General features: G+C 39.5%; 45 protein-coding genes (1 of these 45 only partly in view). 33 read left to right on the top strand and 12 right to left on the bottom strand.

Going from position 1 to position 57671, the window contains the following annotated elements; all coding sequences use genetic code 11:
- Positions 1-2: 2 nt before the first annotated feature.
- Genes IGJ99_RS13990 through IGJ99_RS13965 form a run of 6 tightly spaced genes read left to right on the top strand, consistent with a single transcriptional unit; the run spans position 3 to position 8244 of the window.
- Positions 3-827, top strand: a complete 825-nt coding sequence (locus IGJ99_RS13990) for a hypothetical protein (protein ID WP_023520575.1) — start codon at positions 3-5, stop codon at positions 825-827.
- Between the two features lie 9 nt (positions 828-836).
- Entirely contained in the window at positions 837-1187 is a 351-nt protein-coding gene (locus IGJ99_RS13985; RefSeq protein ID WP_096081861.1) for a PrgI family protein, read from the top strand.
- Positions 1184-3526 (top strand): VirB4-like conjugal transfer ATPase, CD1110 family, encoded by a 2343-nt coding sequence (locus IGJ99_RS13980; protein WP_438748903.1) that lies wholly within the window; start codon positions 1184-1186, stop codon positions 3524-3526. The genes IGJ99_RS13985 and IGJ99_RS13980 overlap by 4 nt, the downstream gene beginning before the upstream one ends.
- A 27-nt stretch (positions 3527-3553) precedes the next feature.
- Complete coding sequence (locus IGJ99_RS13975; RefSeq protein ID WP_438770905.1) at positions 3554-6643, top strand: lysozyme family protein; 3090 nt, start codon at positions 3554-3556, stop codon at positions 6641-6643.
- Between the two features lie 59 nt (positions 6644-6702).
- Positions 6703-7638, top strand: coding sequence for a hypothetical protein (locus IGJ99_RS13970; protein WP_010733911.1), 936 nt, complete (start codon positions 6703-6705; stop codon positions 7636-7638).
- On the top strand, positions 7639-8244 hold the full coding sequence (locus tag IGJ99_RS13965) for a hypothetical protein (protein ID WP_023520571.1): 606 nt from the start codon (positions 7639-7641) through the stop codon (positions 8242-8244). It abuts the gene before it with no gap.
- Between the two features lie 186 nt (positions 8245-8430).
- On the opposite strand, the gene menA is transcribed toward IGJ99_RS13965, so the two are convergent.
- From menA to pplA, 3 genes are all read right to left on the bottom strand, one after another.
- Complete coding sequence (gene menA, locus IGJ99_RS13960) at positions 8431-9384, bottom strand: 1,4-dihydroxy-2-naphthoate polyprenyltransferase (protein ID WP_010733913.1); 954 nt, start codon at positions 9382-9384, stop codon at positions 8431-8433.
- Between the two features lie 12 nt (positions 9385-9396).
- Positions 9397-10494 (bottom strand): FAD:protein FMN transferase, encoded by a 1098-nt coding sequence (locus tag IGJ99_RS13955; RefSeq protein WP_010733914.1) that lies wholly within the window; start codon positions 10492-10494, stop codon positions 9397-9399.
- A gap of 229 nt (positions 10495-10723) precedes the next feature.
- The gene (pplA, locus tag IGJ99_RS13950; protein WP_224434376.1) at positions 10724-11662 is read right to left on the bottom strand and encodes an extracellular electron transfer flavoprotein PplA; all 939 of its coding nucleotides are present in this window, start codon (positions 11660-11662) and stop codon (positions 10724-10726) included.
- A gap of 305 nt (positions 11663-11967) precedes the next feature.
- Between pplA and IGJ99_RS13945 the strand changes: the two genes are divergently transcribed.
- From IGJ99_RS13945 to IGJ99_RS13930, 4 genes are all read left to right on the top strand, one after another.
- Positions 11968-13899, top strand: coding sequence for an NAD(P)/FAD-dependent oxidoreductase (locus IGJ99_RS13945; RefSeq protein WP_409173671.1), 1932 nt, complete (start codon positions 11968-11970; stop codon positions 13897-13899).
- A gap of 242 nt (positions 13900-14141) precedes the next feature.
- Positions 14142-14552, top strand: coding sequence for a NusG domain II-containing protein (locus tag IGJ99_RS13940; RefSeq protein ID WP_409173670.1), 411 nt, complete (start codon positions 14142-14144; stop codon positions 14550-14552).
- 12 nt (positions 14553-14564) lie between these two features.
- Positions 14565-15131, top strand: a complete 567-nt coding sequence (locus IGJ99_RS13935; RefSeq protein ID WP_438748900.1) for a Gx transporter family protein — start codon at positions 14565-14567, stop codon at positions 15129-15131.
- Between the two features lie 22 nt (positions 15132-15153).
- A complete protein-coding gene (locus IGJ99_RS13930; RefSeq protein WP_438770904.1) occupies positions 15154-16143 on the top strand; it encodes a polyprenyl synthetase family protein in 990 nt (329 codons plus the stop codon).
- 627 nt (positions 16144-16770) lie between these two features.
- Here the strand turns inward: IGJ99_RS13930 and IGJ99_RS13925 are convergent.
- The 3 genes from IGJ99_RS13925 to IGJ99_RS13915 all read right to left on the bottom strand — a co-directional run bounded on the left by IGJ99_RS13925 (position 16771) and on the right by IGJ99_RS13915 (position 20285).
- A complete protein-coding gene (locus IGJ99_RS13925) occupies positions 16771-17538 on the bottom strand; it encodes a hypothetical protein (protein ID WP_438748898.1) in 768 nt (255 codons plus the stop codon).
- A gap of 226 nt (positions 17539-17764) precedes the next feature.
- Complete coding sequence (locus IGJ99_RS13920) at positions 17765-18637, bottom strand: hypothetical protein (RefSeq protein ID WP_349521382.1); 873 nt, start codon at positions 18635-18637, stop codon at positions 17765-17767.
- A gap of 964 nt (positions 18638-19601) precedes the next feature.
- Complete coding sequence (locus IGJ99_RS13915) at positions 19602-20285, bottom strand: hypothetical protein (RefSeq protein WP_409173668.1); 684 nt, start codon at positions 20283-20285, stop codon at positions 19602-19604.
- A 303-nt stretch (positions 20286-20588) separates the two neighbouring features.
- On the opposite strand from IGJ99_RS13915, the gene IGJ99_RS13910 reads away from it, so the two are divergent.
- Positions 20589-20822 carry a hypothetical protein gene (locus tag IGJ99_RS13910; protein WP_019722524.1) on the top strand — a complete coding sequence of 78 codons (234 nt, stop codon included), beginning with the start codon at positions 20589-20591 and terminating at the stop codon, positions 20820-20822.
- Between the two features lie 695 nt (positions 20823-21517).
- Here the strand turns inward: IGJ99_RS13910 and IGJ99_RS13905 are convergent.
- Positions 21518-22501 carry a biotin--[acetyl-CoA-carboxylase] ligase gene (locus IGJ99_RS13905; protein WP_062805956.1) on the bottom strand — a complete coding sequence of 328 codons (984 nt, stop codon included), beginning with the start codon at positions 22499-22501 and terminating at the stop codon, positions 21518-21520.
- Positions 22502-22979: 478 nt separating this feature from the next.
- On the opposite strand from IGJ99_RS13905, the gene rpoB reads away from it, so the two are divergent.
- The 3 genes from rpoB (at position 22980) to msrA (ending at position 31143) form a co-directional block, all read left to right on the top strand.
- Positions 22980-26597: a DNA-directed RNA polymerase subunit beta gene (rpoB, locus tag IGJ99_RS13900; RefSeq protein ID WP_438770903.1), complete on the top strand. Its 3618-nt coding sequence runs from the start codon at positions 22980-22982 to the stop codon at positions 26595-26597.
- Positions 26598-26677: 80 nt separating this feature from the next.
- Positions 26678-30331, top strand: coding sequence for a DNA-directed RNA polymerase subunit beta' (gene rpoC, locus IGJ99_RS13895; protein ID WP_023520562.1), 3654 nt, complete (start codon positions 26678-26680; stop codon positions 30329-30331).
- Between the two features lie 287 nt (positions 30332-30618).
- A complete protein-coding gene (gene msrA, locus IGJ99_RS13890) occupies positions 30619-31143 on the top strand; it encodes a peptide-methionine (S)-S-oxide reductase MsrA (protein WP_010733927.1) in 525 nt (174 codons plus the stop codon).
- 89 nt (positions 31144-31232) lie between these two features.
- Here msrA and IGJ99_RS13885 read toward each other — a convergent pair whose 3' ends face one another.
- Entirely contained in the window at positions 31233-31907 is a 675-nt protein-coding gene (locus IGJ99_RS13885; RefSeq protein WP_010733928.1) for a prepilin peptidase, read from the bottom strand.
- 56 nt (positions 31908-31963) lie between these two features.
- Here IGJ99_RS13885 and IGJ99_RS13880 point away from each other — a divergent pair, with 56 nt between their 5' ends.
- From IGJ99_RS13880 to IGJ99_RS13870, 3 genes are all read left to right on the top strand, one after another.
- Positions 31964-33517: a gluconokinase gene (locus IGJ99_RS13880; protein WP_375152694.1), complete on the top strand. Its 1554-nt coding sequence runs from the start codon at positions 31964-31966 to the stop codon at positions 33515-33517.
- A gap of 166 nt (positions 33518-33683) precedes the next feature.
- Complete coding sequence (locus tag IGJ99_RS13875; protein ID WP_034689491.1) at positions 33684-34151, top strand: Dps family protein; 468 nt, start codon at positions 33684-33686, stop codon at positions 34149-34151.
- A 203-nt stretch (positions 34152-34354) separates the two neighbouring features.
- Positions 34355-36391, top strand: a complete 2037-nt coding sequence (locus IGJ99_RS13870) for an EndoU domain-containing protein (protein ID WP_438770902.1) — start codon at positions 34355-34357, stop codon at positions 36389-36391.
- A gap of 19 nt (positions 36392-36410) precedes the next feature.
- On the opposite strand, the gene IGJ99_RS13865 is transcribed toward IGJ99_RS13870, so the two are convergent.
- From IGJ99_RS13865 to IGJ99_RS13855, 3 genes are all read right to left on the bottom strand, one after another.
- Positions 36411-37394: a hypothetical protein gene (locus IGJ99_RS13865; protein WP_438770901.1), complete on the bottom strand. Its 984-nt coding sequence runs from the start codon at positions 37392-37394 to the stop codon at positions 36411-36413.
- 159 nt (positions 37395-37553) lie between these two features.
- Complete coding sequence (gene argH, locus IGJ99_RS13860) at positions 37554-38939, bottom strand: argininosuccinate lyase (protein ID WP_438770900.1); 1386 nt, start codon at positions 38937-38939, stop codon at positions 37554-37556.
- Positions 38940-39040: 101 nt separating this feature from the next.
- The gene (locus IGJ99_RS13855) at positions 39041-40252 is read right to left on the bottom strand and encodes an argininosuccinate synthase (RefSeq protein ID WP_023520555.1); all 1212 of its coding nucleotides are present in this window, start codon (positions 40250-40252) and stop codon (positions 39041-39043) included.
- Between the two features lie 377 nt (positions 40253-40629).
- Here IGJ99_RS13855 and rplM point away from each other — a divergent pair, with 377 nt between their 5' ends.
- The 11 genes from rplM to tkt all read left to right on the top strand — a co-directional run bounded on the left by rplM (position 40630) and on the right by tkt (position 50035).
- Positions 40630-41058, top strand: coding sequence for a 50S ribosomal protein L13 (rplM, locus tag IGJ99_RS13850; protein WP_153830627.1), 429 nt, complete (start codon positions 40630-40632; stop codon positions 41056-41058).
- 15 nt (positions 41059-41073) lie between these two features.
- The gene (gene rpsI / locus IGJ99_RS13845) at positions 41074-41466 is read left to right on the top strand and encodes a 30S ribosomal protein S9 (RefSeq protein ID WP_010733940.1); all 393 of its coding nucleotides are present in this window, start codon (positions 41074-41076) and stop codon (positions 41464-41466) included.
- 830 nt (positions 41467-42296) lie between these two features.
- On the top strand, positions 42297-43781 hold the full coding sequence (locus IGJ99_RS13840; RefSeq protein WP_023520554.1) for a BglG family transcription antiterminator: 1485 nt from the start codon (positions 42297-42299) through the stop codon (positions 43779-43781).
- Positions 43771-44181 carry a PTS sugar transporter subunit IIA gene (locus IGJ99_RS13835; protein ID WP_010734011.1) on the top strand — a complete coding sequence of 137 codons (411 nt, stop codon included), beginning with the start codon at positions 43771-43773 and terminating at the stop codon, positions 44179-44181. Before IGJ99_RS13840 ends, IGJ99_RS13835 begins: the two co-directional genes overlap by 11 nt.
- A 30-nt stretch (positions 44182-44211) precedes the next feature.
- Positions 44212-44523 carry a PTS fructose transporter subunit IIB gene (locus IGJ99_RS13830; RefSeq protein ID WP_010734012.1) on the top strand — a complete coding sequence of 104 codons (312 nt, stop codon included), beginning with the start codon at positions 44212-44214 and terminating at the stop codon, positions 44521-44523.
- 15 nt (positions 44524-44538) lie between these two features.
- On the top strand, positions 44539-44988 hold the full coding sequence (locus IGJ99_RS13825; RefSeq protein WP_010734013.1) for a fructose PTS transporter subunit IIA: 450 nt from the start codon (positions 44539-44541) through the stop codon (positions 44986-44988).
- Between the two features lie 20 nt (positions 44989-45008).
- Positions 45009-45323 (top strand): PTS fructose transporter subunit IIB, encoded by a 315-nt coding sequence (locus IGJ99_RS13820; protein WP_010734014.1) that lies wholly within the window; start codon positions 45009-45011, stop codon positions 45321-45323.
- 24 nt (positions 45324-45347) lie between these two features.
- Positions 45348-46448, top strand: a complete 1101-nt coding sequence (locus IGJ99_RS13815; protein ID WP_010734015.1) for a PTS fructose transporter subunit IIC — start codon at positions 45348-45350, stop codon at positions 46446-46448.
- 31 nt (positions 46449-46479) lie between these two features.
- Complete coding sequence (fsa, locus tag IGJ99_RS13810) at positions 46480-47133, top strand: fructose-6-phosphate aldolase (protein WP_023520553.1); 654 nt, start codon at positions 46480-46482, stop codon at positions 47131-47133.
- Entirely contained in the window at positions 47134-47823 is a 690-nt protein-coding gene (gene alsE / locus IGJ99_RS13805) for a D-allulose 6-phosphate 3-epimerase (protein WP_010734017.1), read from the top strand. It abuts the gene before it with no gap.
- Between the two features lie 217 nt (positions 47824-48040).
- Positions 48041-50035: a transketolase gene (gene tkt, locus IGJ99_RS13800; protein WP_023520552.1), complete on the top strand. Its 1995-nt coding sequence runs from the start codon at positions 48041-48043 to the stop codon at positions 50033-50035.
- A gap of 126 nt (positions 50036-50161) precedes the next feature.
- On the opposite strand, the gene IGJ99_RS13795 is transcribed toward tkt, so the two are convergent.
- Positions 50162-51313 carry an ROK family transcriptional regulator gene (locus IGJ99_RS13795; RefSeq protein WP_062806002.1) on the bottom strand — a complete coding sequence of 384 codons (1152 nt, stop codon included), beginning with the start codon at positions 51311-51313 and terminating at the stop codon, positions 50162-50164.
- Between the two features lie 258 nt (positions 51314-51571).
- On the opposite strand from IGJ99_RS13795, the gene xylA reads away from it, so the two are divergent.
- The 5 genes from xylA to IGJ99_RS13770 all read left to right on the top strand — a co-directional run.
- Positions 51572-52879, top strand: a complete 1308-nt coding sequence (xylA, locus tag IGJ99_RS13790; protein ID WP_409173665.1) for a xylose isomerase — start codon at positions 51572-51574, stop codon at positions 52877-52879.
- A gap of 103 nt (positions 52880-52982) precedes the next feature.
- Positions 52983-54599 carry a glycoside hydrolase family 43 protein gene (locus IGJ99_RS13785; RefSeq protein ID WP_409173664.1) on the top strand — a complete coding sequence of 539 codons (1617 nt, stop codon included), beginning with the start codon at positions 52983-52985 and terminating at the stop codon, positions 54597-54599.
- 40 nt (positions 54600-54639) lie between these two features.
- Entirely contained in the window at positions 54640-56151 is a 1512-nt protein-coding gene (locus IGJ99_RS13780) for a sugar ABC transporter ATP-binding protein (RefSeq protein ID WP_023520549.1), read from the top strand.
- 41 nt (positions 56152-56192) lie between these two features.
- The gene (locus IGJ99_RS13775) at positions 56193-57158 is read left to right on the top strand and encodes an ABC transporter permease (RefSeq protein WP_023520548.1); all 966 of its coding nucleotides are present in this window, start codon (positions 56193-56195) and stop codon (positions 57156-57158) included.
- A gap of 25 nt (positions 57159-57183) precedes the next feature.
- On the top strand, positions 57184-57671 hold the start of the coding sequence (locus tag IGJ99_RS13770; RefSeq protein WP_010734026.1) for a sugar ABC transporter substrate-binding protein. It continues 562 nt past the right edge of the window; 488 of the gene's 1050 nt are visible here — the first part of the coding sequence; its start codon is at positions 57184-57186; its stop codon lies off the right edge, out of view.

Below are 57671 nucleotides of genomic sequence, written 5' to 3'. Positions count from 1 at the left end.
ATATGGAATCTGCAATTATGACCATCTTTGATCAAATCATGACATTTCTTAATGGGGACGATCTAAAAAATATTTTAGGAATGGATTTACGAAGTTACATATATGATGCCTACAGTTTAGTGGAACGACTACAGCAACACGTAGTTGGGCCACTTGCTTTATCCATTCTAGCAATTTTTATTCTATTAGAGTTTCAAAAAATCTCAACGAAAGTTGAAGGTGCAGGTGGAGCTCCCATGTTAGGATTTGAGATGATTATCAAAGCATTGATCAAATTCGTCATTTGTTACATAGTTATTTTAAGAATTCAAGACATTTTAGATGGTATGGTTATCATTGCTGGCAATTTAACCACTAGGATTTTAACGGTTGGAAATGCATCAGCTGTAAGAGATACAGCTGATGCAGTGAGACAGGCGGTCTCTCAACTAAGTTGGTGGTCACAATTAGTTGTACTACTCGTGATGTGTATCCTGTTTTTAGCATCCCTTGTTGTTCGCGTATTGGTTCAAGTAACTATTTATCTTCGTTTTTTGGAGATGTATATATTTTGTGCAATGGCACCAATTCCGATGAGTGCCTTACCAAGCCAAGAGTTTTCAGTGATGAGCAAGGGGTTCTTCAAGAATTTCGCTGCCCTCGGTCTGCAGGGCACATTCATCGCGTTAGTACTGGTGATTTATCCGACGATCTTCCATCGTATTATGGAAGAAGTTGGTTCAGGTATTTTTGGAATTATTTTAGGTTTGACAGTTTACATGATTGCTTTATTACTTTCTGTAAATAAAACTAAAGGATGGGCAAAAACATTGATGTCAGCATCGTAAGGAGGAACTATGGCAGTTGAGGTAAAGATACCAAAGGATATTAAAGAATATAAAGAAAAGGTAATTGCGGGAATGAATTTAAAGCAGCTGCTTTGTTTAGCTATTGCAGCTGGAGTAAATGTCTTGATCAGTTTGATTTTCATTGCAGGATTAAATATTCCTATGGAAATCACAAGTTGGTTGATGATTCTTTCATCCATTCCAATCGTTTCATTTGGCTGGTTTAAAAGAAATGGCTTGACATTTGATATCTATCTTAAACAATTTTTCAAATACCACGTGGCACCAGGGACACGAAAAAAGAAGCCTAAGGAAGAAATGAATAAAGAAATTGAAGATGTAGGCGGGCAAGAAACATGATGAAGTTAAAAGCGCTCAAAGCGTTAAAACCAACTAAAAAACCAAAAGATGAGGAAAAAGAATTTATTAGCAAACCTAAATCGAAGAAGAAAGAGGAGATTGATCCTTTCAGAGATACGTTTAGATTTGAAGAGATTTATGAAAGTGGTATTTGTAAAATCGATGAATTTACCTATTCATTGACGCTTGAGTTACAAGATATCAATTATCAATTATCTTCTGACGATCATCAAATTGAAATTTTCTCTCAATACTGCGACTTTTTAAATTCATTGAGTAGTAAAACAAAGTTGCAATTAACTGTCTATAAAAAGAAACGACCGCTTGCTGATTTGCAATCGGTTCTTTATTACAAGGCAAAAAATGATTTCCTCGATTTATATCGTGAGGAAATGAATCAAGTCATTTCAAGGAAATTAGATGAAGAAAAAAATGGTTTCAAAAAAACGATCTTATTTACTTTTGTACAGAAACATCCTACGTTAGAGATCGCGCAAAAAGAATTAGAGATGGTAGCAGATCGTTTTGAAATGTTTGCTAGTCGCTTAGGCAGTCAAGCAAAAAAGGTAGAAAAAATAAAATTATTACATATGATTTCCGAAATCTTATTAACGAATGACAAGACGGTTAAAACAGAAGTCGATGAGGTACTACCTGAAGTCATGGAATTTAAAGAAAACAAAAACTACGTAAAAATCGATGATCACTATGCAAAAACATTATATTTACAAGAATACCCTTCTGAATTATCAGATACGTTTCTTTTTGAAATGTTAGAAATCCCTCGTGAAATTGTTGTATCTTTACATATTGAACCAATGGATCAAGATGAAGCCTTTGATTTAGTGAAGACAAAATTGGCTTTTATGGAACAACAAAAAGTGGATGAGCAGAAGAAGGCGTTACAAAGTGGGTATGACTTTGAGATGCTCTCTTATGAACTCTCTTACTCACTAACAGAGGCTAAAGGTTTGGTGGATGATCTCCAAAATAGGGGACAAAAATTATATGCGATAACAGGATCTGTCTATTTCCATTCACCAACGAAAGAAAAATTGGCTGAAGTCCATGATGAAATAAACTCAGTGTCTCGTCGCTTTGGATTTAAACTTATTGAATTGGAATTCATGCAAGAAAATGGCTTGAATGCGACATTACCGTTGGGAAACAATGCGATTCCATTAGATCGAACACTTTCAACAGCCAGTACCGCCATTTTTATCCCATTCACGATTTCGGACTTGATTCAAGAAAATGGGAAGTATTATGGTGTCAATGCGATCTCAAAAAATATTCTTTCACTCGATCGAAAATTATTAAAAGCACCAAATGGATTTGTTCTAGGAACACCAGGTTCTGGTAAAAGTTTCTCAGTCAAGCGTGAAATCGTCAATGTACTACTACGCGATGCAGATGATGAAGTCATCATTATTGATCCTGAGCGAGAATATTCTGTCATTGGTCAAAATTTCAACGGTGAGATCATCAAAATCTCTAGTGATTCACCGACAACGATCAATCCAATGGATATCAATGAGAACTATGGAGATGATACTGATCCAGTCGTGCTAAAATCAGAGTTTTTGATTTCGTTATTTGACCTGATTATTGGTGGGGCATTGGGGCTAAGTTCGGCACAAAAAACGTTGATTGACCGTGTTTGTCGTCGAACGTATGAAGTGTTGAATGATCGTACACCAACATTCATTGACTTTTATAATATTTTAAAAGAACAAGAAGAAGAAGAAGCCAAGCAATTAGTCATGGATCTAGAAATCTATATTGAAGGAAGTTTGTCAGTCTTTTCTGCAGAGACAAATGTCGACATTACCAAGCGTTTAGTGATTTATGATATCAAGGATCTAGGAAAACAATTGAAAACGATGGGGATGCTGATTGTATTAGACCAAGTATGGAATCGAATCACGACCAACCGTGAACGTGGTGTTCGTACGTGGTTATATATTGATGAAATGCAGCTTTTGTTTACGAATGAATATTCTGAGAACTACTTCTTTGAGCTGTGGAGTCGTGCACGAAAATGGGGAGCGATCCCGACTGGCATTACCCAGAACGTCGAAACTTTACTATTGTCCGATTTAGCTCGACGGATGTTGTCAAATAGCGATTTTATCATGATGTTGAATCAAGCAAAATCAGACCGCACACAGCTAGTTAGACTGTTTGATATTTCAGAAGAACAAGAAAAATACGTAGTGAACTCTCCAGAAGGGTATGGTCTTATGGTGTTTGGGGATACAACGTTACCCTTTTATGATCATTTCCCTAAAGATACACAGCTCTATAAGATGATGTCAACGAAACCTGGAGAAACTTGATAGGCATACGGGAAAGGAAACAGGAAAGTGGCTGATTCAAAAATTTTAGACAAGAACAGGGCAGGTAAGAATGCTACAACTACTAGTACAAATAATAAAAAAATGGTAGTAAGAAGTAGCAAACTATCTTTAAAAAAAGATAATTCTATCAGTACTTCTCGAAGAAAAAAACTGTTGAAGTTATTGAAGGGGAACAATCCTCGTATCAAAAGAAAATCCCAGCAAATAATTTTTCAGAGAAAACAAAGCAAAAACGATAAAAATAATGTGAATCAGGAACCTTTAGATAGCACGAATAAAAGCCAACCGGTCAACACTCAGAGCATTAGTCGACGACAAAGAATTCGAGAAAGTCGAAGAGATGAACTAAAGCAACAGCAACATGATTTAATGATGCGCCCTAATAAAGTCGATACAACCATCGCTTCTGCTCCTGTGACTAATAACGACACAGAACAAAAAAACGAAAAAACGAATACTCAAGTATTTTTGAATAGAAAAAACCGTCAGGAAAAAATTCGTAACCAACGAAAAAAAAGTAACACTTACAAAGGATATATCAGTAAAGTAAAACTAGAAAAGCAACAAGGACAACAAGAAAAAATTAGCACTAACACAACAAATTTACGTCATAAAAATCAAAAAAGAGCTTTGCATCTTTCTAAAAATGAACAGCTTGAAAAAAAGAAAAGAAACAATAAGCGAAAAGAAGGAAAAAAGAAGGTTGCAGCTAAAAGGAATATGCGGGCCAAATTAGATAATATGTTGAAAGATCAAATTTCGCCTAAAAATCCTTTTAAAAATAAAATCAAAGACTTAATTATCGATAAGGTTGGGCGAGATGAAGAGGGTAATTTGAATTTAGTTGGTATGCTTATCACCATGCTTATTATTCTAAAGTTACCTATCTTATTGAAATTGATCGTAATCATCTTGATTGTTGCAGTGGTCATTGCGATCATTTCGATCTTCGTTTCTTTTTGGACAACGATTTTAAGTTTATTTGTCGTAAAAACAGAGTCGATGATGATTACCGAAGCATACAACTATGTCACGTGGTTAGATACTTATAAAAACAAAGAGGTATATGATACGTACAATCGACTAGTTGATGATCCGGAGCATGATGAGGTCTATTTTGAAGTAAACGGGATAGAATCTGATCCAGAGCAATTTATGTATGTATCCAATGGAGATAACTATATCTACTACTTAAATGCAAAGTTTGAAGATTATGATATCGATAATACTGCCATTGTTACCTATCGAAAAAGAGTGGCTGAAAAAACAGGTGTCTGGATTCCATGGTCATCGAGGGATAACACATATGCTGTTTTTCATGACGCACCACACCCATTATCACCTGAACCTATCAAAGTATTCACTGTAAAAGATGAAATCCATGCATTACATGACATGGTCTACAACTACACGACCGTCATTGAAAAAGACAAAGAAGTTGAAACTGTTGTGATAACGGTGGATAAAGAAACAGGTGAAGAGCATACAGAAGTAAAACGTGAGAAAAAAAATGTTGCTACCGTCAAAATCAATGTCCAAACAATTGGTGAAATGTTTGACTCGGATCCTGAAGTAGGAGTCTATGTGGCTAGGCGTTATTCAAGGGAGGATGATTACTATGGACGAGTCATTGCTTTTGATGAAGATGAAGTAGATAAATATTACCCAATCATGGAGAAAGATCGCTTTGAAGATAAAATTTTCATGGCTAATCCATTTGGTAAGATGAACTACGCAAACGTGGTGGATAATTTTGGCTATCGTCGACGTAATCCCAATACCCAACATTACGAAATCGCTTTGGAAGCAGAACCTGGAACACCTGTTTATGCCACCACCTTTGAAACAGTGGAAAGTATCAACTATAGTTATCAGGCTGGTCATACAGATGGTTCAGCGCCTGTAACGACAGCAATAGAAACGGATACAGGTCTATATTATGCGTATTATGTCAATATTGATCCAGTAGTGAGGCCAGGCAGAACCTTAGAAGCAGGTGATTTGATTGGCTATACAAGAAATCAGTTTGATGGGAATTTATTAGTTGCAATGAAAGAATATCGCTTCTGGCATAAAGATCCTGATGTTTATCCAGCGATCTACATCAATAATTTAGTCTTTAGTACGGATACCAACTTAGCCTATATGCGTAATGGTGGCGGGTTACATGGGAATCTGATCAATCCCCCATTAGCAGTTACTAAATGGCAAAACAGAGTTGCGGAACAAACGAGCAAACATGGCATTGAAGCATTTACTAATGCCATTTTATCCATGATATGGGTAGAATCTGGTGGAAATGAAGCCATTCAGCCAGATATCATGAATGCGCAACTGGCACTATCATCTCCAGACCGAATCACTACGCCAGAGGAATCGATTGAAAAAGGCGTCGAATATTTTGCTTATCTGCTCAAAAAAGCACAAAGCAATAATCTGAATGGTCTGGCAGCGGTTCAAGCCTATAATTATGGCGAAGCGTATCTTGATGATCTGATCAAACGAAATGCGCCTTATTCCTTTGAAGATGCGCGCTTGTATGCGCAAATGAAAAGTAATAATCAAACCATTCCGTTCAATCATATCGTCGCGCAAGGATTGGGCTATAACTGGCGATACATCTTTGGCAATATGTTTTATACCGCCATGGTCACAAGAAATATCATGGCAGATACAGGCAGATTAGCTGAGCTTGCTAGAAGAGAACTTGGTAACCCGAATGGTGAGAAGTATTGGCGATGGGCTGGATTCAACAATCGAATGGAGTGGTCAGCTGTATTTGTTTCGTGGATAGCGAATGAAGCGGGATACTTGGAACAAGGACGAGTATTGAATACAGCCAATGTTCTTGATATGAAAGAATGGTTTGAGGCGAATGATAAGTTCAAAACATATGATGAAAATTATGTTCCTCAATCTGGTGATCTTGTATTTTTTGACTGGACTGGTGGAAGAACAGGAAAAGATCATGTAGGAATCGTTGAATATTCTGGCGGAAATATTATTCAGGTCATCGAAGGGAACTCTGACAATCTAGTAAGAAGAAGAACTTACGCCATTGGAAGTAATGTTATTTCAGGATATGGCCTGCCATAAGAAGATAACACTGAAAATAATTGACAGATGGTTTAGAGGATATCTTGAAAGGAGGAAGTATGTTAAAAAATTTTTTAGAAACAGAGTCAGGTAAAAAAATAATTATCGGACTTGGATTGTTTGTTGCTGTGGTTGCTGGACTCGTAGGGTATTCATTAATGAATACTGCACAAGAAAATACAGGTAAATCAACAGACTCAACGACAGAAGAACAAGCAACAACAGAGTCAAGAGATCGTTTTAACGCAACGATCTACAGTGGCACCTGGTATTCTAATCTACCAGATGATACAGAAATCGTATTAGCAACTGATGGAACCTATAAAGTCTCCAGTGATTGGTTTGAGTCAGGGACCTATTATTTAAATACAAGTGGTCAGGTAGTTTTAGAAAACGATAAGAAGCAAACCAAAGAATTTGCCTTACAAACTAAGATGGGAAACACGATCTTATATCGAGAAGATGATGGGGAAGATGTGTATCTTTATCCTACAGAAGAAGTAAAAGCCCAGTTAGAAGCAGAAATTTCTGAGCAGGTTGAAGCCGCACAACGAGCGGTTTCACAAATGTGGATGGATATCTTGATGCAAGGAACATGGGAAAATACGAACAATAGTCGTTCCTTTACATTAGAGTTTGGAGAAGACAAATTTACTCAGAAAAAAATTGAAGAAGGAAGATCAGATGAAGAAGTAACATTTGAGTATCGAATTGTTTCATTTGATACCGATCATGAAGGTGCCAACTTTGTCGTCAATCGAACAGACAGTGGGAATCTACAAAAAACAATCACTTTTAGAATCACTGAAGAAGCGAATCAATACAGGCTGCTTGGAAATGAAGGAAGCTTCCAATGGAACACTCTATTTGAAAAGCCGTATGAATCTGTACAAATGACACAAGATGGGACGAGTCGTTCAGACACCTCAAGAACACAAGAAACCACAGATGAAGAGGGCAATACAGTTATTATAACAGAAAGAGATGTGACCTAAATGAATAACGTAGATAAAGATCCAGAAATCGATAAGCTCGAAAATATTTTTAAAAGAATCTTTCAAAGAGGACCAATTTGGCTCTATAGATTCATAAAAAAAGTTGTTCAATTAGGAATGAAAGTATATCGAAAAGTTCAGGTATTTCGACAAAAACGTAAAGAAGCACGAGAAAATCCAAAAAGTAAAGATCTAAAAGAAAAAGGGATTCTAGCCAGAGCTTGGCATTTCTTGAGACAAAAATACAGAACGTATCAGCAAAATCGTGCAGATAGAAGAGAAAAGTTAATAGATAAAGAGTCAAAAGATATGGGAACTTTATCTAAAGCCTGGAACTCTATTAAGCGGAAACTTGTTATCAGTAGAGACCATCTGACCAGAGAACAGGGGACTGCCTCAATGTCCCATGGACGAAGTTCAGCTGAAAAGCCCTTACTATCTAGAAGTAATTCAGCTGAAAAAGGCGGCACTCCAGATGGAAAGCCAAGACTATCCGCAATGACGAATAGAGCGAATAGACAAGCAAAACTACACAATGATGCATTAAGAACTCAGGGATTGACAAGAAATCCACTAGCAAAAGGTACACCATTACCAACGAGATAGTCTGTAGATCTAGAGAAAGAGGTCGGGAAAGAAGTGTTCAGTCTCGAGAAATAAGGCGCCATCCACGAAAATTGTTTTTCAAATTTTTGTGGATGGCGCCTTATTTCCGATGAGGTTACTTCTGTTCTCGCCGTTTATTCGGTTTTAGGTGGTACAAGAGGACTAATGTCCCAGACACTTTTATGTCTATAGTTGATTGAGAAGAATCGTTGCGAATAAACCAAGTGCATAACTACTGTTGAACAAAATCATATTTTTGATTGAATAGCTAAAACTGATAGGCTGCGGCAGACTCTCTTTGAATAGCTGAAGATTAAGATATATTTTTGGTAAAGTCAAGAAAGCCAGAAGGATCGGCCATTGAAAAATACCACTGATCAGACCTATTAAAAGAATCAGATAGCACGCATACATCAAAAGTTGAAAAAGCATGATACCGATGGGACGACCAATGTAGAAAACTAACGTGTACCGATGATTTTCAATATCTCGCTCCAAATCGCGTAAATTATTCGCTAACATAATATTGGCTATCGTAAAAACAAGTGGGAGTGCTGCCAGAAAGATGGCGGCTACAGCCCAGATATTGCCAGATAAATTGAAGGTGCCAGTTGCTAAAGACAGGGTTAAATCAAATAGATCGCTGCGATGAGTGTTGATATAGATGACCATCGTAAAGATCCCTAAACCCATGGTAAAACCGCTGAAAATCTCTCCTAATGGCATACGTGATAAAGGGATAGGACCAAAAGTATAAAAAATCCCAATAAAACAACAAATCATCCCCATCAGCAACAATAACCAACCAGTCCGCAATGTCAGTAATATACCGATGACTAAGACAAAAGCAATCATCCCTAAAATCATGTTTCGTACGAGTTTTGGTGAAATACCAGTCCGTCCAATGACGTTCTCTTCGTATTTATAAATTTCCGAATGTGCTTTTTCATAATCCATATAGTTATTGATTGCGGTAGTTGCTAAGTCAAAGACAAGCATACCAATAAAAAACAGTAAAGTGTTCAGCCACTGTATTTCGTGAAAAAAAGCGATAGAGAATAAAACCCCTATCGCAAAAGGAAATACACTAGCGACCTTCGTACGTAGTTCAACTACTTCTAAAAAGATTTTTAGTGTCATATCAGTTACTCCTTAGTTTAATTCAGAACGATCGCCCATAGTATATTTTGAATCTTCAGCGAGTTTGAAAGTGTCTTTGATTGGATCTGTCACATAGACCTTATCATCTTTTGTCACAAAAATCGCCTCAGTTCCATCATTCAGTTTATCCTCGATGTACGCCAAGCCATCTTTGACACCCATGGCGAAGACCGCAGTAGATAGTCCGTCTCCATCAATGGATTGATCGGTGATGATCGTGACACCAGCGATGTCGTTGTCAAAAGGATAGCCGGTTTTAGGGTCGAACAAGTGATGATATTTCACGCCATCAACTTCCAAGTAGCGCTCATAGATTCCAGATGTGACCAATGTTTTATTTCGTTCTTTGATCGAGCCGAGGATCGTTCCACGGGCAAGATTCGGATCTTGGATACCGACTGTCCAATCTTGATCTTCTCCTCTAGGACTGTGTCCAAGAACATAGACATTCCCACCTAGATCGACGATCGCCGTCGTTACATCATGGTCTTTCAAGACTTTGACGACTTCATCAGTGATGAATCCTTTCGCAATGGCACCTAGGTCAAGGATCATGCCTTTTTCTTGCAAGTAAACAGTCTTTTCTTCATCATTGAATTGGACTTTATGATAATCCACTAACTTCAATGCTTCATCGATTTCTGCTTGTGATGGTTTACGTGCATCGTCAAAGCCGATACGCCATAATTGTGTGATTGGACCGATTGCCATATCAAAGCCTCCATGAGAGTCCTCGCTGTACTCATACGCACGTTTTAATAAACGGTACACATCGTCAGATACTTTGACTGGTTTGATTCCTGCTTGTTGATTGATTTCATCAACTTCGGAGCCGCTTTGATTGATCGTGATTTTATCGCCTAACTCTTTGACTCGGTCAAAAGCAGGTTTTAATACGTCTTCTTTCCCTTCATCGTAGATACGGATACGAACGTAAGTACCAAGCAAAAATTGTTCGTCTGTGTAAGGGTCAGAAAGCAGTGAAGTGTTGTTCTCTTGTTTTCCTTCAGTTGTTTGGTCTGTGCTGCAACCCGCAATGGTCAGTAGGCACAAGAGCAAGACAAAAGGAAGTAATCGTTTCTTCAACATCTATTCCTCATTTCTTTTTATCTATTTCATGTTCCGCATAAAGAGAAATCTCTAAGCGAAATCAAAAGTAAGTTCATGCTTTGTATTCTAATATAATCTGGCAGGAATGAACATCTTTTTTTCGGGGGATATGGCGTTTGCAGGGATAGCACAGAAAAAGAGATGTGACAGTTGCCACATCTCCAAAAGGATTATCGTAAAGGCAGATGAGCCTTCTGTGAGACAAAGTTTATTTTGTCACAATGTTATCGACTTCAATTGTTTGTGTATCGCCTTTTTCAGCAGCATTGACTAATTGTTGTGCATACATGATGAATGAATGTGCACTGTGAGTTGCGCCAGTTACTACTTCTACATCTGCTGGAGAACCATCTTCTTCGCCCATTGCTGAAACAAGTTCATCGTTTAATTCTGGGATGTAAGTTTGAGGGTCAGTACCAGATTTTTCTTTCATCTTTTCGTTGTACTCTGTATCATCTTGTTTTGATTTGCCATCTGCATCGATGTAATCAAAGTTTGATTCAGTGACTTTGCCATCTGCAACTGTCAATTCAAATTGCACACGATAGCCATTTGAATAGTTTTTCTCTTCTAACTTGTATGTGCCGTCTTTAAGTTCTGCACCATTATCGATTTCGATCGTTTCAGTGTTACCCGCTTGAGCCGCTTGGATCAATTGTTGTGCGTAGTTTTGGAAACTTTCTGATGAATGTGTCGCACCAGTCACAACTTCTACACCACTTGCGCTTTGTGCGCTTAGCAACTGTTCATTTAATTCAGGAATGAATGTTTCTGGATTTGTACCAGCTTTTGCTTTCATGTTTTCGTTGTATTCAGCATCATCCATTTTAGATTTGCCATCTTCGTTCACATTGTCATAATTAGACTCAGTGATCTTGCCGTCTTTTACGACCATTTCAAAAACTGAACGGTAACCATTAGAGTAGTTTTTTTCTTCTAACTTGTATGTACCGTCTTGTAATTCTCCACCAGCAACGATTTCTTTAGTTGATTCTGTTGTACTAGTTTCTGTTGTAGAAGATTGTGCAGTAGAAGTAGAAGAAGATGTACTACTTGAACTATCATTGTTATCTGATCCACAAGCTCCTAGCATCAATGTTGAGAATGCTAATACAGCAACCCCCGTAACAAACCGATTTTTCTTCATTTTTTAACCCCGCCATTTCATTTTTTGTCCACAAATTCCTTGTGATTCATTATACATTCTAATGGATATCATCAATAAGTCAACCGTTTTACAAAAATAACGACAGTGATTTAATTGAGCGTTTTCTTTCTGGAAATTTCGTGAAAAACAGGCGTTTTTATTGTAATAAAAAAAACATAAAAAGGTGTTAGACAAATATACAAAACATCTATATAATGTATAAAGATTGTGTAATCATTATCAAATTGAAAAAACGATCAACTATTAATAATTTATATAGATGAAAAATAAGGAGCGGATATTCAATGACAAAGCAAAATATTGTCGTTGTGGGTGCTGGTTATGCGGGTGTTTCAGCTACAAAACACTTAGCGAAGAAACTGAAAAAAGAAGACGTAACAATCACATTGATTGATCGTCATTCGTACCACACGATGATGACAGAACTTCACGAAGTTGCAGGCGGACGTGTGGAACCAGAGGCGATCCAGTACGATTTACAACGATTATTTGCAAGACAAAAAAATGTAGATCTAGTGACTGATACAGTAATTGGTATCGACAAAGAGAAAAAAATCGTCAAAACCAAATTAGGCGCTTATCCATTCGATCAATTGATTTTAGGTATGGGTGGTGAACCAAATGATTTTGGTACACCGGGTGTTAAAGAAAATGGCTTTACTCTTTGGTCATTTGAAGATTCCGTTAAGATCCGTAAGCACATTGAGAAAACAGTCGAAAAAGCAGCATTAGAACCAGACGAAAAATTGCGTAAGGCAATGTTAACGTTTGTTGTATGTGGTTCTGGATTTACGGGAATCGAAATGATCGGTGAGTTAGTGGATTGGAAAGATCGTTTAGCCAAAGACTACAAACTAGATGCAAATGAGATTACACTAATGGTTGTTGAAGCAATGCCAACGATTTTGAATATGTTGGATCGTAATGATGCAGCCAAAGCAGAACGTTATTTAAATAAAAAGAATGTTGAGCTATTGTTGAATGCGCCAATCGTTGAAGTCGCTCCTGACCATATCAAATTAAAAGACGGTCGTGAAGTGCCTACGCATACCTTGATTTGGACAGCAGGTGTTAAAGGAACAACCGATGCGGCTGATTTCGGATTAGAGACTGCACGTGGCCAACGTTTAGTAGCAAACGAATATATGCAAGCAAAAGGCTATGAAGAACAAAATATCTACATCATTGGTGATTTAGTGTATTACGAAGAATTCCCTAATACACCAACACCACAAATCGTTCAAGCCGCAGAACAAACCGGTCATACAGCTGCAGCGAATATCGTGGCTTCGATCAAAGGTGGCGAGAAACATAAATTTAAAGGGAACTACCAAGGATTTATGGTTTCTGTCGGCGCCAAATGGGGTGTAGCGAACTTATTTGACAAGATCCATTTAAGTGGCTTTTTAGCAATTATCATGAAGCATATCGTCAACTTGAAATATTTCTTTGATATCCGTTCAGGTTATTATATGTTCCAATATATGATGCACGAATTCTTCCATATCAAAGATGATCGCAATGTGACTCGTGGACATTCTTCTCGTTACGGCAATGTTTTATGGAGCGTCCCATTACGAATCTTCTACGGTCTTGTTTGGTTAGTTGAAGCTTCTAAGAAAATGATTGGTAACGGTGAAGTATTAAAACCAAGTACTTGGTTTGGTGAAGGTTCATGGTTTACTGGTAACAGTGTGTTCCCTTGGACTTGGGAATACAATGTAGCAGATGTAGCAAGTGGTGCTTCAGCAGCAGGTGATGCAACAACAGCTGCGAGCGGTGCAGGTGTAACAACTGGAGAAGCAGCAACACAAGCGGCACATTTTGGCTTGAGCTACGCATATGGTGAAGAACCAATGGCAGTGATCGATAAATCACCAGACTGGTTCAACAGCATCATGCAAGTCATCATGCCAAATAACGATGTAGCGATGTTCTTCCAAAAATTCATGGTCTTCTTTGAAATCGCGTTAGCGTTAGCATTGATTGCCGGTTTATTCACTTGGTTATGTAGTGCAACAACGATTGTTTTAGTTATCACATTCTGTATTTCTGGTATGTTCTACTGGGTAAACATCTGGTTCATCTTTGTGGCGTTTGCCTTGATGAATGGTTCAGGTCGTGCGATCGGTTTGGATCGTTGGGTGATTCCTTGGTTACAGAAAACACTCGGTAATTGGTGGTACGGGAAACCAAAGGCGCGTTACGGCGAATAGAGAAAGTTAACAATTCAAATAATCCAAATGATTTTAGCAACTAAAATCATGATATGAGAAGAAATAAGGAGGAGCTTGGGGTGTGCAAACATTCCAAGCTCATCTTTTTCTTAAATAGGTTCGTATAAAGATGATGAATCGCTCAAATCCTTGAATTAGCTGTGTTGTGCCTCTCATTCACAACCTTCGTTATTCATGGTAAAATTGGAGCAATCAAACGAGGAGAAAAAGGGAGTGAGTACTTGAAAGAATTTATTCAAAAAAGTTTATTAAAACCTTGGGATATCATCATTATTCTTTTGTTAGTCATGCTCTCATTCTTGCCGGTTGTCATCTTTAGTTATCAACAAGTGGATGCAACACCAAATAAAGAAGCAGTGCTACGAGTCGATGGAACAGAAATCAAAACGTTTCCGTTGGTAACTGAAACCAAAGCTTATACCTATTTATACGAAGATGATCATGGCGAAAAAAACGTGATCGAGATCGATGGGGAACGAATTCGGATCAAAGAAGCAGACTGCGACGACCAGATTTGCGTTCGCCGAGGATGGGCAACGAATAATGGTGAAACAATCGTTTGTTTGCCTCACAAATTAGTGATCGAAGTGCGATCAACAGACGGGAGTGGGGAAGACAGTCTGATTTATTAGACGGTTCACGTCATGAGTAAATTACAAAAAATGATCTATATATCTTTATTAGTTGCCCAAGGTGTGATCATCGGTTTATTGGAAAATATGATTCCTTATCCTTTCGCTTTTGCGCCAGGTGCAAAACTAGGATTGGCTAATTTGATTACGATTGTGGCAATTTTTACAATGAAAAAACGAGATAGCTTCTTATTACTTTGGTTGCGTTTATTTTTGACCACGTTATTAGGCGGCACGATTTCGACGTTTCTTTATAGTATGAGTGGTGCGTTGTTGAGTTATGTAGGGATGTTGATAGTCAAAAAACTGGGTCCTAAAAGGGTTAGCATTATTGGCATCAGCGCGACAGGTGGATTTATGCATAATGTCGGTCAGTTATTGACCGCGTCATTTATCGCTCAATCATGGACAGTCATGCTCTACTTACCGATTTTGTCATTCCTAGGTATTCTATCAGGATTGGCCATAGGGATAGCTGCTAATTATCTGCTGAAACATGTGAGAACACTTCAGCGTTTCCAAGCAGACTATGATCGACAGACCAATAGTCAATGGCAATCGGTATTTCTGAAAAAATAAGCGTTATACAAGGAGTTTTTTTATGAAGTTACATCAAATGTGGGTGGACTATCCAACGATCCAAGTGGAATTGAACCAAACACTAAAAAAAATGGAAAGTGTTGTTCGGCTGAAAAACAAACCAGTAGAAGAAGCGATAAAAGAAACGATTCATGCAGGTGGGAAGTTACTGCGTCCGGCGTATCAACTATTATTTGCTCAATTTGGCCCGGAGCAAGATCGCGATAAAGCCATTTCGTTGGCAGCATCTATTGAGATGCTACACATTGCGACGTTGATCCATGATGATATCGTTGATGAAGCTGACTTACGCAGAGGACAGCCAAACTTACGTAGCCGTTTTGGCAATAGTGTCGCTGTTTATGCCGGAGATTATTTATTTGTTTGTTGTTTTAAACTCTTGTCCGAATATACTTCTTCCTTAAAGAGTATGCAATTAAATGCAAGAAGTATGGAAAAAGTATTGAATGGCGAGCTCGGGCAAATGGATGATAGATACAATACCCAGTTGACGGTTGAAGAATACTTACAGAATATTTCTGGTAAAACCGCTGAACTTTTTCAACTGAGTTGTTTTGTAGGTGCATACGAAAGTGGCACAAGCGAACGTTTTGCAAAAAAAGCTGGGGATATCGGGTTAGCGATCGGTATGGCGTTTCAAATCATTGATGACATTTTAGATTATACAAAACAGAGCGAAGACATCGGCAAGCCTGTATTGGAAGACATTCGTCAAGGGGTGTATTCTTTACCTTTGATCTATGCGTTACAAACAGACAAAAAAGCAGAATTACTTGAATATTTGTCCAAAGAAAAACAAATGACACAAGCAGAAGCTGAGAAGGTTCAACAATTAGTTATTGAGGCACAAGTGGTCGAAAGCGCCCAGAAGTTGGCAGAATCCTATACGAAACAAGCATTAAAAGAAATCAAAAAATTGCCAAATACCTCGGTACAAACAAAAGAAACATTAGAGACTTTGACGTCATTGATCCTAAGACGGGCAGACTAAGTTATATAAAAATGTGGTTGTGACAGAAGTGTTCAGCTCCGAGAAATAAGCGTGAAACCCAGAAAATTGTTCTTCAAATTTTTGGGGTTTCACGCTTATTTCTGAAGGGGTTGCTTCTGGAACACCGTTTATTCGGTTCTAGGAGATGCAAGGTCACTAATGTCCCAGGCTCATTTTTTTCTTTGCACAGAAAAAGTGGTTTTGCACCTTCTGAAAGAAAGAGGTATGCTAAATAATAGGTATCGCATGGTGACTGATTTCCATTTAGTAGTTCCATACGTATCAGTAGTTTGTTGCTCTTAAAAACATGAACCATCAATAGAATGGACATGGGTCGTTTATCGAACAGGGGCTTACATCGTTTTATTTATGGACGTAAGTACATAAAGTGACGGAGGAAGAATAAAGGAGGGAAATCAAAGCACATAAGAAATAATACATAATATTGAGTGAACCATGGACAAAACAAGTAGTTAAAACATTCATTTTTTTGTTTATTCTGACAATCAGTATCGTTAACATTTTGGGGGAAATGTCGCTGAATGACAAGAATAAATGAGTCAATAAAAACCAGTGAAAGCCTTATGCAGTCCTGACTGATAAGGAAATCACTGGTTTTTTTATTTTTTATCTTCCAAGGCTCGGGCTAGTTTGTGGTCGATTGTTTCGCGAGTGGCTATCTTGTTTTAGATGATTGTTTTCTGTTTGGCGATGTGCATGATTGATCCTATCTTTCAATGTAAATTTCTGAGTCTCAGGTGAAATCTTTTTTTGTAATGATTGGGTCTGCACCTTATGATTAGCCTTCCCAACTTCTTTGTCTGTGTGATCGCGTTTTTGGGAAGGCTCCTCTTTATCCATTCCATTTACCAATGTTTTTGCATCAAACTTTATTTTTGGCTGTCGATTTGCATAAGGTTCTTTAGAGATATCTTTATGTGTTTCATTGAACTTACGATTCGCTTCCGTAACAGCATTTACCACTTCTTTTTTTGTTCGGTCACGTATTTCAGGGAGTGGCGCATCTTTTTCATTCCTTTTAGTATCACTAGGAATTGTTTCGTAGATCGGTTCAGCAGAGTCTGTGTATCGTTCGACAAGTTTATCTACTTGTTTTGGCGACAACTTGTCGATTTTATCAAGTAATTCTTGCGCTCTTTTTTCATTATTTTTGATGCCAGCTGTTAGTTCCCTATATTTTTTTGAAGATGTGGAATGATCACTAAGCTGTTCTCTTTTTTCCTTTAGCTCTTGGATTCTAGCTACTGTATTCATCAGGCTTTTTGTCAGTTGTTTGATTTCTGTAGCAGGACTTTTTGGTAGATGCTTACTTAATTTCCTAGAACGCTGTTTCATCTTTTCTACTGACATAATATTTTCTTTACGATTATCCATAATTAGTTCCTCATCTCTCATCTTTGTTACATAAACAAAAATAGCATTTTAATCTTCGTGTTTGATATCGATAATTTCTAAGTAAGGAAAATTAGTGTAAGCATTTGTTGCTCTTGAAATACGAGCGAGAAAGCAACGAGGAGGAAAGCTTGTTTGATAGCAGAAAAAGGATATTGATCATTTTTTGATCAATATCCTAGATTATTTTTTTTAGTGTGAAGTTGTTTTACTTTGAAAGAGCAGGATTAGTTTTTGGTCGATTGTTCAGTGTTGGATTTGCTTTTTCTTGGGCGTTCACTTTGACCTGTTCCTGTGCGTTAGCTAACTTCTCGGTCAATGACGGTTTCAGAATTCCTTTAACAGGCTCTCCGTTTATAATTTTAATTTGATCAATCAATAATTTTTTTTGGTTCATTAATTTTTCGTTATTTTTCCGACCAAATAAATTCATGATTCTGCCAACTAACCTCTTCTTTCTTTTTTGGAAAGTAGCTAGTTTTTTTTCCGTTTGATGCAACTTTTTCTCAGCTTTATCTAGCGTAAGTTTTTGACTCCTAGTATCCTTAATTGGTTTTTTTTTGATTTCGATTGTTTTCTCTCTTTTATCATATGACTTTGAAGATATATTTTTATGAGATTCGTTGAATCTAACATTAGCAGATTTAACAGCCGACTGAATTTCTTCTTTTGATCGAGCCCTTTTTAATGTGATTGGGACATCGATCTCTTCCTTCCTTTTTTTCCTAACTTCAGGAATGGTTTCATAGATTGGTTCATTCATGATTTTTTCATTGCTCTTCGTGACGCTTTTGTCTTGAGTGAAATGGTTATCTATGTATTTTTCCAATCTATCCGCATGTGCGGGTGAAATATTTTCGATTCTTCTATATAAAACATGAATTCTTTTCCTATGATTTTTGATAGCATCTGTCAGTTCCTGATATTTTTTTGAAGATTTTGAAGAATCTCCAAGCTCCTTTCGTTGTGCCTTGAATTTTTCGATCATATTCTCAGAGTCGATAATTTGATTCGAGAGGTGAGTGATCGTTGTTTTCCCCTCATTGTTTAATTTGGGTTTATATTGCTTGTTCTTAGCCATATCTATCTCCTTCTCTTATTGTTATATATAAATAAACATAACATCTTTTTATTGCTAATTAGTGTCAATAATTTCTATTAAGGAAAATTTTTGATATAAATGATGAGATAATAAAACGTTGTAAAATTGAAATTGAAGCAGGTGGACTGATCGAATGGCAGAGCTTTTTCATTATAATTTTATGTCTCTTTTTGTAATGAAATAAAGTATATAAAATAACTAAATATATGGATTTGTTGAACCACTTTAGCTAGAAAATCTTTATCTGTGTGGGCGATGATCATGATCTGCTAAAACTCGGTGATTGTGTTCGATCTCCACGCAGTTTTTGATTTTTCATTTATGGTTCTTTTTTATTATGAGCGTCAGTTACTTGTTCTTTAAATGTTGGTTTTAGGATACCTTTTTGTGGTTTTTTTTTGCGGTTGTTCGAATTTGTTTATCAAATCAGTTTTTTTTCCTTTAAACTTTGGATTTTTTTCTCTGAAAGCATTCGCAATCAGACCGAAAATATTTTTTGCGTTTGTGGTACTTTTGCAATTTGGCCTCAATTTTCTGCACATTTTTTTAGTTTCTTGAATAAACTTCTTATGTTCGGCTGTTCTCTCTTTCTATGAGAGGGTTTTACCTGTGTCTATTCTTAGCTTTTTGTTCATTTTAGGTTCAGGAGATAAGTTGCGGTAAGATTGATTGAACTTTTCATTGGCCTTTGCTACTTTGATTGCAGAGATTTCTTTAGGTGTTAATGGACACGCGACTTTGCCATAAGGGGAATCAGCAAATTTTGTTTCTAACTTCGTTGCAGTCTTTGAATCAATCGTCTCCAGTTGACGGTAAAGATTGTCTGCTTGTTTTCGATGAAGTTGGATGCCTTCAGTATATATAGCGAATTCTTCTTTTACGTTAGGGTTGCTAACGAGACCATCTCTTTCTTTTGCAAGCGCCTGTATTGTTTTCTCTGTATTTATGATCTTTCTGTTAGGTTATCGATTTTTTCTGTTCGTTTTTCCTGTTGCTGTACGAGTGATTGCCGAGGCGTAGAAAGCTTTTGTGCGACAGACTGACGAGGTTCAGATGTTACTTGAGAAACGGATTGTCGTCTCGGCGACTGATCGACAGATTCTCGGCGAACACTTTTCGTTTGCTGGCGTTCTTGTTCTTTTAAAACAAGCTTCATTGCGCGATGACTGTAGATGTTATTTCGATTATTACTTAGTTCTTTATTTGCGTTATTGAGTTTGGTTGTTGCCTTGTTATATTCATCCGGATTGGCTGTTCTGCTAGAAAGTTTTTTTACTTCACTTTTAATTTCCCTGATTTGTTCATTTAACTCTCTGTCTTTTTCGGTTAAACGCTCAATTTTCTGGTCAATTTGTTTAGCAGATAACTGGATATTTTCAGCTGTGATCGATGCTGTTTGTTGTGAGAATTTTTTTACAACATCTAATTGTCTACTGATTCTCTGAAAAACGTTGTCAGAAAGATTCGGTGCTTTTAAATTTATAGTTAACGATTGTTCTTTGATCAATATGTGTAATCTCAAGCGAGATAAGCTTTCTTGACCGATTGCTTGTGGATTTAGAACACCATCTCTGATGGCTGTATTTAAAAATCTTGTCACCTCTATATTTTTTTTAGGTTTCTCCATTGTTTCTCCTTAATTATCTTTATTAATATATAAAAAAAATATCATTTTTCAACTCGTGGTATGTACCGATTATTTCTATAATGTGTAAATTTTTAGTATTGATCTTTTCTAAAAGGTGTTATTTTGGATTGATTTGCAGAGCAGAGGTGACTTTCGTTCATGTTATGGATTAAATCACTCAAATGGATTGTTTTGTTTATTTAAAACAATCTTTTTTTGTTTTTGGAAAAAAATTGTTCCCAGCAAGAAAAATTCCATGCTATATTCTGGATTAAAGAACGCTATGAATAAAGGAGAGCAGCTGTGAGAAAACAATATACATCAGAATTAACGCAATTAACGGTGATTGAGATCGTAACAAAACTAAGTGAGAAGAAAAGAAATTTTTCATTTCGTGATATTGAAGAAGAGTATCAGCAACCTTTGTCTGCGGCAGATAAATTTTTGATCCGCTGTTTGATTGTAAAAAAATTCAACTTGAAGATCGAATATTTTTCTTCTTCTAAAGCGAATCAATTACAATTTTGCAAAATTTGAAAATAGTCCATTGAGGCTGGGATGACCCAGTAAGAGATCGCTGAATCTAATGTGAAAATAAAAAATGTTGTAATTCAATACAAAAGAATTCATTCATTTTTTTATGTGTTATGATACAAACAGAACGACAGCAAAACAAAAAAGGGGGCGTTAAATGGAAGAGGGTTTCGTATAGGAAGAAGTGGAGAAAGCGATCGTTGGTCTTCAATAGATAAGCTTATGAATGACTTAGAAGTAGTAAATAGAGGAAACAACACACATAGAACATCACTTGATTGCCGAAAACTATTTCGGGGAAAAATAGTTGCTCGGTCTCACTTGCTTGACGACGTGCATCACAGATTGCGACAGCGCATCTAGATAAAAGCGTAGGCAAATGTTATCAGGTGTCCATTAGTATTGACAGGCAGTAGTTTGATTGTTCTACTGCTACTGACAATAGCACATAGTACTATCCTATTTAAAAAGGATATTGAACATAGAGTTAAAACATAGAACAAACATAGAAATTAGATGTAGACACAAAAGTAAAATAAAACACATAATGTAGTACCTCAAACATAGAATCAAGCACATAGTAGAAAAATATAGTACATCGTAAAGAAGCTTGCATGTTTTCTCGTGACATCAAGCTTATGAAAAATAAAGCGAGCATGACAAACCCACCATTGATAAAAAAGAGGCTAGGAAACGAACTAGCCTCTTTTTGCTGATGGTAGCCCATCGATTTCTGTTAAGCTGACTTCACCAGAGAGTAGTTGGAAGCGCTGGTTTGGCGTATCTACGATCAGTTCTCCTTTTGGACCGATTGCCTGGGCAATTCCTTGATAAGATTTTCCTTGTCGGGTAAAGCTGACAGACTTACCTAGGACAAATGACCGTTCTGTGTAAAGATCAAAATAGGTGTGCGAATGGTCGGCTAAATACCTAAAGAAATGTTTCCAAATCGCGCAGATCAATTGATTTCTAGTCATCGATGCTTCACCATCAGGAAACAAGGAGGTCGCTTTTTGCTGGATCTCATCAGGAAATTGCGTGTGAGGGATCGAAAAATTCAAGCCCACACCAATAATCACCGAACGAATTTCACCACTTTCCATATCGCTTACCGCTTCAGATAAAATTCCACATACCTTTTTCCCTTCAAGGTAGATATCGTTGACCCATTTGATCATGGCATGTTTTCCTGTCGTTTCTTGAATCGCTTTGACACATGCACTGGCAGCAATCAACGTATATTGTGGCAATTCCTCAAAATGCTTTTGTGGATGCAATAATAAGCTCATGTAGATTCCTTGACTTGGTTGAGCGAAAAAGGAACGTCCAAAACGTCCATGGGCTTGTTCTTGTGTATCCGCGATAAATAAACTAGGTTTCGTAGTATCCATATTAGATGCCGATTTAGCATCTTTCATCGTCGATTCCGATTGTGATAAAACGTTCACTTGAACGTCAAAAGAAGATAATGCTTGGGAAATCTCTACAGGATCCAATACATCGGAGGGGAGATAACGATACCCTTTCGCTTGATGTTCAAAGCGAAAACCTTCTTTTTCTAATTCTTTGATGGCTTTCCAAATACTCGTTCGGGAGACATTCAGTTGTTGGGCGATTTTTTCACCGGATAGAAATGTCGGAGTATTTTTTAAAAGGTGTAGTACCTTGGCTTTTGTCGTCATCGATCAAGCTCCTTTCTACTATTTATATATTAGCAGATTTACGATCGAATGAGGACAGCGCGTCATACTTTTTGTTTGAGTCGCTATAAAGACGAAAAGATTTTGTGAGGAAGAGTCACTCAATTAGGAATGGACGAAATTGGAACAAAAAAGAAAGATTAAGAAACAATTACGAAAATTTACAGGAAACGCCAGGAAGTGTTGACTTTTACGTTTAAACAGTGTATTATATGAAGTTGCAAAAACTATCTGATGAAGCGAAGGCAGAAACGAAATATTGTCCGTTTCGGCTTTAATATAAGGAAACAAAAGTAGAAGCTCACGTAGGCAAGTACTCAAGAGAACGTTCTATTTTTGGTTTTTTTTTGCCTAAAAGCCGCAAAAAATGTCTGTTGTTACCTAAATATAATATTTTTAATATTATTGTAACAATTGATCGGGTAGTCTTTTTGAATGACATTTTAGAGGGGTGAAGAGCTTGGCTGGACACGTAGTAAAATACGGAAAACATCGCGAACGTAGAAGTTTCGCACGAATCAGTGAAGTGTTGGAATTACCAAATTTGATCGAAATTCAAACAGACTCGTACCAATGGTTCTTGGATGAAGGACTAAGAGAAATGTTTGAAGATATTTTGCCAATCGATGACTTCAATGGCAATCTTTCTTTGGAATTTGTAGATTATGAATTGAAAGAACCAAAGTACACAGTAGCAGAAGCACGCGCACATGACGCAAATTACTCTGCACCATTACATGTGACTTTACGTTTAACAAACCGTGAAACAGGCGAAATCAAAGCTCAAGAAGTATTCTTCGGTGATTTCCCATTGATGACAGAGCAAGGTACATTCATCATCAACGGTGCGGAACGTGTTATCGTTTCCCAATTAGTCCGTTCACCAGGTGTTTACTTCCATGGGAAAGTAGACAAAAACGGTAAAGAAGGATTCGGTTCCACTGTAATCCCTAACCGTGGTGCATGGTTAGAAATGGAAACTGATGCAAAAGACATCTCTTATGTACGTATCGACCGCACACGTAAGATTCCATTGACTGTGTTAGTTCGTGCATTAGGTTTCGGTTCAGATGACACGATTTTTGAAATCTTTGGGGATAGTGAAACATTACGTAACACGATTGAAAAAGATTTACACAAAAATGCAAGTGATTCTAGAACAGAAGAAGGATTAAAAGATATCTACGAGCGTCTTCGCCCAGGCGAACCAAAAACAGCAGATAGTTCACGTAACTTGCTGAATGCCCGCTTCTTTGATCCAAAACGTTACGACTTAGCAAATGTTGGTCGTTACAAAGTAAACAAAAAATTAGACTTGAAAACACGTCTATTGAACTTAACGTTAGCTGAAACGTTGATTGATCCTGAAACAGGCGAGATCATTGTTGAAAAAGGAACAGCTTTGACCCATCAAGTGATGGAAACATTAGCACCGTTCATCGACAATGGTTTGAACTCAGTGACTTACTACCCAACAGAAGATGGCGTAGTCACTGATCCAATGACTGTCCAAGTTATCAAAGTCTTTTCACCAAAAGACCCAGAACGTGAAGTCAACGTGATCGGTAACGGCTACCCAGACACAACAGTGAAAACTGTTCGTCCAGCGGATATCGTTGCTTCAATGAGCTACTTCTTGAACTTGATGGAAGGCATCGGCAACGTGGACGATATCGACCACTTAGGAAATCGTCGTATCCGTTCTGTCGGAGAACTTTTACAAAATCAATTCCGTATCGGATTAGCACGTATGGAACGTGTTGTACGTGAAAGAATGTCGATCCAAGATACAGAAACATTGACACCACAACAATTGATCAACATCCGTCCAGTTGTCGCAAGTATCAAAGAATTCTTTGGTTCTTCACAATTGTCTCAGTTCATGGACCAAACAAATCCATTGGGCGAATTGACACACAAACGTCGTCTTTCTGCCTTAGGACCTGGTGGTTTGACTCGTGACCGTGCCGGCTATGAAGTACGTGACGTTCACTACTCCCACTATGGCCGTATGTGTCCGATCGAAACGCCTGAGGGACCAAATATCGGGTTGATCAATAGTTTATCTAGTTACGCGAAAGTAAACAAATTTGGTTTTATCGAAACGCCGTATCGTCGTGTTGATCGTGAAACTGGCCGTGTGACAGAACAAATCGATTACTTGACAGCAGACATCGAGGACCATTATATCGTTGCCCAAGCAAACAGTAAGTTGAATGATGACGGTACATTTGCTGAAGAAATCGTCATGGCTCGTGCCCAAAGTGAAAACTTAGAAGTATCGATCGATAAAGTCGATTATATGGACGTTTCACCGAAACAAGTAGTTGCGGTAGCGACAGCATGTATTCCTTTCTTGGAAAACGATGACTCCAACCGTGCCTTGATGGGTGCCAACATGCAGCGTCAAGCAGTGCCATTGATCAATCCACAAGCACCTTGGGTTGGTACTGGTATGGAATATAAATCAGCTCATGACTCAGGAGCTGCGTTACTATGTAAACACGATGGTGTAGTTGAATTTGTTGATGCTTCTGAGATCCGCGTACGTCGTGACAATGGCGCATTAGACAAATATTCAGTAACAAAATTCCGTCGTTCAAACTCTGGAACAAGTTACAACCAACGCCCAATCGTTCATTTAGGTGAGAAAGTCGAAAAAGGGGATACCTTGGCAGACGGCCCATCAATGGAACAAGGTGAAATGGCTCTAGGACAAAACGTCTTAGTCGGTTTCATGACTTGGGAAGGATACAACTACGAAGATGCGATCATCATGAGTCGTCGTCTTGTCAAAGACGATGTGTACACATCGATCCATATTGAAGAATATGAATCAGAAGCTCGTGATACAAAATTAGGACCTGAAGAAATCACTCGCGAAATCCCGAACGTCGGTGAAGACGCATTGAAAGACTTAGACGAAATGGGGATCATTCGTATTGGGGCGGAAGTCCAAGACGGTGACCTATTAGTCGGTAAAGTAACACCAAAAGGGGTAACTGAACTTTCAGCAGAAGAACGTTTATTGCATGCGATCTTCGGTGAAAAAGCACGTGAAGTACGTGATACTTCTCTACGTGTACCGCATGGTGGAGGCGGGATCGTTCACGATGTGAAGATCTTTACTCGTGAAGCTGGCGATGAATTATCACCAGGTGTCAACATGTTAGTTCGTGTGTATATCGTTCAAAAACGTAAAATTCATGAAGGGGATAAAATGGCCGGACGTCACGGTAATAAAGGGGTTGTTTCCCGTATTATGCCGGAAGAAGATATGCCATTCTTACCTGATGGAACACCGATCGACATCATGTTGAACCCACTAGGGGTACCATCACGTATGAACATCGGACAAGTATTGGAATTGCATTTAGGGATGGCTGCGCGTCAATTAGGCATCCACGTAGCAACACCAGTATTTGATGGTGCAAGTGATGAAGACGTATGGGAAACAGTTCGTGAAGCTGGTATGGCTAGCGATGCGAAAACTGTTCTTTATGACGGACGTACAGGTGAACCATTTGACGGACGTGTGTCTGTCGGTGTGATGTACATGATCAAACTTGCTCACATGGTTGACGATAAGTTACATGCACGTTCAATTGGACCTTACTCACTAGTTACGCAACAACCATTAGGTGGTAAAGCGCAATTTGGTGGACAACGTTTTGGGGAAATGGAAGTTTGGGCACTGGAAGCATACGGTGCGGCTTATACCTTACAAGAAATCTTGACATACAAATCAGATGACGTAGTCGGACGTGTGAAAACATACGAAGCAATCGTCAAAGGTGAACCAATTCCAAAACCAGGTGTACCTGAATCCTTCCGCGTATTAGTCAAAGAATTACAATCACTAGGATTAGACATGCGTGTCCTAGATATCCAAGACAGCGAGATCGAACTTCGCGACATGGATGACGAAGACGATGATTTGATCACAGTGGATGCTTTGACAAAATTCGCTGAACAACAAACAGCAAAAGAACTAGAAAAACAAGCTGCTGAACAAGTCGAAGATGAAAGACAAGATATCATCCAAAACTTTGAAACCGCAGAAGATAATTTAGACTAATCCGGTCTGAGATACTGTGAGGCGGTCGAAGATCAGCCGCCTTACGGTTTTGCCATTAAACGAAATGGAGGGAACCCCTTTTGATCGATGTAAATAAATTCGAAAGTATGCAAATAGGTTTGGCTTCTCCCGAAAAAATCAGAAGCTGGTCTTACGGTGAAGTAAAAAAACCTGAGACGATTAACTATCGTACCTTAAAACCTGAGCGCGAAGGGTTGTTCTGTGAGCGGATTTTTGGTCCTACAAAAGACTGGGAATGTGCCTGCGGAAAATACAAACGTATCCGTTATAAAGGAATCGTTTGTGATCGCTGTGGTGTGGAAGTGACTCGTTCAAAAGTTCGTCGTGAACGTATGGGTCATATCGAATTAGCAGCACCTGTTTCACATATCTGGTATTTCAAAGGTATTCCTTCTCGTATGGGTCTTGTATTAGACATGAGCCCACGCGCATTAGAAGAAATCATTTACTTTGCCTCATATGTTGTTATTGAACCAGGAAACACAAGCTTAGAGAAAAAACAATTGTTGACTGAACGCGAATACCGCGAAAAACGTGAACAATATGGCCAAGAATTCCAAGCAGCAATGGGCGCGGAAGCAATCAAACAATTACTTGATAACGTTGATTTGGATGGCGAAGCGGCTGAATTGAAAGAAGAGTTGAAATCTGCACAAGGACAAAAACGTACACGCGCGATCCGTCGTTTGGACATTTTAGAAGCATTCCGTGCTTCTGGCAATGAACCAAGCTGGATGGTCATGGACGTTATCCCTGTCATCCCACCAGATCTACGACCAATGGTCCAATTAGAAGGTGGACGTTTTGCAACAAGTGACTTGAACGATCTATATCGTCGTGTGATCAACCGTAACAATCGTTTGAAACGTTTGTTAGACTTGAATGCACCAGGAATCATCGTTCAAAATGAAAAACGGATGTTACAAGAAGCGGTAGATGCGTTGATCGATAACGGTCGTCGTGGCCGTCCTGTCACAGGACCAGGTAACCGCCCATTGAAATCTCTTTCTCATATGTTGAAAGGGAAACAAGGTCGTTTCCGTCAAAACTTACTTGGTAAACGTGTCGACTACTCTGGTCGTTCAGTTATCGTCGTAGGTCCTTTCTTGAAAATGTACCAATGTGGATTACCAAAAGAAATGGCGATCGAATTGTTCAAACCATTCGTGATGCGCGAATTAGTTCAACGTGAACTTGCTTCAAACATCAAAAATGCGAAACGCAAAATCGAACGTCAAGAAGATGAAGTTTGGGATGTCTTAGAAGACGTCATCAAAGAACATCCAGTTCTATTGAACCGGGCACCTACGCTTCACAGATTAGGTATCCAAGCATTTGAACCAGTTCTTGTCCAAGGTCGTGCGATCCGTTTGCATCCATTGGTATGTGAAGCTTATAATGCCGATTTCGATGGAGACCAAATGGCCGTTCACGTACCGTTGAACGAAGAAGCACAAGCAGAAGCACGTATGCTGATGTTAGCTGCTCAAAACATCTTGAATCCAAAAGATGGTAAACCAGTTGTTACACCTTCTCAGGATATGGTTTTAGGAAACTACTACCTAACAATGGAAGAAGAAGGTCGTGAAGGCGAAGGAATGGTCTTTAGAGACCAAAACGAAGCAGTCATCGCATGGCGTAATGGCTACGTTCATTTACATTCACGTATTGGTGTGAACCCAACGACATTAGGGGACAAACCATTTACAGAATGGCAAAAAGAACGCACGATGATCACGACTGTCGGTAAGATCATCTTTAACGAGATCATGCCACCAGAATTCCCTTACTTGAATGAGCCAACTGACTTCAACTTGACTGTCCAAACACCGGACAAATACTTTGTTGAAGCTGGAACAGATATTCCTGCTCACATCAAAGAACAAGAACTAGTTTTACCATTCAAGAAGAAAAACTTAGGAAACATCATCGCCGAAGTCTTTAAACGTTTCAAAGTAACTGAAACATCTAAGATGCTTGACCGTATGAAAGACTTAGGATACAAACATTCAACACATGCAGGTATCACTGTAGGGATCGCCGACATCAGTGTCTTGAATGAAAAACAAGTGATCATTGACGAAGCACATAAACAAGTAGAGTCGATCACGAAGCAATTCCGTCGTGGATTGATCACTGATGACGAGCGTTATGAACGAGTAATCGCTGTTTGGAACGCTGCGAAAGACAGCATCCAACAAAAACTGATGGAAGGTTTGGAAGCGAAAAACCCAATCTTCATGATGTCAGATTCTGGTGCCCGTGGTAACATCTCCAACTTTACTCAGCTTGCTGGTATGCGTGGATTGATGGCCGCACCGAATGGACGTATCATGGAATTGCCGATCATTTCGAACTTCCGCGAAGGACTTTCTGTCTTGGAAATGTTTATCTCAACTCACGGGGCTCGTAAAGGAATGACCGATACAGCCTTGAAGACAGCCGATTCTGGTTACTTGACACGTCGTTTAGTTGACGTTGCCCAAGATGTCATCATTCGTGAAGAAGATTGTGGCACTGACCGCGGTCTTGAGATCCAAGCAATCCGTGAAGGAAATGAAATCATCGAATCTCTTGAAGATCGTTTGATTGGACGTTACACACGTAAAGAAGTTCGTCATCCTGAAACCAACGAAATGATCATTGCCGGAAATCAATTGATCTCTGAAGATGTCGCAAAACAAATCGTTGATGCAGGTGTTGAAACTGTAACGATCCGTTCTGTCTTCACATGTAACACAAAACATGGTGTCTGCAAACATTGTTACGGACGTAACTTGGCAACTGGTTCTGACGTTGAAGTCGGAGAAGCAGTTGGTACGATCGCCGCTCAATCAATCGGTGAACCAGGTACTCAGTTAACAATGCGTACGTTCCATACGGGTGGGGTTGCCGGAGATGATATCACTCAAGGTCTTCCTCGTGTCCAAGAAATCTTTGAAGCACGTAATCCGAAAGGGCAAGCAGTGATTACTGAAGTAACAGGGGATGTCATCGATATCTCTGAAGATCCTGCTACACGTACCAAAGAAGTAACAATCAAAGGGAAAACAGATACACGTACGTATACAGTGCCTTATACTGCACGTATGAAAGTCGCTGAAGGCGATATGATCCATCGTGGTGCACCATTGACAGAAGGATCAATCGATCCGAAACAATTGTTGCAAGTACGTGACGTTCTATCTGTTGAAAACTATCTATTACGTGAAGTACAACGCGTTTACCGTATGCAAGGGGTAGAAATCGGCGACAAACATATCGAAGTAATGGTTCGCCAAATGCTTCGTAAAGTGCGCGTCATGGACCCAGGCGATACAGAAATCTTGCCAGGTACACTGTTAGATATCGCAGACTTCAAAGACCAAAACTACAATACGTTAGTTGCTGGTGGCGTTCCTGCGACATCTCGTCCAGTCTTGCTAGGTATCACAAAAGCATCATTAGAAACAAACAGCTTCTTATCAGCTGCATCCTTCCAAGAAACAACTCGTGTCTTGACTGATGCTGCGATCCGAGGCAAAAAAGATCCACTTCTTGGTTTGAAAGAAAATGTTATCATCGGTAAGATCATTCCAGCTGGTACTGGTATGCCACGTTACCGCAACATGGAACCAAAAGAAGTTGGCGTTGCAAGTGAAAACGTGTATAGTATTTCTGACATCGAAGCACAAATGGCTGCCGAAGATGCAATGAATGAACAAACACGATAAACCATGAGTTCACATAAAGAAGGTCAAGTTCCTGTTTGAGGGACTTGACCTTTTTTTTGTGGATAAACTAGAATCAAGGAAGTAAAAGGTAACTGTGGATAAAAGAAATGGTAATAGATATCCACAGGGGATAATTATTATGTGTACCAAAATTTATCCACAAGTTTTCAAATATTAAAAGAAAAACAATAAAAATAGGCTAAAAATACCGGTAGGGGGTAAAATAAGCATATTACTATTTATTTCAATGAAAACGAGTATGATAAAACCAAAGGAGCTGATAAGAAATGGCAGTGAAAAAAGCTGTATTTGCAGGTGGCTGTTTTTGGTGTATGGTCAAACCGTTTGAAACACAACCAGGTATCCTCTCCGTTACTTCCGGTTATACTGGAGGACATGTACCAAATCCAACCTACGAACAAGTGACGACTGGAACAACAGGTCATACGGAAGCGGTAGAAATCGAATATGATCCTGAAATCATCACCTATGCACAATTGGTCGAGATTTATTGGCAACAGACCGATCCGACAGATGCTTTAGGGCAGTTTGCTGATCGTGGGGACTCTTATCGTCCGGTCATTTATTATAGTGATGAAGCAGAACGTGAAGCCGCAGAAAACTCAAAACAACAGTTACAAGCAAGTGGCCGTTTCGATCAACCGATCGTCACAAAGATCGAACCTCGTACGACCTTTTATCCCGCAGAGGAGTATCATCAAGATTACTACAAGAAAAACAAGATCCATTATCAGTTGTATCGTGAAGGCTCTGGTCGGGCGGGATTCCTTAGAAAAAACTGGAAAGACTAGCAGTATAAGTTACTAGAAAATATGAATTTTAAGTAATAAGAAAAGAGGAAGGTCGGACATTTTGTTCTAGATGCTTCTTCTTTTTTGTGCTATCGGAAATAGAGGACCAACCATAAGGCAATACTCAGAAAAGGAACGAAAGGGAGATGCTTTCTTTTCTTATGGAATAAAGCAGTGATACAAAAATAACTTAAACCAAGACAACTTGCGATAAACATAAGCATGAGAAAATGTGTGGAGGCTAACCCACCACTCCAACTAAGTAAGAGTAACGTATCGCCTGCGCCTAAATAAGCTTGCCCATAACGCAGCAAACCGTAACTGATCAAGCCGAACGCTAAGCTGGTTTCTAAGTGAAACTGCTCAGTCAGCACCCAGTAGGCCCATAAGAAAGTCCATGAGAAATAGAGGATGCGAGTGTCAATCGCAAGGTAAAAAATATCCATCAACGAAAATAAAAAAGCAGTGAATAGCCAAATCAAATGAACTGTATCTGGCGAATAGCATCCTGCATACATAAATAGCGTACCGCTGATCAACTCTGCCAGTGGATACATGGGTGAAAGTTTGGTCTGACAAGAGCGGCAACGAAATCGTTGCATGACAATCGAAAGTAATGGAATCAACTCATACCAACGCAATGTTTGGTGACAGTTGACACAATGTGAACGAGGGGAAATAATAGAAAGGTCTTGAGGAACGCGTTGTGCGACTAAGCACAAAAAAGAACCAAAGCAACAACCAATGATAAAATAAAGAAACATCAGACCAACCTCCTTTTGATTAAGATACGCAAAAAAGGAGAAGAGAGGTGGAAAAAATAATGATTGCAGTCGGGGTCGATATCGGTACTACGCAAACGAAAGCAGTTGCATTCAATGAACAAGCAGAAGAAGTAGCTACAGCCTACTTTCATTACCCGCTGATTCAAGAAATTCAAGGCATGGCTGAACAAGATCAGGAATTGATCGTCCATGCAGTGTATACGGTCATCAATGAAGTGATCCAACAGTTACCCGCACAGACAATCCAATTCATTTCATTTTCAACAGCCATGCACAGCTTGATTTTATTAGATGAAAACAAAAAACCTTTAACTCGTATGTTTACTTGGGCAGACACTCGTGCCGTCAATGAAGCAGAAAAATTAAAAGCAACTGAAAAAGGTCGAGTGATCTATGAACGGACGGGTACGCCGATCCATCCAATGACACCATTGATCAAAATCAATTGGTTGAAAAACGAGTTTCCTGATTTATTTGAGCAAGCGGCTTATTTTGTAGGGATCAAAGACTATCTTTTTTATGAGCTGTTTGCTGAATTAGTCAGTGATTATAGTACTGCTTCTGGCACAGGGTACTTTGATATCTACCGTTTCCAATGGTCAGAGCCTATTCTTGAAGAGTTAGGGATACAAGAAGAGCAATTACCGAGAGTAGCACCTGCGACTACCCAGTTCACGAAATTAACAGAACAAGCCCGTACGAGATTTCATTTTGATCAAGAAATTCCATTTATTTTAGGTGGAGCCGATGGGCCATTATCCAATTTAGGCTTAGGTGCATTTGGTGAGACGACGGCAGCGCTGACTGTCGGTACCAGTGGCGCATTACGATTTATTTCGAATCGCCCAAAGCTCCATCCAACAATGGAAACCTTCTGTTATGTTTTGGATCAAACACACTGGGTCATCGGAGGAGCAACCAGTAATGGCGCAGGGATCTTTGATTGGGCGGTCCATACATTGATGCAAGATGTCGTTCAACGAGCTAAGGAACAAGGAGAAGATCCGTATCAAGCAGTCCTTTCGGAAATCGCTTTTGTCCCGCCTGGCGCCAATGGACTGATTTTTCAACCGTATTTATTGGGGGAACGAGCACCTTTGTGGGATGCGGAGGCATTTGGAAGTTTTATTGGTCTACAACGATGGCATACGGAAAAAGACATGATGCGAGCGGTCCTGGAAGGGGTTTGTTTTAATCTCAAACGAATTTTGCGAGGTATCTGTCCACCCGATCAAGTGATTGAGTTACGTGCAACTGGTGGCTTTGCTCAATCAGTGTTATTTCGGCAGATCATGGCAGATGTATTGGGACAACCTATCCGTTTTCCAAAAGTTAAAGAAGCCTCAGCGTTAGGGGCAGTCATATTAGGTTGGCAGAGCCAAGGCAGAATCGAAACATTAGGTGAAGCTTCCGCATATATTGAATTAGCACAACAAGTGGCTGTTCAGAAAAAAGCCAGCCGTATGTACAACAAAATATATCCTTTATTTGTTTCGACACAACAAGAATTAAGCCGCTATTCTCAGTTATTTGCGGAACTACGAGAGACTCTATCAATAGAGATGATAGATGAAGAAGGCGAATCGTAAATGATGACATTAGTTATATTTTCTATTTGGTTTGCGGATTTTTTGCTATTTAAAAAAAGCATTACTCTGGGGATGAAAATCGTTCTCATCTAAAAGATTTTAGTGTACTTTTCCCTCAAAGTTTACTATGATTTTAATATAGGCAAATGCGAGGAGGCAGAATTACATGAAATTTCAACAAACAAAAGAAGTATTGAATCAATTAGTAGCAGATTTAAGCCAAATGTCGGTGATCGTCCACCAAACACATTGGTATATGAGAGGTCCTGGATTTTTGACATTGCATCCAATGATGGACAGCTTCATGGACGACTTGAATGAACAATTAGATGAAATCTCAGAACGTTTGATCACATTAGATGGTTCACCTTATTCAACGTTACGTGAATTTGCAGACAACACAAAAATCCCTGATGAAGTTGGTCGTTGGGATCGCACGATGGAAGAACGTTTAGAAACATTAGTCGCAGGTTACCGCTATTTAGCAGATCTTTTCCAAAAAGGAATCGAAGCTGCTGGTGAAGAAGGCGACGATCCTACGCAAGATATGTTTATTGAATTTAAAGCAGCAACAGAAAAACGCATCTGGATGATACAAGCACATCTAGGTAAAGCACCAGGAATCGACGCATAATCAATTTCATCACAACCATAAAGACACCCCATTTGCAGACAATGTGCTGGAATGGGGATGTCTTTTTTTGTTTAATAACAATTAGAATTTCTTATTCTTATTTTAGAAAAAGTCGTTTCATGAGAATTTTCACTTTTAATTAAGCGCTTTCTTTTCTTGGGATATACTCTCGGTGTCAATAAAAAAGAAAAGGAGCAAAAAACATGAAAGTGAAAAAGAAATGGTTCTCGTTGTTGATGGTTGTAATGTTGTTGTCGTCGGTTTTCCAACCGACACTCTTAGCCTTTGCGAGTGATCGCTCCTTCAAAGAAGCAACCTCGCGTCCGGCTGTTGCGATTGATTTAAGTGGCACTTCGCCAGCAAAAGATGAAAAAACATGGAACGAATGGGCAAAACTCCGAGGATTTACGGATACCCTGACTGCCGAACATAACGTATTTGATAATTTAGTTCTAGCGGATTATTTAGACGTGATGGAAGGGCCAAGTACGTTACCCCTCAGTACCCGATTTGCCCGTTCAAAAATTGCACCGATCATCCAAGCTACCGCCTTTGCTGAATTTACCCGACCCTACTTAAAAGAATCAACCAAAGAGACAGCTGTCAGCCAATTGTACCGTTTGACTTCGACAAGTATCCTAAGGCAGTCGATCAGCTTGCTCGGTGATGCCATTGATGCTCCAGAAGACCCCGTTGAGATTTATCCGACCACCAAAATCGAGTTGGCTAGCTGGATTACGGTCCAAAACCAGTTCCTTGAATACATACAAACAACACCAGAACTATCTGGATATGAGATGCGAACCGGCACAGACGGTATGAGCGGATTGTTCGTTCCTAAAGACACGAATGATCAAAGTCTATTAGTTTATCCAGATACTTCACTGAATGAATACTTACCGGGAAATGAAAAATTACCTCCACGGATCGGCGCCCTGAAACAAATCAATTTTTCTCCATATAATGGTCCAGGAACACCCTATGTCAATGTGACCATGAGCTATACCGCCTATGATCATCGCCAAGAACTATACACGCAATATGATATTCGGGGCATCACGATTCCCTTGGAGACGGACTTTGATACATTTTTAGCAGAAATCGCCACACCTGAACAAGCCTTGGAACTGGTCAAAGAATATTCTTCGGTCCAATTTGGAGCAGTAGTCCCAACAGATGTCGATTCCGTCAATGACATCGGAAAAGAAATCACCCGTCAGATGATCGATGAGCGGGATGCGCTGATTGATCAATTGCCTGATACGTTTCAGACCAATCTATTCCGGATCGCAGCGAAAGCCAATGACAAAGAAGTTGTCATTGATCGGGAAGGTGAGTTTGTGTATCGGGGAACGCAAGAAATTGTTCCCTTAGACCAAATCGACATCGGTTTTAACCAAGAAATCATCTATACGATCCGCAAAGTGCAAAGCTTTTTCGGTGTCTATTGCAACTACTATGCGTTAGCCGATGGCTTGTTTGATGAAGAACGCACGAATTCTTTGCCAAAGAGTTTAGATGACACCACTATTGCAGCGATTTCTGAAGTCGGTGGCAGTGTATTGAAGCACTTACCAAATTACGAAAATACCGACTGGGTCATCAAGCAGTCCCAATTGAAGCCCGAACCAATGGACGTCTTACTCATCGCCATGTGCTTACCATGGCCAGAAATGATTTCTGTCTTACGGACCGTCAAATCCGATGAAGTCATCCTAACAACGATTGAAGTCGAAGAAGCCGAAGCCGCTCGCGTATTGGAAGCGGAAAAGGCTCTAATCACCAAAGGCTGTCCAAATGAAGCTTTAGTAGAGAAGTTACCAACCACTGAATACTATAACCGTAAAGCCTTGCGCCATGTGGCGGGAGAGGTAAGACCGGGGAAAAGTGGCAACCCTGAAATCACAGGTGCCCATTCGCGCCATCCTGATTTTTATAATTCAGAAAGTGGGGTAGTTTATGAGCCAACTGGGACCGTGGTGGAAGGACGACCTTTTGAGGCGAAAGTTAGATATGATGGGAAATATAAGAGAACCAACTCTACTGTTTTTCCTGACAATTGGGATGCAGAGAAAATTACGAGTGAAGTAGAACAAATTGTAAAAAAACAGGTTCCGAATATACCAGGAGGTCATGATTTTAGTGGTCAAAGTACAGAAGGTTTTACGATTGAAGGGCATGCGAATGTTAAAGCGAATGGTAAGATTACGATTTCGACAGCGTATCCGATTATAAAATAATAAAGAGGGTGGTGCTTAGTTATTCTAAGCACCACATTTTCTTATATTTATGAATTTCATACTGGAATTCCTCTGGAGAATACTGATCACGCCAATAATATAGATTAAAAATCATATAAATTGAGATAATATTATCAATTTGATTTATGAATTCTTGACTTAACCCAAGATACGTTGTGTTAGGAATGCCTCCCTCGTAGAAATTACCATGATAACCGTAGCCTAATTGAAAAGGATAAAAGCTGAATAGTAGAATATTATCATAATAAATTTTATATTCTTCACCACATAATTTATTTATCGGATCGTTAGGATCATCTTCTTCGGGATCATAGGAACATTCAGCTAAGAAACGACTTATTTTTGGTTCGAAATCAATATACGAATCATTGTGAGAAATAGTTAATCGAGAATCTAATTGTTCTAGTTGAGTTTTCAGAAATTCAGTATTCTTTTCTACAGCAGCCAAAGGTCGATGCTTGGGGTCAGTGAAACTAATCGGCGAACTAACGAGTTCTCCTGGTCCAATGAATTGTGATGGTCGATCATAAGGTTCTAACCTTTCCTGTTCCAATTGTTTTTCTGTAAATAAGTCATTCCAATAGAACAGGTTATGCACTTGATAATCATGGATGACTTTTAAGATAGCCTGGTCAATCACTTTTACTGCTTGTCTAGAAGAATCTGAAGGCCCGCTTGGTTTTCTATAATATTCGTAAATATGTTCATCGTAAGGTGTAAACCAGTAAAGGGGATAACCTCCATATCTAAGCAGATACTCCGAATATACAAAATGTTCCATCGAATGATCTGGCACACGAGGGTCCCAATAAATTTTCGATAGCTTTGGAAAGACCTCTGGACCATAATCAATAAAGTTATCATTATGTATCAAAGTCAAATCTGGATCGATTGCTTGAAATTTTTGTGTGAGTTCTTCTGTCATTTTTCGAATCTTGGCTTGTGGTCGACGATTGGGATCGACAAAGGGGAAGAAGGTCATAATCGTTTTTTCCTTTCTGTTTTAAAAAGTTTTTTAAACTAAAGTATGACATGTTTATTCTTAAAAGATTGAACTTTTTTTGCATATTTTTGAAAAATGTAAACTACAAAAAAGAACGTCTTGAGACAACGTGTGGAAACATTGTCTCAAGATGTTCTTTTAGTTCTTGTCTATTTTCAACTGATGTAGTGCTTGCTCAATCTGTATTTCTACTTGGTCAAAACCTGTACCACCTAATGAATTGCGACGTTTCACGGCAGTTTCTGGAAGTAAGGTATCGTAAAGATCAGATTCGATCAGCGGGCTGATTGCTTGGAATTCTGTTAGTGGGAGGTCTTGTAACAAGCAACCTTGCTGTGTACAATGTAAGACGAGTTTACCGACAATCTCATGTGCTTGACGGAAGGGGATGCCCTTTGCAGCCAAGTAATCGGCTAACTCAGTCGCATTGGAGAAATCTTTTTGCGTGGCTGCATACATTCGGGCTTTGTTCACTTCCATGGTTTTGACCATACCTTCCATGATCGAGAGACTAGCTAAAATCGTTTCACTCGTATCGAACATGCCTTCTTTATCTTCTTGGAAATCTTTGTTATAAGCTAAAGGCAAACCTTTCATCAACGTGAGTAAACCAAATAAATTACCATATACTCGACCAGTTTTTCCACGTATCAATTCCGCCATATCTGGATTTTTCTTTTGAGGCATGATCGAACTGCCTGTTGAAAAAGTATCCGAAAGTTCAATGTATTGACATTCGTAACTACACCAAAAAATGATTTCTTCACAAAAACGGGACAAGTGCATCATCAATAATGAAGCATTACTTAAAAACTCCAGAATAAAATCACGGTCACTAACGGCGTCTAAACTGTTTGCATAAACAGCAGAAAAGCCTAATTCATTTGCAGCAAAGGAACGATCAATCGGAAACGTCGTACCTGCCAATGCGGCACTGCCTAAAGGGGAAATATCGATTCGTTTCAGGCTTTCTGTGAAGCGTTCATGGTCACGAGTAAACATCTGATAGTACGCTAAGAGATGATGGCCAAAGGAAATCGGTTGGGCGTGTTGCAGATGAGTATATCCTGGCATGATCGTAGCCGTATGCTCTGCTGCTTTTTCCACGAACGTTTGACGTAACGAATGAAGCTTTTCAATCAGTTCAAGTACCGTATCTTTTAGATACAAGTGCATGTCTGTTGCGACTTGGTCATTACGGCTACGAGCAGTATGTAGTTTCCCGGCAACAGGTCCGATTTCCTCATGCAGGCATTTTTCAATATTCAAGTGGATGTCTTCATTTTCCACCGAAAAATGCAAAGTGCCATTCGTTAAGCGTGTTTGCAGTTTTTCCAAACCAGCGATGATCTGTTGCGCTTCTTCCTCGGGCAAAATCCCAGTATGGGCCAACATTTTCACATGGGCGAGACTACCTAAAATATCTTGTTCAGCTAATTTTTGATCAAAGGAGATCGAAGCACCGAATGCATCGATCCATTGTTCACTTTTTCCTTGAAACCGTCCACCCCAAAGTTTATCCATGTGATTCCTCCTATGTTTTGAATGAAAGAAAAGCAGGTAAAAGGTCCTGTTTGAGTTCGCACTCAGCTTTTACCTTACTTTTCTTTTGATTGCTTTACTCGCTACTCTGATCCTACGGCTGTTTGTTGTTGCGTTTGAACTTCCGCATAGACTTTCGATGGTAGACCCCAAAGCTTGATAAAACCGACAGCAGCTTGTTGATCGAAGGTATCCGCTGAAGTATACGTTGCTAGTTCTTCGTTATATAGACTATTGGCCGATTTACGTCCTTCAACGATGACATTTCCTTTGAATAGTTTGACACGGACAGTCCCATTGACCGCAGTCTGTGTTGCTTTCAAGAAAGAGATCAACGCATCGGTCAATGGATTGAACCAGAGACCATCGTAAATCATTTGGCTCAACTGTTGCTCGATCATTGGTTTGAAATGTGCTAATTCACGAACGAAGGTCAAATCTTCCAGCTCTTTGTGTGCCTGCATCAAAGTGATCGCTCCAGGGCATTCATACACTTCCCGCGATTTGATCCCTACCAGACGATTCTCCACATGATCGATCCGTCCGATTCCATGCTTGCCGGCTAATTGATTCAAAGACAAGATCAATTCGGATAAAGGTAAACTTTCTTGATTCAAAGCAACTGGAACGCCTTGTTCAAAAGTGAGTTCAATGATATCCGGCTGATCAGGTGTATACTCCAAGGCTGTCGTAATATCATAAGCACCTGCTGGCGGAGTCGCCCAAGGGTCCTCTAACACACCACACTCACAAGCACGTCCCCACAAGTTTTGGTCGATAGAATATGGATTCTCCAAATCTGCTGGGATCGGCACATCATTTTCTTTCGCATAGGCGATTTCTTCTTCCCGAGACCATTGCCATTGACGAACCGGTGCAATGATTTTCATTTCAGGTGCCAAGGCATTGATTGCTACTTCAAAACGAACTTGGTCATTGCCTTTTCCTGTACAGCCATGAGCAATCGTCGTTGCACCAGTTTTTCGAGCTAATTCCACTAATTTTTTTGCGATTAAGGGGCGAGAAAGCGCAGAAACCAGTGGGTAAGACTGCTCGTAAAACGTATGACCTTGTAGCGCGATCAATGCAAATTCTTGAGCAAATTCCTCTTTGGCATCGATGGCATAAGACGCAATTGCACCAACTTGAAGTGCTTTTTCTTTAATAAAAGCTGTATCTTTGCCTTCACCGATATCTAGGCAACAAGCAATCACCTCATAATCTTTTGCCAACCATTTGATTGCCACAGAGGTATCTAATCCACCTGAGTAAGCCAATATAATTTTTTCTTTCATAAAATCGCCCCTTTATTTTTAAGTGTTTTCAAAATAGATGTTTCAAATGATAACACCATAAAAATAAAAAAGCAATCAATAAATTAAATAAATATACATAAAAATAAATAAAATGAAAATAATATTCAAAAATAATGTAAATACACAACTTTTTATACAGAACGAATTTCTTAGTCTAAAAGAAACTAAAACGATGAAAAGATAAAAATGAAAAAGAAATTTAATTTTTCAAAAGTATAGAAAAACGTTGACATTATCGGTATTTGCAGGTAATATGTTAAATGGTATTGTTTGCCCCACAAAGAGCCCCGGAAACTCGAAGTGTATGTCAAACATCAGAACTTAAATTGGAGGAAACTAACGTGCGTACAACATATATGGCCAAACCAGGCGAAGTAGAACGTAAATGGTATGTAGTAGACGCAACTGATGTTCCATTGGGACGTCTTTCAACAGTTGTTGCATCTGTACTACGTGGAAAAAATAAACCAACTTTCACCCCTCATTTGGATACTGGCGATTTCGTCATTGTTATCAATGCAGATAAAGTGAAATTAACAGGTAAAAAAGCGACTGATAAAATTTATTACCGTCACAGCAACTACCCAGGAGGATTGAAATCAATCTCAGCTGGTGAATTGCGTGCTAAAAATTCTCGTCGTTTGATCGAAACTTCTGTAAAAGGCATGCTACCTAAAAATACTTTAGGCCGCAAACAATTTACAAAATTGAATGTATACGGTGGAGCAGAACATCCACATGCAGCACAACAACCAGAAGTTTTAGACATCACAAACTTAATCTAATAGGAGGGAATTTCATTGGCACAAGTTCAATATATCGGCACAGGCCGTCGTAAAAATGCAGTTGCTCGCGTACGCTTAGTACCAGGAACTGGTAAAATTACTATCAACAAAAAAGATGTTGAAGAATACATTCCACATGCTGACTTGCGTGAAGTTATCAATCAACCTTTCGGCGTTACTGAAACAAAAGGCGCATATGACGTATTTGTTAACGTAAACGGTGGAGGCTACGCTGGACAATCAGGAGCTATCCGTCACGGAATCGCTCGTGCATTGCTAGAAGTTGATCCTGACTTCCGTTTAGCTCTTAAACGCGCTGGGTTACTTACACGTGACGCACGTATGGTTGAACGTAAAAAACCAGGTCTTAAGAAAGCTCGTAAAGCTTCACAATTCTCAAAACGTTAATTGCTGGCGTCGTTGCGAATTTATTTGCTTACGAATACAGTATGGGACGGAGATTTTTAAAGAAATCGAGTACCATTCAATTGAAACAATCAAGGCGTTTCGCAATTCAGTTTGCGAAGCGTCTTTTTTTGACGCTTATTTAAATAAATTTGGTGAGTTCAAATATCCGATAGTAGAGACATTACGTGATTTGTTTGCTCGCTTGTTTTACTTATTTGTAAATAATGAATAGGATAAGTTATCTTATTTAATGTTGTTAGTTATTTTAAATCTACTAGGTTGTTCAAGTGATTCATGTTGAAATCACGAGTAAATCTATGGAATGAACTCTTTGGTCAAAAACATTTTAAAAGGATTTTTTTGATGTTCGCTTTAAAAATAATGGCTAAAATGTTATGTTTTCATATAGTTATCTTTAGCTTCGAAAAATGTAACTATTTGGTTGTTAAAAAAGCTGACCTTCAATAGTAAGGCGGAACGGCTTTCTCACAACCTGATAAACGGTGTTCAAGAAGCAACACTTCAATAATAAGCCAAAAAAATCAAAAACGAAAAAGCCATTTTCGATTTTTCTGTCTTATTACTCAGTGCTGACCGCTTCTTTCACAACCTAGATAAACGGTGTTCGAAAGCTAACTCCTACGATATTAAGCCAAAATTTGAAAAAATAGGAGAAGCTATTTTCTCAAATTATTTCTTAATACTCGGAGTTGCCCAGCTTTCTCACAACCTTGTGTAACCGAATACATTTTGTCCGCTGCAAGGGACATTATGTAGTGAAGCAGAATAAAAATAATCGCTTATGATAAAGATACAGGGGGGATAGAGCTATGACTAGTCAAATGGATCGAGGGAATAAATTAACGCTTCTTTTATCAAAGCAAAGAGATTATGTTACTGCTGAAGTGTTGGCAGAGTTAATGAGTACCTCTACCAAGACGGTCTACCGCTTGGTTAAAAAAATGAATGACGAGTTTCCAAATGGGCCACTGATTTTGTCTGAAAAGGGTCGGGGGTACAAACTGGATTATGAAAAATATATTGCACAGACGAATCAAACAATTGTGTCTTCTGTGGAAGTCCTACCGTCAGAGCGGCAAAATAATGTGATGGAAGAATTATTATTATCCTCGCCTAAAGCACTAAAAGTCATTGATTTGTATCAAACCTATTATGTTGGTGATTCAGCGATTGCGAATGATGAAAAAATCATTGCGGAACGGATTTCAGCGTATGATCTGCAATTGATCCGCAAAAATCGGACATTAGCCATCGAAGGCAAGGAAGAGAATATCCGTCGAGCGATCACTGAGTTGATTCAACGATTGAATATTTTCGATATTGATGAAATCGCTTTATCGGACGAATTTTCGTTTAATCGTTACGATGCGAATTTTGTCATCGAACAGATCAAGCTGATTGAAAAAAAACTCAATGGCACGATTCCTTACCCATACAATATCAATATTTTCTCCCATCTATACATTGCGGTACGTCGCGCAAGAAAAACGAATTATCAAGCCACTGGAGAAAAATTAACGATGGAACAATTACAGGTTTTAGATAATGAATCCTTGATTCGTGATATTGCCATCGAAGTGATCCGCCAAGTGGAAGTATATTTGAAAACGAAATTACCAGTAAGTGAGATCTACTATCTTTATCAATATTTGCTTTCTTCCAGAACGGATAATAGTCAAACGAAGACCCAAACGTTCACAGAAGAAGTGATTGAGATTACTTCTTATTACTTGCATCAAGTTGGTGAGAAGCTAAATCTCAATGTAGCAAGCGAGATGATTTTTACAGATCTTGCTAATCATATCAAACCTTTGGTCAATCGGTTGCGCCATCAAATCAGAGTGAAAAATAGTTTGTTGGATCAAATCCAATTAACGTATGAAACGATTTTTAATACGGTTGCTGAAGTATCAAAACAGGTGAGTCAAACGTTTCAGCTTCCAACGATCACGTCTGATGAGATTGGGTTTATCACCTTGTATTTTGCACGAATCATTGAGACGCACCAATTTCCGATCCAAACACTGATCATGTGTACAACTGGCGTGGGAACTTCTGAATTATTGAAGGTGAAGTTAGCCAAAAAATTTCCGGAATTAGAAATCGTAGATGTGATCAGTACGAAAAATTACCAATCAGTGTTAGAGAAGACGCCAGGAATCGAGTTGATTTTAACAACAGTTGGCCTGAAAGAAGCATTTCCTGTTCAATCTTTGATCGTTAGTGCGATGTTGACCGCTGATGACCAGTCAAGAATCCAACAGAAAATCGAGGATATTTATCATGATAGATAATTTCGTGGAACTATTCGATCAGATGTCACTGGCTTCCAAAGTAGCGACTTATGAATGGATCAGTCAACAAGTCTTTCCTACCTCAAAAGAAAAGGCACAAGCGATCCAACAGGCATTGTTTGAGCGAGAAGAGGCAGGAGATATCCAAATTGAGGAAGGCGTAATTTTGCCTCATCTTGAACATCCAGCACTAGCCAAAACACAGGTCTGGGTGATTCGTCCCCAACAGCCAATTACTGAATGGTCGGAACGAATCTCAAAAGTGGAATTGCTCATCGTTGTCTTACTAGCAGAAAATGAAACACTAGCAGTCAAACGACAGCTTGCTGATTTTATGCGACAACTGGCTGATCCTGACTATCTAGATGAATTGAAAGCTGGTAATTTTACAGAACGATAAAAATACTATCAAAAATTGGAGGAACCAATAATGAAAATCGTTGGAGTAGCAGCATGTACAGTGGGAATCGCCCATACGTATATCGCACAAGAAAAATTAGAGAATGCAGCAAAAAAAGCGGGTCATGAGATCCATGTCGAAACCCAAGGAACGATCGGGACTGAAAATGAATTGCCACAAGAAGCCATCGACCAAGCGGATATCGTGATTCTAGCAGTGGATGTCAAGATCAGTGGACGGGAACGTTTCGAAGGAAAGAAAATCATCCAAGTACCAACAGAGATCGCGGTAAAATCACCAAACAAATTAATCGAAAAAGCAATGGAAGTTGTCAGTAACTAATGAGGAGTGAGGAAAATGGAGATCAAAGAAATCATTGATCCAACAATCATCAAAACGAACTTAAACGGAAAAACGAAAGATGCGGTCTTATATGAATTAGCCAATCGCTTGTATGAACAAGAATACATTACGGATGTCGAAGCGTTTGTGAAAGATATTTATTTGCGAGAAGCGCAAGGTCAAACAGGGATCGGTAATTATATCGCTATTCCACATGGAAAAAGTGCGTATGTGAAGAAGGTCGGTGTGGCGATTGGGGTGACTGAAAATGAAATTCCTTGGGAGACATTAGACGGTAAGGGTGTGAAAGGCATCATCTTGTTTGCAGTCGGAGACGATACGGAAGGTGCTCAAAAACATTTGAAATTGTTGTCCTTATTTGCCCGTAAGTTAGGAAATGATGAAGTGGTGGAACGTTTGATTGCTGCAAGAGAAATCGATGAAGTAGTCGCTGCATTTGGATAGAGAGTGAGGAGGAAGAAAAAATGAAAATCGTTGGAGTAGCAGCATGTACGGTGGGGATCGCTCATACGTACATTGCGCAAGAAAAGTTGGAGAATGCCGCAAAAAAGGCCGGGCATGAGATCCATGTGGAAACACAAGGAACGATCGGGATCGAAAATGAATTGACAGCAGAGCAAATCAGTCAAGCAGATGTCGTGATTTTAGCTGTAGATGTCAAAATCAGTGGTCGTGAACGTTTTGAAGGAAAACGAATCGTCCAAGTACCGACAGAAGTTGCTGTAAAATCACCGAGTAAGTTGATTGAAAAAGTAGAAGAAGTAGTCGTGCAACAATAATTACCAGAATGGGGGAGACAAAAAATGGAGGCAATTAAAAAGTTAAATTTAAAAGGACATTTATTGACAGCGATTTCATATTTGATTCCAATCGTATGTGGTGCCGGATTCCTGATTGCAATCGGCATGGCCTTTGGCGGAACAAGTCAAGGAACACTTGTACAAGGTGAGTTTTCGATTTGGGATGCGTTAGCAACGATGGGTGGCGCTGGTTTAGGATTATTACCAGTTGTGATCGCTACCGGGATTTCTTATTCCATTGCAGCTAAACCAGGGATCGCACCAGGTTTCATTATTGGTTTAACAGCAAATGCAATTGGTGCTGGTTTTATCGGGGGGATTTTAGGTGGTTACTTAGCAGGTTATCTTGTTTTAGGTATTTTAAAACATGTCAAAGTACCAAAATGGGCAAAAGGATTGATGCCAACATTGATTATTCCATTTATTGCTTCAATTGTTGGTGGCTTAGTCATGGTGTATATCATTGGCGCGCCAATCGCAGCATTAACGCTATTATTAACGAATTTCTTAGATGGATTAGGCAATTCTTCCTTATTGATTTTTGGTGGTGTGATCGGCTTATTAAGTGGGATCGACTACGGTGGTCCAATCAACAAAACCGTATTTGCCTTTGTGTTGACGATGCAAGCGGAAGGGTTGAATGGCCCGATTACCGCACTGCAATTAGTCAATACAGCCACACCGATCGGCTTTGGTTTAGCTTATTTTATCGCCAAAATGTTCCGCAAGAATATCTATACAAAAGTGGAAGTAGAGACATTGAAATCAGCCGTACCAATGGGTGTCATCAATATTGTTGAAGGTGTGATTCCTTTAGTTATGAATGATATCGTACGTGGCGTAGTCGCAACAGCAATCGGTGGATTTGCTGGTGGTGCAACAACGATGATCTTAGGTGCGGATGCAACGGTTCCTTTCGGTGGTGTCTTGATGATCCCAACGATGTCTCGACCATGGGCAGGTGTGATCGCAATCTTAGTGAACGTCTTAGTAACAGCCGTCGTTTTAGCTGTGATCAAAAAGAACGTGCCGGAAGAAGAAATGGACTTAGTAGTAGAGAAAGAGGAAGAAGATATCAGTTTAGATGATATTCAGATTTTTTAAAATAAGTGCGTAAAAAAGAGGGGCAAAATCGATGAAATTTTTTCTAGATACAGCAGATGTAACAGCAATCAAAACAATCAATGCGCTAGGTTTAATCGATGGGGTGACAACCAATCCGACGATCATTGCCAAAGAAGGACGCGTGTTTGAAAAAGTCATCAAAGAAATCTGTTCGATCGTTGACGGACCTGTCTCAGCAGAAGTGACTAGTTTGGAAGCAGACGGCATGGTCGCAGAAGCGAAAGAGATCGTCCAATGGGCGGAAAACATCGTGATCAAGATCCCTATGACAGAAGAAGGATTGAAAGCGACGAACGAATTATCTAAATTGGGGATCAAGACCAATGTCACATTGATTTTCTCTGTGGCGCAAGGGTTACTAGCAGCAAAAGCAGGTGCGACATTTATTTCACCATTTTTAGGTCGATTAGATGATACCGGAACGAGCGGGATCGAGCTTGTCGCAAAACTACGTGAAGTACTAGATACTTACGGGTTTTCTACAGAAATCATTGCAGCAAGTGTCCGTAATTCGGAACATGTGGAAAAAGCGAGTTTAGTTGGCGCACACATTGCCACTGTACCGCCATCATTGTACCAAACGTTGTGGAGCCATCCATTGACAGATAAAGGGATTGCGCAATTCATGGCGGACTGGGAAAGCTTTCAAGGAGGGAACAAATAAATGGGAAAAGTGGAATTTTCACCTTCATTGATGACGATGGACTTGGATAAGTTCAAAGAACAAATCGAATTTTTAAATGATCATGTCGATTCTTACCATATCGATATCATGGATGGTCATTATGTACCAAATATCACATTATCTCCATGGTTCATTGATGAGGTACGTAAAATCAGTAATCTACCGATGTCTGCGCACTTAATGGTTAAAGATCAAAGTTTTTGGGTGAATCAATTAATCGAGCAAAAGTGTGAATGGATCTGTATGCACGCCGAATTATTAGATGGTTTAGCTTTTCGTTTGATCGATCAAATCCATGACGCAGGGTTAAAAGCTGGCGTCGTTTTGAACCCAGAAACACCGATCGAAGCCATCTTCCCATACATCGAATTGGTCGATAAAATCACGATCATGACGATCGATCCAGGATTTGCTGGACAACGGTTTATTGAAAGTACACTGGATAAGATCGTTGCTTTACGCGAACTACGCGAAGAAAAAGGGTATCACTATGTGATTGAAATGGACGGCTCTTCCAACCGTAAATCCTTCAAACGAATCGATGCAGCAGGACCAGATATTTATATCGTCGGTCGCAGTGGCTTGTTTGGTTTAGATGAAAAAATCGAAAAGTCATGGGAAATCATGAAAACCGATTATGAAGAAATGACTGGGAAAACGATCGGGTAAGAGAAGGTCGTAAGAAAGCCGGTCAGTTCCGCCTTACTATTGAAGGAGTTGGCTTTCGGACGCCGTTTGTCTAGGTTATAAGAAAGCCGGTCACCATCGAGTAATAAGACAGGAAAATCGAGAATGCCTCATTCATTTTTGATTCTTCTGTCTTATTTTCAAAGTGAAAATTAAAGAATAGGTATTATTTTATAGGAACGAATAAGGAGGAATTATATTGTTTGATAAAGTAGATCAGCTTGGTGTGAATACGATCCGTACATTGAGTGTCGATGCAGTACAAAAAGCAAATTCAGGACATCCGGGGTTACCAATGGGTGCCGCGCCAATGGCTTATGCCCTTTGGACGAAACACTTGAAAGTGAATCCGAAAACTTCTAAAAACTGGGCAGACCGTGACCGTTTTGTCTTATCTGCGGGACATGGTTCAGCGATGTTGTACAGCTTGTTGCACTTAGCAGGGTACCAAGTGACGATTGATGACTTGAAACAATTCCGTCAATGGGAGTCAAAAACACCAGGACACCCTGAGGTCAACCATACGGACGGCGTCGAAGCAACGACTGGTCCGTTAGGACAAGGGATCGCAATGGCTGTGGGGATGGCAATGGCAGAAGCGCATCTAGCAGCGACCTACAACAAAGATCAATTCAACGTCGTTGATCATTATACCTATGCGTTATGTGGCGATGGCGACCTGATGGAAGGTGTGTCTCAAGAAGCAAGTTCGATGGCTGGACATATGAAATTAGGAAAATTAATCGTTTTATACGATTCAAACGATATTTCTTTAGATGGACCAACCTCAAAAGCCTTCACTGAAAATGTTGGCGCACGCTATGAAGCTTATGGTTGGCAACATATCTTGGTCAAAGACGGCAATGATTTGGAAGCTATCTCAAAAGCAATTGAAGAAGCGAAAGCCGAAACAGACAAACCGACATTGATCGAAGTGAAAACGGTCATCGGATTTGGTGCACCAAACCAAGGAACTTCTGCGGTCCACGGCGCACCACTTGGCTTAGAAGGCATTCAAAAAGCCAAAGAGATCTATGGTTGGGAATACCCTGACTTTACCGTACCAGAAGAAGTGGCGGAACGCTTCCGTCAAACGATGGTTGAAGAAGGCGAAAAAGCTGAAAATGCTTGGCGTGAGATGTTCGCAGCATACAAAGCAGCGTATCCAGAATTAGCGCAACAATTCGAAGATGCTTTTGCTGGGAAGTTACCAGAGAATTGGGATGCCGAACTTCCAACGTACGACGAAGGTGAAAGCCAAGCGAGTCGTGTCTCAAGTAAAGAAGTTATCCAAGAATTATCAAAAGCGATCCCAAGCTTCTGGGGTGGTTCTGCCGATCTATCTGGATCAAACAATACGATGGTGACAGCAGACAAAGATTTCACGCCTGAACACTATGAAGGCCGCAATATTTGGTTTGGTGTTCGTGAGTTTGCGATGGCATCAGCGATGAACGGGATCCAATTGCATGGTGGTACTCGGATCTATGGGGGAACATTCTTTGTCTTTGTCGATTACTTGCGACCAGCTGTGCGTTTAGCAGCGATCCAAAACACGCCAGTTATTTTCGTCTTGACCCATGACTCTGTGGCAGTTGGTGAAGATGGCCCGACGCACGAGCCAGTGGAACAATTGGCTTCGGTTAGAAGTATGCCAGGTGTCCATGTCTTACGTCCGGCGGACGGGAACGAAACTCGTGCGGCGTGGAAAGTTGCGATGGAATCGACAGATACACCAACGATCTTAGTCTTGAGTCGTCAAAATCTACCAGTTCTTCCAACAACAAAAGAAGTGGCGGATGATATGGTTAAAAAAGGTGCCTATGTCTTGTCTCCAGCTAAAGGGGAACAACCAGAAGGAATCTTGATCGCGACAGGTTCAGAAGTAAATCTAGCGGTCAAAGCGCAAAAAGTATTAGCGGAACAAGGAAAAGATGTCTCAGTGGTTTCTATGCCAAGTTTTGATTTGTTTGAACAACAATCTGCAGAATATCAAGAAAGTGTCTTGCCAAAAGCAGTGACGAAGCGTGTTTCTATCGAAATGGCTGCTTCATTTGGCTGGGAGCGCTATACGGGAACAGCAGGGGCAATCATTGCGATTGATCGTTTCGGTGCGAGCGCACCTGGGGAAACGATCATCCAAAATTATCAGTTTACAGTGGAACATGTTGTTGAAGTGTTTGATCAATTGTAGAAGGTATTTTTGTTCTTTTACTATTTAAAATTTCAAGTTAAAGATACACGTACTTTATTTAGATAAAATCTGCCAAACTGGAATTCAATGTTTTCCGGTTTGGCAGATTTTTTTATTGATTCATGATTATTTTAATTTCAGGTGTTTGATTTCTAAAAAGTGTTGGAGATTTAAGACCAATCCTCCTAGAAGTGTCGCTTTTTCGTTCAAAGAGCTGTTGCGGACGACTAATTGATTCGAAAAATGATTGTGCAGATTCCCTTTTAATTGTTCGATCATATCAGGTATTTCGCGATAAAGTGAGCTATTCAAAATAATGATCGATGGGTCATAATGGGCGATCAAGTTGTTGATACCGATCGTCAAGTAGTTGATATTTTCTTCTACGACTTGTCGCGCATCACGATCTTGGTTTTGGTAGTATTCTCTAAGGATGATGCCATTGACATAGTCTAGTTTTTTTTTCTGAGCAAACCGATCGTAGCAAACTTTGTTGGCAGCGTACATCTCCAAACAACCTCGGTTGCCACAGCGACATTCCTTACCGTCCATCACGATGATCTGATGACCGATTTCACCAGCAAAACCATGGGCACCAACCTCTAAATTCCCATTTTTGACGATTCCTGCACCAATGCCGCTGTGCATATTGATACTGACAAGATTTTCCGAATCTGAGGTAAAGCTATACTCACCTAAAGCTGCCAGATTTGCTTCATTTTCCAAATAGACAGGATAGTCTCTCAGTTTTTCAGCTATTTTGCGAAAAGGGATGTGATCGAAATTGTAATGTGGGCCAAAAATCGGCTCACCATGGTAGACAGGGCCATGAACGGCAATTGCTACCCCAATAATTCCATATTCTGTCGTCGGAAGATGTTGTTCAAATAACGTGAAGATTTCTGAAAGATACAGATGGATGGCTTCCTCATCTAATGTGATTGGCTTTTTTTGGATATGTTGGATCTCTTCCCCATCTAGATAAGTAAGGAGAGCATGGATGTAATTATAGCCGATGTCAATAGAAATAGAGAGGCCAGCTTTTCCATTATATTGAAGAATGATCGGTTTACGTCCACCGACATTACTAGATTCTCCAATGCCGGTCTCGATGACTAGTTGATCATCGATCAATTTTTTCACAATAGAGGACACAGTTGCTTTGGTTAGTCCAGTTATGGCTGAAAGCTCTGCACGAGAAAGAGCGGGTTGATTCATAATCAATTCTAAACAGAGAGACTCATTTGGGCTCCGTCGAGTATACGTTGGATTTTTCAAAGTAAATCACTTCCTATTCATTATGTAATGAGGATACGTTCTAAAGTATACTGGTAATCTCATTATTTTTCTAGTTATTTATCTATAGCTATTTCGTTTTGTAAAGTAAATAAATTAACTTCATTCGAATATAAATGCTTTGATAATAATAAAAAAATAACTTGACTATAATTATGAAAGCGTATACTATATGCTTGTTAAGTTAGTTTGTTAGATAAACTAACTAATATAGAATGAATAAATTAGGAGGAATATGTTATGAGCTATTTTCCACAAATAGAAAAAATCCAATATGAAGGTACAACGACAACCAATCCCTTTGCTTTTCGCCATTTTAATCCAGAAGAGGTAGTTGCCGGTCAAACGATGAAGGAGCATTTACGATTTGCTGTTGCTTACTGGCATACCATGACACAAGATGGCAGTGATCCATTCGGCTCACCAGTCAATCAAAGAACGTGGCTAGGTGCGACTGAAATGGAAACCGCAAAAAATCGAGTAGCGGCCTTTTTTGAGATTTTAGAAAAATTAGGTGTCGAATATTTTTGTTTCCATGATGTCGATATCGCGCCTGAAGGGGATAGTTTAGAAGAATTCTATGCAAACTTAGATGAAATCACCGATTTGATCAAGGAACAGATGGAGCGTACGGGAATCAAACTACTTTGGAATACTGCAAATATGTTCAGCCACCCACGCTACGTGAATGGTGCAGCTTCAACGAATCATGCGGATGTCTTTGCCTATGCTGCTGCTCAAGTCAAAAAAGGCTTAGACATCTCAAAAAAACTCAACGGTCAAAATTATGTATTCTGGGGTGGTCGTGAAGGGTATGAAACGTTGTTGAATACGGATATGGCGTTTGAACAAGATAATATTGCACGTTTGTTCAAAATGGCGATCGCGTATAGTGAAAAAATCGGTCATACGCCACAATTCTTGATTGAACCAAAACCAATGGAACCAAGTAAACATCAATATGATTTTGATGCCGCAACGGCTTTACAATTTATTCAAAAATATGGTTTACAAGAGAAATTCAAACTGAATCTAGAGGCTAATCATGCAACGTTAGCTGGGCATACGTTTGAACATGAGATCGAAGTAGCACGGATCAACAACGCGTTAGGTTCCCTAGATGCGAATCAAGGGGATGTGTTGCTTGGCTGGGATACTGATGAGTTTCCAACGAACGTCTATGATGTCACATTGGCCATGTATGGTGTCTTAGAAAATGGCGGTATCGCACCAGGAGGAATCAATTTTGATTCGAAAGTCCGTCGTTCCAGTTTTGCCATGGAAGATCTATTCTTAGCGCATATCGCAGGGATGGATACCTTTGCTAGAGGGCTGAAGGCAGCTGCGAAATTAAAAGAGGATTGCTTCTTCGATACCTTAAAAGAGAAACGCTATGCTACGTTCCAAGAAGGCATTGGGGAATCCATTGTCAACGACAAGGAAGATTTGGAAAGTTTGGCTCACTATGCATTGAAGTTGAAAGATATCGAGCTGGAATCAAGCCATATCGAATATGTCAAATCTTGTTTGAATGATTATTTAGTTTAATCCAACTTATGGAGAGTCTCATTCAGTTAGCTAAGGATAGATGTCACTGACTCCTTTGGATGGTTGAAAGGGATTCTCCTAAAAAAATAGAGTGAGGTGTACGATGAAAATTAAAAATCCAGTATTAACAGGTTTTCATGCTGATCCGTCTATTGTGCGTGTGGGAGAAACATATTACATTGCCAACTCAACGTTTGAATGGTTTCCAGGCGTTCAGATCTATGAGTCGCAGGACTTGATGGATTGGCGTTTAGTGGCACGTCCATTGGCTTCTGTCGAGATGTTGGATATGAAGGGCAATGAAGATTCAGGAGGGATTTGGGCGCCCGATCTCTCTTATGCGGATGGGAAATTTTGGTTAGTTTATACCGATGTCAAAGTGGTCAATGGAGCGTTCAAAGATTGTACAAATTATTTGACTACTGCAGAAGAGATCACTGGTCCATGGAGTCAACCGATCCGGTTGAACGGTGTCGGCTTCGATGCTTCTCTTTTCCATGATGACGATGGCCGCAAATACCTAGTTCAAATGGAATGGGATCATCGCGAATACCATCATCCATTTAACGGGATCAAATGCACCGAATATTCAGTAGAAGAGCAACGTCTACTTCCGGAAACAGGTAAGATCATTTGGAAAGGAACTGACGTGAAATTAGTGGAAGGCCCACATCTGTATAAGTTATTTGGTTATTATTATTTGTTTTGTGCAGAAGGTGGTACCGTCTATACGCACCAAGAAGTGGTGGCACGGTCAAAAACTTTAGAAGGAGCTTTTGAAAGCCAAGCAGAGACCTTTTTAACTGCCTATGATTCTCCAGAAAATCCGTTGCAAAAATGCGGGCATGGTGCATTAGTCGATACACCAGAAGGCGAATGGTATTTTGCCCATTTGACTGGTCGACCGTGGCATCACAAAAATGAATCCATCCATGATCCTCGTGGCTGGTGTACATTAGGCAGAGAAACAGCGATCCAAAAGGTGACATGGTCTAAAGAATTGTGGCCAGAAATCGTTGGTGGAAAGCAAGGGAGCATGGAGGTGGAAGCACCTAAAGGAGTGACACCTCACCCTTATGAAAAACTGCCAGAAAGGACTAACTTCGAACAAAGCGAACTGCCACCACAATTTCAAACAGTACGTGTCCCTTTTACGAAGGACATCGGCATCTTGAAAGAGGGAAAGCTGACATTACGAGGTGCCGGAAGTTTAGCCAATACACATGGAAACTCCCTAGTTGCTAGACGTTGGCAAGCATTTGAGTTTGAAGCGGAAACTGCATTGAGCTATTCGCCAACGACCTTCCAGCAAATGGCAGGGCTGACGAATTATTACAATTCGCAACATTGGTCGATGATCCAAGTTACTTGGCACGAAGAAAAAGGTCGTGTCATTGAACTCACTGAGAATAATCAAGGCGTATTCAAAAGTTATTTGCAGGAACAGGTCATTCCAATTCCAGAGGATGTAACAATTGTTTATTTCAAAACGATCGTCAGAAGAGAAACTTACACATATGCTTATTCGTTTGACGGAAAAACATGGATCGAATTAGCGATCCAGTTAGACGCAAAAGTACTATCCGATGAATATGTCAACCAAACCCATGGTGGATTTTTTACGGGTGCATTTGTGGGAATGGTCAACATCGATTACTCAGGATATGATTTACCAGCTGTTTTTGATTATTTTGATTATCGGGAAAAGCAAAGTGAATAGGACAGTGTGGTCGCTTCAGGAGTAAGAGGGGAGATCTTTCATGGAAAAAGAACGTTTATTTTCAATGTCTAATATTGAAAAAAGTTTTGGCCCTGTCCACGTCTTGAAAAAAGCAAGACTTGAGATAAATAAAGGCGAGATCCATGCTTTTATGGGAGAAAACGGAGCCGGTAAGTCTACTTTAATGAACATTCTTGCTGGATTGATCGATAAGGACGAAGGAGAAATCATATTTGAAGGGAAAGAAATCCCTAAAATGACTCCTGACTTCGCACAAGAATTAGGGATTGCCTTTGTTCATCAAGAGTTGAATCTAGCAGAAGATTTGTCTGTGGCAGAAAATATTTTTATTGGTCGTTTGCCCTATAAAAATAAGGCGTTAGGAATTGTTGACTTCAAAAAATTATATGAAGACACGCAACAATGGCTGAATCTAGTAGGATCTGCGATTTCTCCTACTACACTGGTTGCTTCGTTGTCTACTGCCAATAAACAATTAGTTGAAATTGCCAGAGCGCTTAGTTTGAACGCCAAAGTGATCATTTTTGATGAGCCAACGACTTCTTTGTCTGAAAAAGATGTCGAAGTTTTGTTTATTATCATTCGCAGATTGAAGGAAAAAGGTGTATCCAGTATTTACATCTCCCATCGGATGAAAGAGATCTTTGAATTAGGTGAACGAATCACGATCATGCGCGACGGGGAATATATCTTGACCGATGAAGTGAAAAACTTGTCTGAAGAAGCAATCATCGCTCGCTTAGTTGGGCGAGAAATCAACGATCTGTATCCGAAACAACCTACCCAATTAGGAGAAACTTACTTACAAGTTTTGAATCTTTCTGATTCTTTTGGGCGGGTGAAAAATGTTAGCTTCCAGGCAAGACGAGGGGAAGTATTGGGCTTTGCGGGGTTAGTAGGAAGTGGTCGAACCGAAACGATGCGATTGATTTTCGGTGCAGATCGAGCAAAATCTGGTGAAATCAAATTGGCGAACCAGCCGGTAGTGATCAAGTCACCGGTGGATGCGATTCGTCAAGGAATTGGACTACTAACGGAAGACCGTAAACACCAAGGCTTGTTTCTTGGTCTTTCGATCCAAGACAATATCACGATAACGAATCTAGGTGGATTTGTATTAAAACATGAATCACTTAATCAAACGGCTCATCAGTTTGTACAAGACGTGAAGATCAAGATCAGCGATATTGCGCGTCCAGTTGCCAGTCTCTCTGGTGGGAATCAGCAAAAAGTCGTTTTAGCAAAATGGTTGAATACAACAAATCAAGTATATATTTTTGATGAACCGACAAAAGGTATTGATGTGGGGGCAAAATCAGAAATCTATACGATCATCAATGAGTTGGCACGCCAAGGGAAAACGATTTTGATCGTCTCTTCGGAAATCCCTGAATTATTAGGGATCTGCGATCGAATCCATGTTTTTCGGGAAGGTGAGATTACAGGAGAAGTCGTCGTCGCTGAGTATCAGGACAGAAAAGATGAGGCGCAAGAATTGATTATGACCTATGCTACGCTTAATGAGCATTAACGATTCTTCAGTTAGAGGATATGTAAACAAAGGAGAGAACGATGGAAAAACGAAACAAGTTAACGATCAAGTCACTTTTTATGAACTACTCTGTTTATTTAGTGTTAATTGCTTTAGTCCTATATTTTTCAATTGCAAATGCGAATTTTTTGAGCACATTCAATATTGAAAATTTCTTCCAACAAATTCCACCGGTAGGCATTTTAACTGTTGCTTATGCGATGATTTTGATTTGCGGCTATGTGGATCTATCAATTGGTTATGTCGGAATGGCATCAGGAATGCTCGGTTTATATGCGGCAAATCAAGGAATGCCTGCGCCAGTCGTTGTGCTTCTGGCATTATTGACAGGGGCAATGTTAGGCGCGGTGAACGCTTTGTTGATCAAGAAATTTGATTTGCCTTCGTTTATTTTAACGTTAGGAACAAGTTATGTCATCAAAGGGATGCTCGGTTTTTTCACGGACGAACAATTTATCGGTTCCGAAAACGAGTGGTTCAATCGCTTAGCGAAAACGCCGATTGGTACGGATATGTTCAAAAGCAATGCCTTGATTTTTTTAATTATCATCATTGTATTTGCTTTTATAATGAAAAATACGCGTTTGGGAAGATATACCTATGTGGTAGGGTCAAATCAAGAAGCAGCCAGACTATCCGGTATCGATACGGATAAACATATCATCAAGATGTTTATGATTGAAGGAATGTTAGCAGCCATCGCTGGTTTGTTGATTGTTTCGAATTTAAATGGTGGCGCTTCCAAAGATGCGAATGGCTTAGACTTGTTCGCAATGGCGGCAGCTATCATGGGTGGTACATCATTTAGCGGTGGAATCGGCACGATTGGCGGAGCGGTAGCAGGTATCTTAACCTTACAAGTATTTAAAAATGGCTTGACATTGATGGGGGTAAATTCATTTTTACAAGATACAGTGACCGGTCTAGTCATTATTTTAGCAATCATCATTGATTATTTGAAACGTCGAGCAAGTCGTCAGTCATAATTATAATCTAAGGAGTGAAAAGACCATGTTAAAAAAATCATTTTGGGTCATCAGTATGTTCGTTGCGTTATTATTAGTTGGTACAGGATGTAGTACGAGTGATTCTGCAGATGCAGATAGCGAAAAGACCTTGTATTTCATTCCAATCGTAGACACCGGGGCTTATTGGAACCCCATGAAAAAAGGAGCAGAGGATGCGGCACAAGAATTGGGCTATACATTGGTCACGAAAACATCTCCTTCTGCTGAACCAAGTAAGAAAGAGAAACATATCGGCTTTATCAGAGAAGCAGTTGCCAAAAACGTAGCAGGAATCGCCATTGCACCGATTGAGAAAAAAGCGTTCGTTGATCCAATCAAAGCAGCCATGGATAAAAATATTCCAGTCATCACCTTTGATGCCGATTTAGAAAATCCTGAAGATCGGACAGCTTACGTCGGTACAGACAATGTCTCAGCTGGAAAAGAATTAGGGTTACGTGCGGCTGAAGAAATGAAGGCAAAAGGCATTAC

It is taken from the genome of Enterococcus sp. AZ095b, assembly GCF_051714725.1.
Classification (GTDB): Bacteria; Bacillota; Bacilli; order Lactobacillales; family Enterococcaceae; genus Enterococcus_B; species Enterococcus_B pernyi.
This window is presented reverse-complemented; position numbering and strand designations above follow the sequence as displayed.

Coding starts and splice junctions, on each gene's coding strand:
- IGJ99_RS13990 (WP_023520575.1), top strand. CDS start 3: ATGGAATCTGCAATTATGACCATCTTTGATCAAATCATGACATTTCTT.
- IGJ99_RS13985 (WP_096081861.1), top strand. CDS start 837: ATGGCAGTTGAGGTAAAGATACCAAAGGATATTAAAGAATATAAAGAA.
- IGJ99_RS13980 (WP_438748903.1), top strand. CDS start 1,184: ATGATGAAGTTAAAAGCGCTCAAAGCGTTAAAACCAACTAAAAAACCA.
- IGJ99_RS13970 (WP_010733911.1), top strand. CDS start 6,703: ATGTTAAAAAATTTTTTAGAAACAGAGTCAGGTAAAAAAATAATTATC.
- IGJ99_RS13965 (WP_023520571.1), top strand. CDS start 7,639: ATGAATAACGTAGATAAAGATCCAGAAATCGATAAGCTCGAAAATATT.
- menA (WP_010733913.1), bottom strand. CDS start 9,384: ATGACACTAAAAATCTTTTTAGAAGTAGTTGAACTACGTACGAAGGTC.
- IGJ99_RS13955 (WP_010733914.1), bottom strand. CDS start 10,494: ATGTTGAAGAAACGATTACTTCCTTTTGTCTTGCTCTTGTGCCTACTG.
- pplA (WP_224434376.1), bottom strand. CDS start 11,662: ATGAAGAAAAATCGGTTTGTTACGGGGGTTGCTGTATTAGCATTCTCA.
- IGJ99_RS13945 (WP_409173671.1), top strand. CDS start 11,968: ATGACAAAGCAAAATATTGTCGTTGTGGGTGCTGGTTATGCGGGTGTT.
- IGJ99_RS13935 (WP_438748900.1), top strand. CDS start 14,565: ATGAGTAAATTACAAAAAATGATCTATATATCTTTATTAGTTGCCCAA.
- IGJ99_RS13930 (WP_438770904.1), top strand. CDS start 15,154: ATGAAGTTACATCAAATGTGGGTGGACTATCCAACGATCCAAGTGGAA.
- IGJ99_RS13925 (WP_438748898.1), bottom strand. CDS start 17,538: ATGGATAATCGTAAAGAAAATATTATGTCAGTAGAAAAGATGAAACAG.
- IGJ99_RS13920 (WP_349521382.1), bottom strand. CDS start 18,637: ATGGCTAAGAACAAGCAATATAAACCCAAATTAAACAATGAGGGGAAA.
- IGJ99_RS13915 (WP_409173668.1), bottom strand. CDS start 20,285: ATGGAGAAACCTAAAAAAAATATAGAGGTGACAAGATTTTTAAATACA.
- IGJ99_RS13905 (WP_062805956.1), bottom strand. CDS start 22,501: ATGACGACAAAAGCCAAGGTACTACACCTTTTAAAAAATACTCCGACA.
- msrA (WP_010733927.1), top strand. CDS start 30,619: ATGGCAGTGAAAAAAGCTGTATTTGCAGGTGGCTGTTTTTGGTGTATG.
- IGJ99_RS13885 (WP_010733928.1), bottom strand. CDS start 31,907: ATGTTTCTTTATTTTATCATTGGTTGTTGCTTTGGTTCTTTTTTGTGC.
- IGJ99_RS13875 (WP_034689491.1), top strand. CDS start 33,684: ATGAAATTTCAACAAACAAAAGAAGTATTGAATCAATTAGTAGCAGAT.
- IGJ99_RS13870 (WP_438770902.1), top strand. CDS start 34,355: ATGAAAGTGAAAAAGAAATGGTTCTCGTTGTTGATGGTTGTAATGTTG.
- IGJ99_RS13865 (WP_438770901.1), bottom strand. CDS start 37,394: ATGACCTTCTTCCCCTTTGTCGATCCCAATCGTCGACCACAAGCCAAG.
- argH (WP_438770900.1), bottom strand. CDS start 38,939: ATGGATAAACTTTGGGGTGGACGGTTTCAAGGAAAAAGTGAACAATGG.
- IGJ99_RS13855 (WP_023520555.1), bottom strand. CDS start 40,252: ATGAAAGAAAAAATTATATTGGCTTACTCAGGTGGATTAGATACCTCT.
- rplM (WP_153830627.1), top strand. CDS start 40,630: ATGGCCAAACCAGGCGAAGTAGAACGTAAATGGTATGTAGTAGACGCA.
- IGJ99_RS13840 (WP_023520554.1), top strand. CDS start 42,297: ATGACTAGTCAAATGGATCGAGGGAATAAATTAACGCTTCTTTTATCA.
- IGJ99_RS13835 (WP_010734011.1), top strand. CDS start 43,771: ATGATAGATAATTTCGTGGAACTATTCGATCAGATGTCACTGGCTTCC.
- IGJ99_RS13830 (WP_010734012.1), top strand. CDS start 44,212: ATGAAAATCGTTGGAGTAGCAGCATGTACAGTGGGAATCGCCCATACG.
- IGJ99_RS13825 (WP_010734013.1), top strand. CDS start 44,539: ATGGAGATCAAAGAAATCATTGATCCAACAATCATCAAAACGAACTTA.
- IGJ99_RS13820 (WP_010734014.1), top strand. CDS start 45,009: ATGAAAATCGTTGGAGTAGCAGCATGTACGGTGGGGATCGCTCATACG.
- IGJ99_RS13815 (WP_010734015.1), top strand. CDS start 45,348: ATGGAGGCAATTAAAAAGTTAAATTTAAAAGGACATTTATTGACAGCG.
- fsa (WP_023520553.1), top strand. CDS start 46,480: ATGAAATTTTTTCTAGATACAGCAGATGTAACAGCAATCAAAACAATC.
- alsE (WP_010734017.1), top strand. CDS start 47,134: ATGGGAAAAGTGGAATTTTCACCTTCATTGATGACGATGGACTTGGAT.
- xylA (WP_409173665.1), top strand. CDS start 51,572: ATGAGCTATTTTCCACAAATAGAAAAAATCCAATATGAAGGTACAACG.
- IGJ99_RS13785 (WP_409173664.1), top strand. CDS start 52,983: ATGAAAATTAAAAATCCAGTATTAACAGGTTTTCATGCTGATCCGTCT.
- IGJ99_RS13780 (WP_023520549.1), top strand. CDS start 54,640: ATGGAAAAAGAACGTTTATTTTCAATGTCTAATATTGAAAAAAGTTTT.
- IGJ99_RS13775 (WP_023520548.1), top strand. CDS start 56,193: ATGGAAAAACGAAACAAGTTAACGATCAAGTCACTTTTTATGAACTAC.